At 70.2% G+C, this 56,873-nt stretch carries 52 protein-coding genes, 1 tRNA gene and 3 pseudogenes (1 of these 56 only partly in view); 38 read left to right on the forward strand and 18 right to left on the reverse strand.

What is annotated here, in order from left to right; translation table 11 throughout:
- The 7 genes from AB0F13_RS10265 to AB0F13_RS10295 all read left to right on the forward strand — a co-directional run.
- Positions 1 to 179: the end of a LysR family transcriptional regulator gene (locus AB0F13_RS10265; protein ID WP_362078216.1), read on the forward strand. 781 nt of this gene lie to the left of the window's left edge; only the last 179 of its 960 coding nucleotides appear in the window; its start codon lies off the left edge, out of view; its stop codon occupies positions 177 to 179.
- Between the two features lie 135 nt (positions 180 to 314).
- Positions 315 to 989 (forward strand): CGNR zinc finger domain-containing protein, encoded by a 675-nt coding sequence (locus tag AB0F13_RS10270; RefSeq protein ID WP_362078218.1) that lies wholly within the window; start codon positions 315 to 317, stop codon positions 987 to 989.
- Between the two features lie 126 nt (positions 990 to 1,115).
- The gene (locus tag AB0F13_RS10275) at positions 1,116 to 1,637 is read left to right on the forward strand and encodes a sigma-70 family RNA polymerase sigma factor (protein ID WP_362078221.1); all 522 of its coding nucleotides are present in this window, start codon (positions 1,116 to 1,118) and stop codon (positions 1,635 to 1,637) included.
- Entirely contained in the window at positions 1,634 to 2,377 is a 744-nt protein-coding gene (locus tag AB0F13_RS10280) for a zf-HC2 domain-containing protein (protein ID WP_362078224.1), read from the forward strand. The genes AB0F13_RS10275 and AB0F13_RS10280 overlap by 4 nt, the downstream gene beginning before the upstream one ends.
- A gap of 209 nt (positions 2,378 to 2,586) precedes the next feature.
- Positions 2,587 to 4,893, forward strand: a complete 2,307-nt coding sequence (locus AB0F13_RS10285; protein WP_362078819.1) for a UvrD-helicase domain-containing protein — start codon at positions 2,587 to 2,589, stop codon at positions 4,891 to 4,893.
- A 560-nt stretch (positions 4,894 to 5,453) separates the two neighbouring features.
- Positions 5,454 to 6,887: an NAD-dependent malic enzyme gene (locus AB0F13_RS10290; RefSeq protein WP_362078227.1), complete on the forward strand. Its 1,434-nt coding sequence runs from the start codon at positions 5,454 to 5,456 to the stop codon at positions 6,885 to 6,887.
- Positions 6,888 to 7,160: 273 nt separating this feature from the next.
- Positions 7,161 to 7,442, forward strand: coding sequence for an HU family DNA-binding protein (locus AB0F13_RS10295; protein WP_071961969.1), 282 nt, complete (start codon positions 7,161 to 7,163; stop codon positions 7,440 to 7,442).
- A gap of 287 nt (positions 7,443 to 7,729) precedes the next feature.
- Here the strand turns inward: AB0F13_RS10295 and murA are convergent, their stop codons facing one another.
- Positions 7,730 to 9,070: a UDP-N-acetylglucosamine 1-carboxyvinyltransferase gene (gene murA / locus AB0F13_RS10300; protein WP_362078230.1), complete on the reverse strand. Its 1,341-nt coding sequence runs from the start codon at positions 9,068 to 9,070 to the stop codon at positions 7,730 to 7,732.
- 262 nt (positions 9,071 to 9,332) lie between these two features.
- On the opposite strand from murA, the gene AB0F13_RS10305 reads away from it, so the two are divergent.
- From AB0F13_RS10305 to AB0F13_RS10380, 16 genes are all read left to right on the forward strand, one after another.
- The gene (locus tag AB0F13_RS10305; protein ID WP_362078233.1) at positions 9,333 to 9,926 is read left to right on the forward strand and encodes a YqgE/AlgH family protein; all 594 of its coding nucleotides are present in this window, start codon (positions 9,333 to 9,335) and stop codon (positions 9,924 to 9,926) included.
- Between the two features lie 30 nt (positions 9,927 to 9,956).
- Positions 9,957 to 10,250, forward strand: a complete 294-nt coding sequence (locus AB0F13_RS10310; protein WP_362078236.1) for a DUF3039 domain-containing protein — start codon at positions 9,957 to 9,959, stop codon at positions 10,248 to 10,250.
- Positions 10,251 to 10,674: 424 nt separating this feature from the next.
- Positions 10,675 to 12,366, forward strand: coding sequence for a beta-N-acetylhexosaminidase (locus tag AB0F13_RS10315; protein WP_362078238.1), 1,692 nt, complete (start codon positions 10,675 to 10,677; stop codon positions 12,364 to 12,366).
- Positions 12,367 to 12,730: 364 nt separating this feature from the next.
- A complete protein-coding gene (locus AB0F13_RS10320; protein WP_362078241.1) occupies positions 12,731 to 13,645 on the forward strand; it encodes an FAD binding domain-containing protein in 915 nt (304 codons plus the stop codon).
- Entirely contained in the window at positions 13,642 to 15,360 is a 1,719-nt protein-coding gene (locus AB0F13_RS10325) for a (2Fe-2S)-binding protein (protein ID WP_362078244.1), read from the forward strand. The genes AB0F13_RS10320 and AB0F13_RS10325 overlap by 4 nt, the downstream gene beginning before the upstream one ends.
- Complete coding sequence (locus AB0F13_RS10330) at positions 15,357 to 17,726, forward strand: molybdopterin cofactor-binding domain-containing protein (RefSeq protein ID WP_362078247.1); 2,370 nt, start codon at positions 15,357 to 15,359, stop codon at positions 17,724 to 17,726. Before AB0F13_RS10325 ends, AB0F13_RS10330 begins: the two co-directional genes overlap by 4 nt.
- Positions 17,727 to 17,812: 86 nt before the next feature.
- A complete protein-coding gene (locus tag AB0F13_RS10335; protein WP_362078250.1) occupies positions 17,813 to 18,304 on the forward strand; it encodes a hypothetical protein in 492 nt (163 codons plus the stop codon).
- A 675-nt stretch (positions 18,305 to 18,979) separates the two neighbouring features.
- Entirely contained in the window at positions 18,980 to 19,144 is a 165-nt protein-coding gene (locus AB0F13_RS10340) for a hypothetical protein (protein ID WP_362078253.1), read from the forward strand.
- Positions 19,145 to 19,897: 753 nt separating this feature from the next.
- Positions 19,898 to 21,097 (forward strand): type VII secretion-associated serine protease mycosin, encoded by a 1,200-nt coding sequence (mycP, locus tag AB0F13_RS10345; protein ID WP_362078256.1) that lies wholly within the window; start codon positions 19,898 to 19,900, stop codon positions 21,095 to 21,097.
- A 31-nt stretch (positions 21,098 to 21,128) separates the two neighbouring features.
- Positions 21,129 to 21,449: a type VII secretion target gene (locus tag AB0F13_RS10350; RefSeq protein WP_362078259.1), complete on the forward strand. Its 321-nt coding sequence runs from the start codon at positions 21,129 to 21,131 to the stop codon at positions 21,447 to 21,449.
- Between the two features lie 6 nt (positions 21,450 to 21,455).
- Positions 21,456 to 22,763 carry an amidase domain-containing protein gene (locus tag AB0F13_RS10355; RefSeq protein WP_362078262.1) on the forward strand — a complete coding sequence of 436 codons (1,308 nt, stop codon included), beginning with the start codon at positions 21,456 to 21,458 and terminating at the stop codon, positions 22,761 to 22,763.
- Positions 22,764 to 22,828: 65 nt separating this feature from the next.
- Positions 22,829 to 23,200: a hypothetical protein gene (locus tag AB0F13_RS10360; RefSeq protein WP_362078264.1), complete on the forward strand. Its 372-nt coding sequence runs from the start codon at positions 22,829 to 22,831 to the stop codon at positions 23,198 to 23,200.
- Between the two features lie 148 nt (positions 23,201 to 23,348).
- Entirely contained in the window at positions 23,349 to 23,744 is a 396-nt protein-coding gene (locus tag AB0F13_RS10365) for an SseB family protein (protein ID WP_362078267.1), read from the forward strand.
- On the forward strand, positions 23,741 to 24,340 hold the full coding sequence (locus AB0F13_RS10370; RefSeq protein WP_362078270.1) for a hypothetical protein: 600 nt from the start codon (positions 23,741 to 23,743) through the stop codon (positions 24,338 to 24,340). Before AB0F13_RS10365 ends, AB0F13_RS10370 begins: the two co-directional genes overlap by 4 nt.
- Positions 24,340 to 29,118, forward strand: coding sequence for a putative T7SS-secreted protein (locus AB0F13_RS10375; RefSeq protein WP_362078273.1), 4,779 nt, complete (start codon positions 24,340 to 24,342; stop codon positions 29,116 to 29,118). Before AB0F13_RS10370 ends, AB0F13_RS10375 begins: the two co-directional genes overlap by 1 nt.
- On the forward strand, positions 29,118 to 29,507 hold the full coding sequence (locus tag AB0F13_RS10380) for a hypothetical protein (RefSeq protein WP_362078276.1): 390 nt from the start codon (positions 29,118 to 29,120) through the stop codon (positions 29,505 to 29,507). The genes AB0F13_RS10375 and AB0F13_RS10380 overlap by 1 nt, the downstream gene beginning before the upstream one ends.
- Before the next feature lie 122 nt (positions 29,508 to 29,629).
- Here AB0F13_RS10380 and AB0F13_RS10385 read toward each other — a convergent pair whose 3' ends face one another.
- The 9 genes and pseudogenes from AB0F13_RS10385 to AB0F13_RS10425 form a co-directional block, all read right to left on the reverse strand.
- A complete protein-coding gene (locus AB0F13_RS10385; protein ID WP_362078858.1) occupies positions 29,630 to 29,827 on the reverse strand; it encodes a DUF397 domain-containing protein in 198 nt (65 codons plus the stop codon).
- A 256-nt stretch (positions 29,828 to 30,083) separates the two neighbouring features.
- Positions 30,084 to 30,395, reverse strand: a pseudogene (locus AB0F13_RS10390) (DUF5753 domain-containing protein); the annotation flags it as partial.
- Between the two features lie 597 nt (positions 30,396 to 30,992).
- Complete coding sequence (locus AB0F13_RS10395) at positions 30,993 to 31,532, reverse strand: hypothetical protein (protein ID WP_362078279.1); 540 nt, start codon at positions 31,530 to 31,532, stop codon at positions 30,993 to 30,995.
- A gap of 2 nt (positions 31,533 to 31,534) precedes the next feature.
- Positions 31,535 to 31,945, reverse strand: a complete 411-nt coding sequence (locus tag AB0F13_RS10400) for a hypothetical protein (RefSeq protein ID WP_362078282.1) — start codon at positions 31,943 to 31,945, stop codon at positions 31,535 to 31,537.
- A 117-nt stretch (positions 31,946 to 32,062) separates the two neighbouring features.
- Positions 32,063 to 33,388 (reverse strand): hypothetical protein, encoded by a 1,326-nt coding sequence (locus AB0F13_RS10405; RefSeq protein ID WP_362078285.1) that lies wholly within the window; start codon positions 33,386 to 33,388, stop codon positions 32,063 to 32,065.
- A 13-nt stretch (positions 33,389 to 33,401) separates the two neighbouring features.
- Positions 33,402 to 33,872 carry a hypothetical protein gene (locus tag AB0F13_RS10410; RefSeq protein WP_362078288.1) on the reverse strand — a complete coding sequence of 157 codons (471 nt, stop codon included), beginning with the start codon at positions 33,870 to 33,872 and terminating at the stop codon, positions 33,402 to 33,404.
- Positions 33,873 to 34,542: 670 nt separating this feature from the next.
- A complete protein-coding gene (locus AB0F13_RS10415; RefSeq protein WP_362078291.1) occupies positions 34,543 to 34,905 on the reverse strand; it encodes a cupin domain-containing protein in 363 nt (120 codons plus the stop codon).
- A 116-nt stretch (positions 34,906 to 35,021) separates the two neighbouring features.
- Complete coding sequence (locus AB0F13_RS10420) at positions 35,022 to 35,216, reverse strand: DUF397 domain-containing protein (RefSeq protein ID WP_362078294.1); 195 nt, start codon at positions 35,214 to 35,216, stop codon at positions 35,022 to 35,024.
- Between the two features lie 10 nt (positions 35,217 to 35,226).
- Positions 35,227 to 36,078: a helix-turn-helix transcriptional regulator gene (locus AB0F13_RS10425; RefSeq protein ID WP_362078297.1), complete on the reverse strand. Its 852-nt coding sequence runs from the start codon at positions 36,076 to 36,078 to the stop codon at positions 35,227 to 35,229.
- 266 nt (positions 36,079 to 36,344) lie between these two features.
- On the opposite strand from AB0F13_RS10425, the gene AB0F13_RS10430 reads away from it, so the two are divergent.
- Complete coding sequence (locus tag AB0F13_RS10430; RefSeq protein ID WP_362078300.1) at positions 36,345 to 36,842, forward strand: ATP-binding protein; 498 nt, start codon at positions 36,345 to 36,347, stop codon at positions 36,840 to 36,842.
- Positions 36,829 to 37,029, forward strand: a pseudogene (locus AB0F13_RS10435) (DUF6255 family natural product biosynthesis protein); the annotation flags it as partial. The gene AB0F13_RS10430 and the pseudogene AB0F13_RS10435, both read left to right, overlap by 14 nt.
- Positions 37,030 to 37,039: 10 nt before the next feature.
- On the opposite strand, the gene AB0F13_RS10440 reads toward AB0F13_RS10435, so the two are convergent.
- Together AB0F13_RS10440 and AB0F13_RS10445 are read right to left on the reverse strand one after the other, a co-directional pair.
- Complete coding sequence (locus tag AB0F13_RS10440; protein WP_362078861.1) at positions 37,040 to 37,375, reverse strand: hypothetical protein; 336 nt, start codon at positions 37,373 to 37,375, stop codon at positions 37,040 to 37,042.
- 29 nt (positions 37,376 to 37,404) lie between these two features.
- Positions 37,405 to 38,163 carry a hypothetical protein gene (locus AB0F13_RS10445; protein ID WP_362078303.1) on the reverse strand — a complete coding sequence of 253 codons (759 nt, stop codon included), beginning with the start codon at positions 38,161 to 38,163 and terminating at the stop codon, positions 37,405 to 37,407.
- 146 nt (positions 38,164 to 38,309) lie between these two features.
- On the opposite strand from AB0F13_RS10445, the gene AB0F13_RS10450 reads away from it, so the two are divergent.
- Positions 38,310 to 39,011, forward strand: coding sequence for a rhomboid family intramembrane serine protease (locus tag AB0F13_RS10450; protein WP_362078306.1), 702 nt, complete (start codon positions 38,310 to 38,312; stop codon positions 39,009 to 39,011).
- 101 nt (positions 39,012 to 39,112) lie between these two features.
- Here the strand turns inward: AB0F13_RS10450 and AB0F13_RS10455 are convergent.
- Positions 39,113 to 39,187, reverse strand: a tRNA-Cys gene (locus AB0F13_RS10455).
- Positions 39,188 to 39,600: 413 nt separating this feature from the next.
- Between AB0F13_RS10455 and AB0F13_RS10460 the strand changes: the two genes are divergently transcribed.
- From AB0F13_RS10460 to AB0F13_RS10480, 5 genes are all read left to right on the forward strand, one after another.
- Positions 39,601 to 40,506, forward strand: a complete 906-nt coding sequence (locus tag AB0F13_RS10460) for a LysR family transcriptional regulator (protein WP_362078310.1) — start codon at positions 39,601 to 39,603, stop codon at positions 40,504 to 40,506.
- A 110-nt stretch (positions 40,507 to 40,616) separates the two neighbouring features.
- On the forward strand, positions 40,617 to 41,171 hold the full coding sequence (locus AB0F13_RS10465) for a cysteine dioxygenase family protein (RefSeq protein ID WP_362078313.1): 555 nt from the start codon (positions 40,617 to 40,619) through the stop codon (positions 41,169 to 41,171).
- 140 nt (positions 41,172 to 41,311) lie between these two features.
- The gene (locus tag AB0F13_RS10470) at positions 41,312 to 42,529 is read left to right on the forward strand and encodes a putative sulfate exporter family transporter (protein ID WP_362078822.1); all 1,218 of its coding nucleotides are present in this window, start codon (positions 41,312 to 41,314) and stop codon (positions 42,527 to 42,529) included.
- Between the two features lie 287 nt (positions 42,530 to 42,816).
- Positions 42,817 to 44,250, forward strand: a complete 1,434-nt coding sequence (locus AB0F13_RS10475) for an MFS transporter (RefSeq protein WP_362078316.1) — start codon at positions 42,817 to 42,819, stop codon at positions 44,248 to 44,250.
- 439 nt (positions 44,251 to 44,689) lie between these two features.
- Positions 44,690 to 46,477 carry a DEAD/DEAH box helicase gene (locus AB0F13_RS10480; protein ID WP_362078319.1) on the forward strand — a complete coding sequence of 596 codons (1,788 nt, stop codon included), beginning with the start codon at positions 44,690 to 44,692 and terminating at the stop codon, positions 46,475 to 46,477.
- Positions 46,478 to 46,539: 62 nt separating this feature from the next.
- Here the strand turns inward: AB0F13_RS10480 and AB0F13_RS10485 are convergent, their stop codons facing one another.
- The gene (locus AB0F13_RS10485; protein ID WP_362078322.1) at positions 46,540 to 47,523 is read right to left on the reverse strand and encodes an LAETG motif-containing sortase-dependent surface protein; all 984 of its coding nucleotides are present in this window, start codon (positions 47,521 to 47,523) and stop codon (positions 46,540 to 46,542) included.
- A 290-nt stretch (positions 47,524 to 47,813) separates the two neighbouring features.
- Here AB0F13_RS10485 and AB0F13_RS10490 point away from each other — a divergent pair, with 290 nt between their 5' ends.
- Positions 47,814 to 48,455, forward strand: a complete 642-nt coding sequence (locus AB0F13_RS10490) for a helix-turn-helix domain-containing protein (RefSeq protein ID WP_362078325.1) — start codon at positions 47,814 to 47,816, stop codon at positions 48,453 to 48,455.
- 287 nt (positions 48,456 to 48,742) lie between these two features.
- The gene (locus AB0F13_RS10495; protein ID WP_362078328.1) at positions 48,743 to 49,567 is read left to right on the forward strand and encodes a S16 family serine protease; all 825 of its coding nucleotides are present in this window, start codon (positions 48,743 to 48,745) and stop codon (positions 49,565 to 49,567) included.
- A 233-nt stretch (positions 49,568 to 49,800) separates the two neighbouring features.
- Here the strand turns inward: AB0F13_RS10495 and AB0F13_RS10500 are convergent, their stop codons facing one another.
- Positions 49,801 to 50,265 carry an Lrp/AsnC family transcriptional regulator gene (locus AB0F13_RS10500; RefSeq protein ID WP_362078331.1) on the reverse strand — a complete coding sequence of 155 codons (465 nt, stop codon included), beginning with the start codon at positions 50,263 to 50,265 and terminating at the stop codon, positions 49,801 to 49,803.
- Positions 50,266 to 50,389: 124 nt separating this feature from the next.
- On the opposite strand from AB0F13_RS10500, the gene hppD reads away from it, so the two are divergent.
- Together hppD and AB0F13_RS10510 are read left to right on the forward strand one after the other, a co-directional pair.
- The gene (gene hppD, locus AB0F13_RS10505) at positions 50,390 to 51,532 is read left to right on the forward strand and encodes a 4-hydroxyphenylpyruvate dioxygenase (protein WP_362078334.1); all 1,143 of its coding nucleotides are present in this window, start codon (positions 50,390 to 50,392) and stop codon (positions 51,530 to 51,532) included.
- Positions 51,533 to 51,605: 73 nt separating this feature from the next.
- On the forward strand, positions 51,606 to 52,973 hold the full coding sequence (locus AB0F13_RS10510) for an FAD-linked oxidase C-terminal domain-containing protein (RefSeq protein ID WP_362078337.1): 1,368 nt from the start codon (positions 51,606 to 51,608) through the stop codon (positions 52,971 to 52,973).
- A gap of 13 nt (positions 52,974 to 52,986) precedes the next feature.
- Here AB0F13_RS10510 and AB0F13_RS10515 read toward each other — a convergent pair whose 3' ends face one another.
- Both AB0F13_RS10515 and AB0F13_RS10520 read right to left on the reverse strand, forming a co-directional pair.
- Complete coding sequence (locus AB0F13_RS10515) at positions 52,987 to 53,418, reverse strand: nitroreductase/quinone reductase family protein (RefSeq protein WP_362078340.1); 432 nt, start codon at positions 53,416 to 53,418, stop codon at positions 52,987 to 52,989.
- Positions 53,415 to 54,020 (reverse strand): NAD(P)H-binding protein, encoded by a 606-nt coding sequence (locus tag AB0F13_RS10520; RefSeq protein WP_362078343.1) that lies wholly within the window; start codon positions 54,018 to 54,020, stop codon positions 53,415 to 53,417. Before AB0F13_RS10520 ends, AB0F13_RS10515 begins: the two co-directional genes overlap by 4 nt.
- Positions 54,021 to 54,079: 59 nt before the next feature.
- Between AB0F13_RS10520 and AB0F13_RS10525 the strand changes: the two genes are divergently transcribed.
- A complete protein-coding gene (locus AB0F13_RS10525; protein ID WP_362078346.1) occupies positions 54,080 to 54,469 on the forward strand; it encodes a helix-turn-helix domain-containing protein in 390 nt (129 codons plus the stop codon).
- A gap of 6 nt (positions 54,470 to 54,475) precedes the next feature.
- A pseudogene (locus AB0F13_RS10530) lies at positions 54,476 to 54,672 on the forward strand (IS1380 family transposase); the annotation flags it as partial.
- A 287-nt stretch (positions 54,673 to 54,959) separates the two neighbouring features.
- On the opposite strand, the gene AB0F13_RS10535 reads toward AB0F13_RS10530, so the two are convergent.
- Positions 54,960 to 55,376 (reverse strand): SsgA family sporulation/cell division regulator, encoded by a 417-nt coding sequence (locus AB0F13_RS10535; protein WP_362078349.1) that lies wholly within the window; start codon positions 55,374 to 55,376, stop codon positions 54,960 to 54,962.
- 250 nt (positions 55,377 to 55,626) lie between these two features.
- Between AB0F13_RS10535 and AB0F13_RS10540 the strand changes: the two genes are divergently transcribed.
- Positions 55,627 to 56,349, forward strand: coding sequence for a GAF domain-containing protein (locus AB0F13_RS10540; RefSeq protein WP_362078352.1), 723 nt, complete (start codon positions 55,627 to 55,629; stop codon positions 56,347 to 56,349).
- Positions 56,350 to 56,873: the final 524 nt, after the last annotated feature.

The following is a 56,873-nucleotide window of genomic DNA, read 5'->3' on the forward strand; positions in this document are numbered from 1 at the left end:
CGCTGACCGACCCGGTGCCGCTGTCACCGGTGGCGATGGTGTGGCGGCGCGGCCTGCGGCATCCGGGTCTGGAGGCACTGCGGGGCGCGGCACGGGATCTCACGGCGGCGCACGGGTGGCTGGAGCGTCCCGCCGGCTCGTGGCTCCCGGCGGGCGACGCGGCGCTGATGGGTGCCTGAACGGCGGGCTCCCTTCCGCCACACCCGGCAGAAGACCGGTGGAGCCGGTGGGATGACAGCCCTTCCCGCCGACCGCCGCGCCGGGCACCCTGGGACGCGCGGGGGTACCACCCAGAGGGAAAAGGTGACACGCGCATGGCAGCGGCCTCCTACGATCTGCGGTTCGACACCGGGCGGCTGTGCCTCGACCTGGTGGCCACCGCGGAACCGGCGGAGCGGCTCGAGAGTCCGCGCCGCTTACGGTCCTGGCTGCTGGGGGCCCAGGTGGTGCCCCCGGGTACGCCGCTCGACGCCGTGGACGCCGGCTGGCTCGGCCGCTTCCAGGCCGCCCGGGACCTGTTGCACCGCGTCGTCCACGCCGAGGTCGCCGGCCGCGCCGCCGGGCCCGACCTGGAACGGGTGAACGCCCTCGCCGCCACCGCCCCGCCCGCGCCGCGGGCGGTCAGGGACACCGACGGCCTTCTCGTACGGAGCCTCGCCGACGTCCCCGACTGCGGGGCGTTCCTCGGGCAGATCGCCCGCGATGCCGTGGAGATGCTCACGGACGCCGGCGTACGGGGTCAGTTGCGCCAGTGCGAGGGGGAGACCTGTTCGCTGGTCTACCTCGACACCTCGCGGGGCCGCCGCAGGCGCTGGTGCTCCAGCGAGGTGTGCGGCAACCGCGAGCGCGTGGCGCGCCACCGCCGCCGCGCGAGCGACGGGCAGTCGGTGAACGGGCAGTCGGTGAACGGGCAATCAGTGGACGGGCAGTCGGTGGACGGCCGGGCGGTGAAGGCGCAGCCTTCCACACATTTGTCGTCCGGCCGTTGAACGGACCCCGGCGCACGTCCGTATTCATGCCCGAAGGGCACCACCGCCCACCTGACACCCCGGCGCACCGGGAATTACCGCACCGCGCTATCGACCCAGGGGGAAGGCTTGCGCAAGGATGCCGCCGTGGCTGACAGGACGAGTCCGGACGAGGACCTGATGAGGTCGCTCTACGACGAACACGCCGGCCCCCTGCTCGCCTTCGTGCTGCGCCTGGTGGCGGGCGACCGCCAGCGCGCGGAGGACGTCGTCCAGGAGACGCTGCTGCGCGCCTGGCGCAACGCCGACCGGCTGCGCGGCGCCGACGGCTCCGTACGGCCGTGGCTGGTGACCGTCGCCCGCCGCATCGTCATCGACAACCACCGCAGCAGGCAGGCCCGTCCCCGGGAGGTCGACCCGGGGCCGCTGGAACTGCTGCCCGCCGCCGACGAGATCGACCGGGCGCTGCGCCTGATGACCATCTCCGACGCGCTGGGCGACCTTTCCCAGGCCCACCGAGAGGCGCTGATCGAGACCTACTTCAAAGGACGTACCGTGAGCGAGGCAGCCGACGTGCTGGGCGTTCCGGCCGGGACCGTGCGGTCCCGTGTCTTCTACGCGCTGCGCTCCATGAAGCTCTCGCTCGAGGAACGAGGAGTGACGGCATGAACCGGCCGGCACCGGACCATGAGCACACCGGGCACACCGCCGTCGGCGCGTACGCGCTCGGCGCCCTCGACGACGCGGACGCCGCCCGCTTCGAGGAGCACCTCGCCGGCTGCCCCCGCTGCGCCGCCGAGCTCGACGACCTCATGGGCCTCACTCCCCTCCTCGCCGAGCTCAGGGAGTCCACCCCCGACCCGGGCGTGCTCACGGCGGCGCCCCGCCCCGGGCTTCTGGACCGGCTGCTCGACGACGTCACCGGCACCCGCAGGGCACAGCGCACCCGCCGGCTGTGGCTGGTGGCCGCGGCCGCCGCGCTGATCGTCGGGGGCCCCCTCGCCGGCGCGGCCCTCACCGAACAGGACACCTCCGGCCACAGCACCGTGAGCGCCGCCAAGCAGATGTACGAGGACGGCGACAAGACCGGTGGCGTGGACCCCCTCACCAAGGTGGATGCGAGCGTCTCCCTGAAGAGCAAGCCCTGGGGCACCCATGTCGCGCTCCGGCTCGGCAACGTCAAAGGCCCTCTGACCTGCGACCTCGTCGCCGTCGGCAGGGACGGCCGGGAGCAGACGGTGACCACGTGGGCGGTCCCGGCGGCCGGCTACGGCCTGGACGGCGCCGGCACCAAGTGGAACAAGGAACCGCTGTACACGCACGGGGGCGCGGCCTTCAACCGGGCCGACATCGCCCGCTTCGAGGTCCGTACGCTCGACGGCCGGCACCTCGCGACCGTCCCGATGTGAGCGCGGGACCGTCCCGATAATGAGCGCGGGACCGCCGCCCGCCCGGCTGTGATCGCCGAATGGGCGATCCGTCAACAGGTGACACTCGTGGCATACCCCTCATGTCCTGACAGGTGCGCTCACCGCCCCTGTTCGCGTACGGTTGACGGCTGCCCTACGCACAGCAGAAGGGGGCCTGGGTGGCCGCGCAGAACGCCACGGACGCGCACGTGGCGACAGGACCGGCGACGGAGCCCGATGGGGTCCGCGACCGTGAGATCGGAGCTGAACAGCACCATCTGGACCGGGTGTACCGGCGCCTCGAGGAGAAGATCCACGAGGCCGAGTTCCTCATGGACGACGCCGCCAAGCGCGGCCAGGTCGGCACGCCCGGCGCGCTCGCCGAGCGGGACGCCCAGGTGTTCCGCGCCGGGATGCACCTCAACCGGCTGAACAACGAGTTCGAGGACTTCCTCTTCGGCCGCGTCGACCTGCTCCTCGGCAAGGACGGCAAGAAGGGCCCCGACGGCGCGTACACCTCCCTCGAGCCCGCCGACGACGCCGTGGACGGCGACCGCGCCGAGATCGCCGAGACGCTGCACATCGGCCGCATCGGCGTGCTCGACGCCGACTACTCCCCGCTCGTCATCGACTGGCGGGCGCCCGCCGCCGCGCCCTTCTACCGCGCCACCCCGGTGGCGCCCGGCCGGGTCGTACGCCGCCGCGTCATCCGCTCCAAGGGCCGCAAGGTCCTCGGCGTCGAGGACGACCTGCTGCGCCCGGAGCTGACCACCACGCTGGACGGATCCGCGCTCGCCGTCGTCGGCGACGGCGCCCTGATGGCCGCGCTCGGCCAGGCCCGCAGCCACACCATGCGGGACATCGTCTCCTCCATCCAGGCCGAGCAGGACCTGGTCATCCGCGCCCCCGCCGCCTCGGTCACCGAGGTCGAGGGCGGCCCGGGCACCGGCAAGACCGCCGTCGCCCTGCACCGCGCCGCCTACCTCCTCTACCAGGACCGCAGGCGCTACGCGGGCGGCATCCTCGTCGTCTCGCCGACGCCGCTGCTCGTCGCCTACACCGAGGGCGTGCTGCCCTCGCTCGGCGAGGAGGGCCAGGTCGCCATCCGCGCGGTCGGCTCCCTGGTGGACGGCGCCGAGGCCGATACGTACGACGAGCCGGCCGTCGCCCGCACTAAGGGCTCCTCCCGCATGCTCCCGGTGCTGCGCAAGGCGGTGCGCGGAGCCCTGGAGGTGCCGGTCGCGGCCACCGCGGTCCCCGAGCGGCTGCGCGTGGTCGCCTTCGGCGCCCGCGTCGAGCTGGAGGCCGAGGAGCTGCGCCGCATCCGCAACGCCGCGCTCGGCGGGACCGCACCGGTCAACCTGCTGCGCCCGCGCGCCCGCCGCCTGATCCTCGACGCCCTGTGGTCCAGGGCCGGCGGCCGCAAGCGCTACACCGACCCCGAGCTCGCGGCGGAGGCCCGCTCCGCGTTCGACGAGGACATCACCACCGAGACCGTCTTCACCGACTTCCTCGACGCCTGGTGGCCCGAGCTCACCCCGCGCCGCGTGCTGGCCTGCATGGCCGACGAGAAGCGGCTGGGCCGCTGGTCGCGCCGGGTCCTCAACCCCCGTGAGGTGCGGCAGCTGGCCCGCTCGCTGCGTCGGCTGGACGCCGCCGGCAGCGGCCCGCTCTCGGTCCACGACGTGGCGCTGCTGGACGAGCTGGAGACGCTGCTCGGCGTCCCCCACCGCCCCCGGCCGCCGCGCGAGACCGACCCGCTCGACCACCTCACCGGGCTGGAGGAGCTGATGCCGCAGCGCTCGGAGTCGCGCTGGGAGCGCGCCGAGCGGCTGGCGCAGGAGCGCCGCGACTACGCGCACGTCATCGTCGACGAGGCGCAGGACCTGACGCCCATGCAGTGGCGGATGGTGGGCCGCCGGGGCCGCACGGCCACCTGGACGATCGTCGGCGACCCGGCGCAGTCCTCCTGGTCCGACCCGGACGAGGCCGCGGCCGCTCGCGACGAGGCGCTCGGCGCCCGCCAGCGCCGCCGCTTCCGGCTGACCGTCAACTACCGCAACCCGGCGGAGATCGCCGAGCTGGCGGCCAGGGTGCTGGTGCTGGCCATGCCGGGCATGGAGTCCCCGCGGGCGGTGCGCTCCACGGGCGTCGAGCCCCGGTTCGCGGTCGCGGGCGACGAGCTGTCCGTGTCCGTCCGTCAGGAGGCCCTGCACCTGCTGGGCGACGTCGACGGCACGGTCGGTGTCGTCGTCCCCATGGGCCGGCGCGCCGAGGCACGCGAGTGGCTGGCGGGGCTGGGCGACCGCGTGGTGGTCCTGGGCAGCCTGGAGGCGAAGGGCCTGGAGTACGACGCGACGGTCGTGGTCTCGCCCGCCGAGATCGCCGACGAGTCCCCGGCCGGCCTGCGGGTCCTGTACGTGGCCCTCACCCGGGCCACCCAGCGGCTGACGGTGCTCTCGGGCGAGCGGGACGACCCGGACGCCCACGGGGTGCCGGACCTGCTGCGGGAGTGAGCGGCCGGCGGGACCGGGAGTGGGGGGCCGACGCGGGACCGGGAGTGGGGGGCCGACGGTATCGGGACTGAGGGGCCTGCGGGACCGGGGCTGAGCGGTCTGCGGGCCGGGAGTGAGCGGCCTGCGGGACCGGGAGTGAGGGGCGCGGCTCCGGCCGCGCCCGGCCCGGCGCTCGCGGCGGCCGAACGGCGCACTTCGTTGCGTCCGATCTGACGTTCCGAGAGCGGAACGTGCCCTACCGGAATCACTTCGGGAGGCCGTTTGTTAGCCTGGATACGGCACCGGCTCGATCCAAGCCCCCGGGCCCAACCTTAGTCGCTTCGAGCGACCACTTGCCGCGAGGCGAGCATGGCGGGTCGGTGCCACCAGATGTTCTGACGGGCGTCCTTCCCTGGCCGGGAGGACGCCCGTCGGCGTTTGACCTTCTCGCATTCTGGAAGATTTCTTCCGGCATGAGGGCCGGGTTACCGCCTACCCGTCGGTAGGTGGGACGATCGGATGTCTCGCGTCCCCGTGACGCGCGGCACGAGCGAAACAAGCGAAAGCAGAGGAAAGCGGCCATGGCAACGGCGCCTAGCGTCTCGTACTCGATGACGGTCCGACTGGAGGTCCCCGCAGGCGGGACCGCCGTCAGCCAGCTCACCACGGCCGTGGAGTCCTCCGGCGGGTCGGTCACCGGCCTGGACGTGACCGCTTCCGGTCACGAGAAGCTGCGGATCGACGTCACCATGGCGACGACCTCCACCGAGCACGCCGACGAGATCGTCGAGAAGCTGCGCGGCATCGAGGGCGTCGTGCTGGGCAAGGTCTCCGACCGTACGTTCCTGATGCACCTCGGCGGCAAGATCGAGATGGCGTCCAAGCACCCCATCCGCAACCGCGACGACCTCTCCATGGTCTACACCCCGGGCGTCGCCCGCGTGTGCATGGCGATCGCCGAGAACCCCGAGGACGCCCGCCGCCTGACCATCAAGCGCAACTCGGTGGCCGTGGTCACCGACGGCTCCGCCGTCCTGGGCCTGGGCAACATCGGTCCCATGGCCGCGCTGCCCGTCATGGAGGGCAAGGCCGCCCTGTTCAAGCGGTTCGCCGGCATCGACGCCTGGCCCATCTGCCTGGACACCCAGGACTCCGACGCGATCGTCGAGATCGTCAAGGCGATCGCCCCGGGCTTCGCGGGCATCAACCTCGAGGACATCTCCGCACCCCGCTGCTTCGAGATCGAGGCCCGCCTGCGCGAGGCCCTCGACATCCCCGTCTTCCACGACGACCAGCACGGCACCGCCATCGTCGTCCTCGCCGCGCTGACCAACGCGCTGCGCGTGGTGGGCAAGGCCATCGGCGACGTACGGGTCGTCATGTCCGGCGCGGGCGCGGCCGGCACGGCCATCCTCAAGCTGCTGATCGCCGCCGGCGTCAAGCACGCCGTCGTCGCCGACATCCACGGCGTCGTCCACGCGGGCCGCGAGGACCTGGTCTCCGCCGACCCCGGCTCCGCGCTGCGCTGGATCGCCGACAACACCAACCCCGAGGGCATCACCGGCACCCTCAAGGAGGCCGTGCGCGGCGCCGACGTCTTCATCGGCGTCTCGGCCCCCAACGTCCTCGGCGGCGACGACGTGGCCGCCATGGCCAACGACGCCATCGTCTTCGCGCTCGCCAACCCCGACCCCGAGGTAGAGCCGGGCATCGCCCGTCAGACCGCCGCCGTGGTCGCCACGGGCCGCTCCGACTTCCCGAACCAGATCAACAACGTGCTGGTCTTCCCGGGTGTCTTCCGCGGTCTGCTGGACGCCCAGTCGCGTACGGTCGACACCGGCATGATGCTGGCGGCCGCCCGCGCGCTCGCCGATGTGGTCGCCGAGGACGAGCTCAACGCGAACTACATCATTCCGAGCGTCTTCAACGACAAGGTCGCCGGAGCGGTCGCCGGAGCCGTCCGGGAGGCCGCCAAGGCCGCCGGGGCGGCTGTGACAGCCACCACGACGCTCTGACCACGGCGCGTCGAGTGGCGCGACGCCGCTTGGCCCCCCATAAGGTGTCGGGCAGAAATCAGCCGCAGAAATGCGGCCGCATCCGAGGCTGTGGCGCTTTCCGTGTGACTCTCCAGGGTGCCGGATTGGCTTTCCCGCCACTGGTGGGGGCAGGATGCGTAACCGGGCGCGAGGGTCTGGCAAACGGACCCGGGTCCGGGGACTGTCCGAGGGCCCTGGCAGCATCGGCTTCGATCTCACGCCTCAATGGCAAGAAGAACACGGGAGTACAACATGAACCGCAGTGAGCTGGTGGCCGCTCTGGCCGACCGTGCCGAGGTGACCCGCAAGGACGCCGACGCCGTTCTGGCCGCCCTCGCCGAGACCGTCGGCGAGATTGTCGCCAAGGGCGACGAGAAGGTCACCATCCCCGGCTTCCTGACCTTCGAGCGCACCCACCGTGCCGCTCGGACCGCGCGCAACCCGCAGACGGGCGAGCCGATCCAGATCGCTGCCGGTTACAGCGTGAAGGTCTCCGCGGGCTCCAAGCTCAAGGAAGCCGCCAAGGGCAAGTAAAGCCTCCAGCGCGAAAGGGCGGCCACCCGGGCAGGGTGGCCGCCCTTTCGGCGTCCTTGCGGCGTAAACGGCCTGTGAACGGCCCGTGAAGCCCATAACGGCCCGTCAGGGTCCCGCACTGGCCTTCGAGGCCGGATACGGGCCCTACGGGCCGTCAGGGGCTTGCGCGACCCGCGGGCTTCAGCTCGCGGAGCCGTTCGGCAGCTCCACGTTCGCGCCGAGCTCCCTCAGCTTGTCCATGCCGGGTTGTCCCGGGGGATGACCCCCGGACCCCCAGCCGGGCGTGGTCAGCTCGCGGAGCCGTTCGGCAGCTCCACGTTCGCGCCGAGCTCCCTCAGCTTGTCCATGAAGTTCTCGTAGCCGCGGTTGATCAGGTCGATGCCGTGGACCCGGGAGGTGCCGTCGGCGGCCAGGGCCGCGATCAGGTACGAGAAGCCGCCGCGGAGGTCGGGGATGACCAGGTCGGCGCCCTGCAGCTTCGTCGGGCCGGAGACGACCGCGGAGTGCAGGAAGTTGCGCTGGCCGAAGCGGCAGGCGGAGCCGCCCAGGCACTCGCGGTAGAGCTGGATGTGCGCGCCCATCTGGTTGAGCGCGGAGGTGAAGCCCAGGCGCGACTCGTACACCGTCTCGTGGACGATGGACAGGCCCGAGGCCTGCGTCAGGGCCACGACCAGCGGCTGCTGCCAGTCGGTCTGGAAGCCGGGGTGGACGTCCGTCTCCAGCGCTATGGCGTTGAGCGGGCCGCCCGGGTGCCAGAAGCGGATGCCCTCGTCGTCGATCTCGAAGGCGCCGCCGACCTTGCGGTAGGTGTTCAGGAAGGTCATCATCGAGCGCTGCTGGGCGCCGCGCACGTAGACGTTGCCCTTGGTGGCCAGCGCCGCGGACGCCCAGGAGGCCGCCTCCAGGCGGTCCGGCAGGGCGCGGTGGTTGTAGCCGCCGAGCTTGTCGACACCGGTGATGCGGATCGTGCGGTCGGTGTCCATGGAGATGATCGCGCCCATCTTCTGCAGTACGCAGATGAGGTCCTCGATCTCCGGCTCCACGGCCGCGTTCGACAGCTCGGTGACGCCTTCCGCCAGCACGGCGGTCAGCAGCACCTGCTCGGTCGAGCCGACCGAGGGGTAGGGCAGGCGGATCTTGCAGCCGCGCAGCCGCTGCGGGGCCTCCAGGTACTGGCCGCCCTCGCGCTTCTCGATCGTGGCACCGAACTGGCGCAGCACGTCGAAGTGGAAGTCGATGGGCCGGCCGCCGATGTCGCAGCCGCCCAGCCCGGGTATGAAGGCGTGGCCGAGGCGGTGCAGCAGCGGGCCGCAGAAGAGGATCGGGATGCGCGAGGAGCCGGCGTGCGCGTCGATGTCGGCGACGTTGGCGCTCTCCACGTACGTGGGGTCGAGGACCAGCTCGCCGGGCTCGTCACCGGGACGGACCGTGACGCCGTGCAGCTGCAGCAGGCCGCGCACGACGCGCACGTCCCGGATGTCGGGGACGTTGCGCAGCCGGCTGGGGCCGCTGCCGAGCAGCGCGGCGACCATGGCCTTGGGCACGAGATTCTTCGCGCCGCGGACGCGGATCTCTCCCTCGAGCGGGGTACCGCCGTGGACAAGCAGGACATCGTCAGGGCCGGTCATGGATCTCGCGTTCCTGGAGTTGGGCAGGGGGCAAGAAGAAAGGGTAATGGGACCGGAGGGCCCATAGGGCGCCCCGTCGGGGCTGTAGGCACGTCATGGGTTTGTCACAGCACTCTGCGTATATGGAATGGTAGCTACCGGTTATCGCCGGGTCGCTGCGGGTCATTTGCGCGGGCGCTGCTCTCGTACGCCCCCTTGCCGCCCCCGGCTCATCGTCGCTGACCACTCCCCGCGGGGGCCGGGTATGGGGGATCATGGCGCCATGACCGAGGTGTCCTCGCTCACAGGACGACTGCTCGTCGCGACACCGGCACTGGCCGATCCGAATTTCGACCGCGCGGTGGTGCTGCTGCTCGACCACGACGAGGAGGGCTCGCTCGGCGTGGTCCTGAACAGGCCGACCCCGGTCGGTGTCGCCGACATCCTCCAGTCCTGGGCCGCGCTGGCAGGCGAGCCGGGGGTGGTCTTCCAGGGCGGCCCCGTCTCGCTGGACTCGGCGCTGGGCGTGGCCGTGGTGCCGGGGGAGCCCCACGACCAGGGCGGCGACTCCCCGGCCGGTGACGGCCCCCTGGGCTGGCGCAGGGTGCACGGCGCCATCGGGCTGGTCGACCTGGAGGCGCCGCCGGAGCTGCTGGCCACGGTCCTGGGTTCGCTGCGGATCTTCGCCGGCTATGCCGGCTGGGGCCCGGGACAGCTGGAGGACGAGCTGGTCGAGGGCGCCTGGTACGTGGTCGAGTCCGAGCCGGGTGACGTGTCGTCGCCGGACCCGCAGCGGCTGTGGCGGGCCGTCCTGCGGCGTCAGCGCAGCGAACTGGCGATGGTCGCCACCTATCCGGACGACCCGAGCCTCAACTGACGGGGGTCCGTCCCAGTACCCTTGGGGACCATGAGCACTCTTGAGCCCGAGCGCGGGGCAGGTACCGGCACCCTCGTAGAGCCGACACCGCAGGTGTCGCACGGCGACGGCGACCACGAGCGCTACGCCCATTACGTCCAGAAGGACAAGATCATGGAGAGCGCGCTCTCCGGTTCTCCGGTCGTCGCTCTCTGCGGCAAGGTCTGGGTCCCCGGGCGCGACCCGAAGAAGTACCCGGTCTGTCCGATGTGCAAGGAGATCTTCGACGGCATGGGCGCCGGCGGGGACGACAAGGGCAAGGGCGGAAACGGCGACAAGAAGTAGCCCCACCGGCTGCTCATCCCGGGCTCTCCACGGCTCCCGGGGCGCGATCACGCGCCCCGGGAGCCGTCTGCTTCCGCCGGGCGGATGTCCGCGCGGCGGCGGGGCCCGCCTGCCCGGTGCAGGTGTCGCGTGCGGCCGCGCGCGGCCTACCGCCGGTCTGAAGCTCTCGGCCGGCTCTGCGCCGGCCTGCGGCTTCTCCCTCGGCTGAAGCCTTCCGGCTGAAGCCTTCCGCCGCCCGCGGCCTCTCGCTCGCCTCCCGCTTGCCGGGTCGTCTGCAGGTCGCTTGCAGGTCGCTTGCAGGTCGCTTGCCGGGTCGCGCCGCGCGGGAAGGCGGTCGCGCGGGGTGCGGTGTCCCCCGCAGGGGTCTCCGGCCCCGCCGGCAGGGCGGGGGCTTTCCTGGGCAGGGCGGCCGAGGATGGACGGCATGAGCGACTTCGCGAGCAACGCCGGCACGGACCTGATCCCCGCGCCGCGCCGGTTCCACCGGACACCGCCCACCCGCGGGCTCGACGTCCTCGACGAGAAGACCGGGCTCGACGAGGAGACCGTCCTCGACGCGGGGCCCGGCACGCAGGGCGTCGCCCACTGGCTGCGTTCGACCGTCGGCGCCGCCACCGGGCTGCCCCTGCCGGACGGCCGGAGCGGCGACAACCGCATCGTCCTGCGCGTCAGCACGGACGTGGAACGGGAACTCGGCCCCGAGGGCTACCGGATCGTGACCGACGGCCACGGGATCCGCCTCGACGGCGGCAGCGCCGCCGGAGTCTTCTGGGCCGCGCAGACCCTCCGTCACATGCTCGGAGCGGCCGCCTTCCGGCGGGCGCCGGTCGGCTCGCGGACCGAGTGGCACCTACCGATGGCCGTCATCGAGGACGCCCCCCGGTTCGCCTGGCGCGGCGTCCTCCTCGACGTGGCCCGGCACTTCATGCCGAAGGACGGCGTGCTGCGCTACATCGACCTGCTCGCCGCGCACAAGCTCAACGTCCTCCACCTCCACCTGACGGACGACCAGGGCTGGCGCATCGAGATCGAGCGCTACCCGAAGCTGACCGAAGTCGGCGCCTGGCGCGCCCGGAGCAGATACGGACACGGGGCGTCCCGGCTGTGGGACGAGCGGCCGCACGGCGGCTACTACACGCGCGACGACATGCGCGAGATCGTCGCGTACGCCGCGCAGCGGCACATCACGGTCGTCCCCGAGATCGATATCCCCGGCCACTCGCAGGCCGCCATCGCCGCGTACCCCCACCTGGGCAACACCGACGTCATCGACACCACCGCCCTTTCCGTCCGGGACACCTGGGGCGTCAACCCGAACGTACTCGCCCCCACTGACAGCACCCTCGCCTTCTACGAGAACGTCCTCACCGAAGTCCTCGAACTCTTCCCCTCCCCCTTCGTCCACATCGGTGGCGACGAGTGCCCCAAGGACCAGTGGAGGGCGTCCCCGGCCGCCCAGGAGCGCATGGCGGCGGAAGGGCTGGCTGACGAGGACGGGTTGCAGAGCTGGTTCATCCGTCACTTCGCCCGGTGGCTGGCCGGGCGGGGCCGACGGCTCGTCGGCTGGGACGAGATCCTGGAAGGCCGGCAGCCGGGAGAAAGCCCGGCGCCGGGCGTCATCGTCTCCTCCTGGCGCGGCTACGGCGGTGGCATCGCCGCGGCACGGGCCGGCCACGACGTCGTCATGTGCCCGCAGGAGCACGTCTATCTCGACCACCGCCAGGCCGCCGGCGACGACGAGCCCGTCCCCATCGGCTACGTCCGCACCCTTGAGGACGTCTACCGCTTCGAGCCCGTACCGGCCGCTCTGACGGAGGCCGAGGCCGCGCACGTCCTCGGCGCCCAGGCCAACCTCTGGAGCGAGGTGACGGAGACCCAGCAGCGCGTCGACTACCAGGCGTTCCCGCGCCTGGCCGCCTTCGCCGAGACGGTGTGGTCCACCCTTCCCGCCCCGGGGCAGCGCGACTACGCGGACTTCGAGCGCCGGATGGCCGCCCACTACGCCCGGCTCGACGCCCTCGGCGTCGATTACCGCCCACCGGGCGGCCCGCGCCCCTGGCAGCGCCGGCCCGGCGTGCTCGGACGCCCGATCGAGGGCGCGCCCCCGATCGTGTGAGGCGCGCCGGAAGGTGACGAACCGTATGGCGTGGCCCTGGCACGGTGGTCCTTCACACACGGCCGTAAGCCGCTATTGGCCGCCGTAAGCCACCGTAAGTCGGCGTAAGCGCTGTTAGGCGCCGTTAGGCGCTGTTAGACACACAAGGATCCCCTAAATATGGCAATGCGCCCACAATGCTTACAGCGGAGAGAATGTTCGAACTCGGACTTTTCTCCCGAGTGGGGGCGGTCCGGCGGTTCGCGGACCCTCGCGACGGTGGCCCTGCAAGATGTGCCAGAGTTGCCACGTCCGGGCCGACAGCACGTACCGTACGGCGAGACCTGGCGGAACAGTCGGGACCACCGGGGAAGGGGCAGCTGGGTTGACCACGCACGCACCGCAGGCGGCGCACACGGTGACGTTGCCGGGCTCGCTCGACGAAGCCGTGGCGGCGCTGGCCGCCATGCCCACCGCTGTGCCCGTCGCCGGCGGCACCGACCTGATGGCCGCCGTCAACTCCGGGTTGCTGCGACCCGCCGCACTCGTGGGCCTCGGCCGCATCAACGAGATCCGCGGCTGGCAGTACCAGGACGGCGCCGCCCTGCTGGGCGCCGGTCTCACCCACGCCCGTATGGGCCGCCCGGACTTCGCCGCCCTCATCCCGGCCCTCGCCGCCGCCGCCCGCGCCGCCGGGCCGCCCCAGATCCGCAACGCCGGCACCCTCGGCGGCAACATCGCCTCCGCCGCGCCGACCGGTGACGCGCTGCCCGTGCTCGCCGCCCTCGAGGCCTCGCTCGTCATCGCGGGGCCCGGCGGCACACGCCGCGAAGTCCCCGTCGGCCGCCTCCTCGCCGGGCTCGACATACTCCGGCCGGGTGAGCTGATCGGCTACGTGCGCGTGCCGCTGCTGCATGCCCCGCAGACCTTCCTCAAGGCCACCGGACGCACCGGCCCCGGCCGGGCCATCGCCTCCGTGGCCGTCGTCCTCGACCCGGCGCGCCGCAGCGTGCGGTGCGCGGTGGGCGCGGTCGCGCCCATGCCGCTGCGCCCGTTCGACGCCGAGCGCTGGGTCTCCTCGATCATCGACTGGGACGGCGACCGAGCCCTCGCGCCGGACGCCTGCGCCGCCTTCGGCGAGTACGTCGCCGCGGCGTGCATCCCCGACCCGGCACCCGTGCCCCCGGAGCTGTCCGCCCAGGACGGCACCGAGCCGGGCACCCTGCCGCCGGCCGTGCTGCATCTGCGTCGTACGGTGGCGACTCTGGCCCGCCGAGCACTGGGGAGGGCACTCGCGTGAGTGACGAACAGCAGCGACACACCCAGGTGCCCGCGCCCGGCGCGGGCGGCTGGCAGCCGATTCCGCAGGGCGCCGGGCTCGACGCGGAGGGCACGACCTTCCTCCAGCTCCCGCCCGAACTCCTGGCGCACCCGGGTCCCGCGGGCGCGGGCTGGGGTCCGCTGGCGGCGCCCGGTACCGGGTACACGCCGCCCGCCACCGACTCCTGGCCGCAGCCACAGACGCACCCCCAGGCGCCAGCGGCCGCGCCGGAGCCTCTCGCCGAGCCGGTGCCCGAGCCCGTCCCGGTGGGACAGCCGCACGCGCAGGGCCACTGGGACGGGGCGTACGAGGCCTCCTACGGACAGCACATGGCCACCGGCAACGGTGGCGTGGACGGCGCCCCGAACGATCCGTACGACGTGGGCCGGCAGGGGACCGGTCCGTACGGCACGGATCCGCATGGCACCGATCTGCATGGCACCCATCCGCACGGCACCGATCCGCATGGCGCGGGCATGGCCGACACGGCGCAGTGGCCCATGCCGTTCGCCGCGGACGCGGGTGCGGACGCGGGTGTCCCTGACGCGGCGCCGGAGGCCGGTTCCACGGGACAGTGGACGGTGCCGGCCGCCGGGGACGACTCGGTGGAGGAGTCCGGCGAGTACGCGCTGAACGACACCGGTGCCGGACAGTCCGCTCAGTCCAGCCAGTCCGGTCAGTCCAGCCAGTCCGGTCAGACCGGCCAGTCCGCTCAGTCCGGCCAGTGGTCCGTTCCGGCGGCCGCGCCCGGCGACATGGTCGACGAGTCGGGCGACTACGACCTGAGCGCTGTCGGCGGGGTCACCGGTGCGGGCGAAAATCCGGGCGCGAAGTGGACGCCCGACGGGTCCCCCATGGTGCCCGCGGCCCGGACGGAGACCGCGCCCGGTGCCGAGCCGGAGCCCGAAGCCGTCGAGGCCCCGGCAGCCGCCGGCGTTCCCGAAGCGGCCGCGGCTCCCGAAGGCGTGGAAGCCGCCCCCGAGCCGGACGGCGCCGGCCAGGCACACCTCGAAGCGGACGCGTACGCCGCCGCCTACCCGGAGGCGGAGGCCGGTACCGAGGCGTATGGCGAGCCGATGGCGGCGGGCCCGCACGACGAGCACCCGTGCGCCTCGTACGTCCTCAGCGTCAACGGCACCGACCGCCCCGTCACCGACGCCTGGATCGGCGAGTCCCTCCTGTACGTACTGCGCGAGCGCCTCGGCCTCGCGGGTGCGAAGGACGGCTGCTCGCAGGGCGAGTGCGGCGCCTGCTCCGTACAGGTCGACGGCAGGCTCGTCGCCTCCTGCCTCGTCCCCGCCGCGACCACGGCCGGCGCCGAGATCCGTACGGTCGAGGGCCTGGCGTCGGGCGGTCAGCCGTCCGACGTGCAGCGCGCGCTCGCCGAGTGCGGAGCCGTCCAGTGCGGCTTCTGCGTGCCCGGGCTCGCCATGACCGTCCACGACCTGCTCGAGGGCAACCATGCCCCGACCGAGCTGGAGACCCGGCAGGCCATCTGCGGCAACCTCTGCCGCTGCTCCGGCTACCGGGGCGTGCTCGACGCGGTGCGCCAGGTCGTCGACGAGCGTGCGGAGACGGCCGCGGCCCAGGAAGAGGACCGGGACGGGCAGCCGGAGACGGAAGCGGCACGCATCCCGCACCAGGCGGGTCCGTACGGCCATGGCGACAGCGGCAGTGGAAGGGCGATGGCATGACAGGAACGGGCGGGACGGCCGGAATGGGCGGGACGGGGGGCACGACGGGCGCGGGCGACATCCCCGCCTCCGTCCTCACTGCCGCCGTCGCGCCGCCCGCCGCTCCCGACGCCCCGCCGCGCGGCCTCGGCGTCTCCCTCCCGGCCACCGACGCGGCCGCCAAGACCCAGGGCACCTTCCCGTACGCGGCCGACCTGTGGGCCGAAGGCCTGCTGTGGGCCGCCGTGCTGCGCTCCCCGCACCCCCACGCCCGCATCCTCTCCGTCGACACCTCCGCCGCCGCCGCGATGCCGGGCGTACGCGTCGTGGTGACGCACGCGGACGTACCCGGCGACGCCGCCCACGGCCGGCGCATCGCCGACCGGCCCGTCTTCGCGTACGACCTCGTCCGCTACCACGGTGAGCCGATCGCCGCCGTCGCCGCCGACCACCCGGACACCGCCCGCCTGGCCGCGGCGGCCATCGCCGTCAAGTACGACGTACTGGAGCCGGTCACCGACCCCGAGCAGGCGTTCGCCGCCGAGTCGCTGCACCCCGACGGCAATCTGATCCGCCACATCCCGCTGCGCTTCGGCGACCCCGACGTGCACGGCGAAGTGGTCGTCGAGGGCCTGTACCGCATCGGCCGGCAGGACCCCGCCCCTATCGGCGCCGAGGCCGGCCTCGCCGTACCGCGCCCGGACGGCGGCGTCGAGATCTACACCGCCTCCACCGACCCGCACGCCGACCGCGACCTCGCCGCCGCCTGCTTCGCCCTGGAACCCGAGCGCGTGAAGGTCGTCGTCACGGGCGTCCCCGGCGCCATGGGCGACCGCGAGGACCCGGGAATCCAGCTCGCCCTTGGCCTGCTGGCCCTGCGCACGGGGCACCCGGTCAAGCTGGCGGCGACCCGCGAGGAGTCCTTCCTCAGCCACGCCCACCGCCACCCGACGCTGCTGCGCTACCGGCACCACGCCGACGCCGACGGCAAGCTGGTGAAGGTCGAGGCCCAGATCCTGCTCGACGCCGGCGCCTACGCCGACTCCTCGTCGGAGGCGCTGGCCGCGGCCGTCGCCTTCGCCTGCGGCCCGTACGTCGTCCCGCACGCCTTCGTCGAAGGCTGGGCCGTACGCACGAACAACCCGCCCTCCGGTCACGTGCGCGGCGAGGGCGCCATGCAGGTGTGCGCCGCGTACGAGGGCCAGATGGACAAACTCGCGGCGAAGCTCGGCCTGGACCCGGCGGAGCTGCGTATGCGCAACATCATGGCGACGGGCGATCTGCTGCCGACCGGCCAGACGGTGACGTGCCCGGCCCCCGTCGCGGAACTCCTGCGCGCCGTCCGCGACCACCCGCTGCCCGCCCTGCCGAAGGACGACCCCGAGGACGACTGGCTGCTGCCCGGCGGCCCCGACGGCGCCGGCGAACCGGGCGCGGTCCGGCGCGGCGTCGGCTACGGCCTCGGCATGGTCCACATGCTGGGCGCGGAAGGCACGGACGAGGTCTCGACGGCCACGGTCAAGGTCAGTGGCTCGGTGGCCACGGTCATCTGCGCGGCCGTGGAGACCGGCCAGGGCTTCACGACCCTCGCCCGCCAGATCGTCCAGGACGTCCTGGGCATCGACGAGGTCCACGTCGCCCCCGTCGACACCGACCAGCCCCCCTGCGGCCCGGCGGCCCACAGCCGCCACACCTGGGTCTCGGGCGGCGCGGTGGAGCGGGCGGCGAGAATGGTCCGTACGCAACTCCTGCAACCGCTGGCCCACCAGTTCGGCATGTCGACGGAACTGCTGACGATCGCCGACGGCAGGATCACCTCGTACGACGGCGTGCTGAGCACGACGGTCACCGAGGCCCTCGACGGCAAGGAACTGTGGGCGACGGCCCAGTGCCGCCCGCATCCGACGGAGCCGCTGGACGACACCGGGCAGGGCGACGCCTTCGTGGGCATCGCCTTCTGCGCGGTGCGCGCGGTCGTGGACGTCGACGTGGAACTGGGTTCGGTGCGGGTCGTGGAAATGGCCGTGGCCCAGGACGTCGGCCGCGTCCTGAACCCCGCTCAGGCCAGGGCCCGCATCGAAGCGGGCATCACGCAGGGCGTCGGCGCGGCCCTGACGGAGAACCTCCGCACCAGTGCGGGCCAGGTCCGCCGCCCCGACCTCACCGCGTACGCCCTGCCGACGGCGCTGGACGCGCCGGACGTCCACATCGTCAAGCTGGTCGAGGAACGCGACGTCGTCGCCCCCTTCGGCGCGAAGGCGATCAGCGCGGTGCCGGTGGTCACCTCCCCGGCGGCGGTGGCGGGCGCGGTACGCGCCGCCACGGGCCGCCCGGTCAACCGCCTCCCGATCCGCCCGCAGACGGCGGCGGGCGCGCCGGGGGTTTGAGTACCCGTACTCACGTACGTGTCACTGCCTGTCAGTAATGTTGGGCCGGTTGTTGATACGGGGCTGACACGAGGGGCGGGACCGACGTGGGTGCGGGCGCGGGTGGGGACGCGGGACTGCGGGCCGAGCTGGGATCACTCAAGGGCTTCAAGGGCGAGGTCGACGAGCTCCTCGCCTACCTCCAGGGCTCCCTGGCGGCCCCCCATCACATAGCGGACAGCCACCTCGTCCCCGCACAGCTGGGCGTCAACTTCGCCGAGGTCGACTCCCTCTACAGCGCATACAACGAGGTCCACAGCCAGCTCAAGACCCTCTCCCAGCTCCTGAACGACCAGATCGAGGCCCTGGGCACAGCCATCCACGCCTCCCGCGTCGGCTACGCCAACGTCGACGCCGAACTACGCGACCGCATGTGGGCCATCCAGGCCCGCACGAAGGAGCTGTACGAGCCGAGGCTCGACCCGAACGAGAGGGCGGTGAGATCGAGGGCGGGCTCACACTCGTCCCCGCACTCGTCCCCGCACTCGTCCACGCAGGGGCAGGTTCAGCCGCACGGCAGCGACGAAGGACAGATCTGATGACGACTCCTGCTGTATCTCCCGTATCCCCCGTTGGCGGTGTCAGCCCCCTCATCCGCCGTCCCAGCAGCGGCTTGTTCACGACGTCGGACTTCGAGTCGATGTCGCACGAGCAGCTGCAGGCGATGGTCGAACACGCCGACCCGGCGACGACCGCCGCACTGGGCGGCAAGCTCAAGAGCGCGGCAGGCGCCATGGGCAAGCTGGCCGAGCGCCTGAAGGACCACGCGTCGGGTGTCGAGTGGGAGGGCCAGGGCGGCGACGCGTTCCGCGAATGGATCGCGGACATGGCGAACGCGACGCTGCGACTGGGTGAGTACAGCAAGAACGCGGGAGCGTGGATGACCCACGCCGCGGCGACCCTCTCCAGCGTCCAGTCCTCCATGCCGACGGTGTCGCCGACCTCCAAGGCCACGCTGGACTCGTACCGGAGCAACAACCCGGGCCAGGTGGGCGCGGTCGCGGCACCTACGCTGTCGGGCACCCAGAGCGGTGGCCTGCAGAAGGCCGGGCCGTCGCAGCAGGAGGCCTACGCAGCACAGCAGCAACTGGACGCGGATCGGGCTGAGGCGGCGCGGCTGATGCGGAAGCTTGCGGAGTCTTATGCGTGGTCGGCGCGGAATATGTCGGGGGCGGGGCGGCCTACGTTTCCGCCTATGCCGGTGGAGGGGCCTGGTGGCACAGACGACCCGGAGTACCTCCCGGCACCAGGAGGCGGCGGCGCACAGGGCGTACCTGCCCACGGACCTGCTGGTATGGCATCCGGAGCGCAGGGTGGCGGGGCTCAAGGCGTTGCGTCCGTGCCCGGGGCGGCGAGAGATGTCGGTGGTGCAGGAGTAATCCGTGGCGGCGTGGCGTCAGGAGTCCAGCCGAGCGCGCAACCAGTTTCCATGGAAGTTGACGGCGGAGTTGCAATGCTCGAGGCTCCGGTCCTGCCATCCGGTAGGCAGCCAGCACCGTTGCCGCACGGTGGTGCGTCGAATACCTCTCCGCTGGTACCCGTAGTGGGGCCGCCAATGCCGCCCATGAGTCATGTGCCTGCGGGACCGGGCGGAGGGACGAGGGGTCCGGTCGGGGGCCAGCGTCAAGGAACCGTGCCGGGCATCCCGGGGCGTGGTCTTGTCGGCGGGCTCGGCCCTTCAGTGCCTGGATTGCCTCGAGACGGCGTGGTCGGCGGACGGCCGGTGCCCCGTACGTCAGCTCAGGTTCCGACTCAGGTACCGCGAGGCACGGTCATCGGTACGGAGCCTGGACAAGCACATACACCGATGGGCTTTGGCGCGCCGCACGCGACGCCTCCTGCGTCTCCTGCTGGCCGTGTAGGCGGCCGACGATTGGCATTCGAACCTGGCGGTGTCATTGGAGGTAGCGGACAGAGTCGAGGCGGAGCATCGGGGAACCGGGCTTTCACACCTGGTGGTTCTGGCCTTGTGAGGCTCCCCGGCGGAGGTATCGCCAACCCTGGCCGTCGCACTTCACAGCAAGGGCAGCGCCCTGACTACCTGGTGGAAGAAGAAGAGACCTGGTCTCAGGGAAACCGTCGTGTTGCGCCCCCCGTCATCGACTGACCGCAGGCAAAGGCAGGAGGAAAACATGCGTCGCAGCTCGGCTGCCAATGCTGGCTGGTGGACACGTGCTGCCTGTGGTGTAGCCGCGTCTCTTGTACTTGTCGTCTCTGCGGGGCCAGCTCAGGCCGACTCGATCCGTTCTCAACAGTGGTACTTGGATTCGATGCAAGCCGAGGAAATGTGGCGGACAAGCACAGGTTCCGGCGTGACGGTAGCTGTCATCGATAGTGGGGTGGACGCGGAACTTCCAGACCTTGAAGGGCAAGTTCTTCCAGGTAAGGATTTTTCGGGCATTGAGGGAGGTGCGCAGTCGGACTACGACGGACATGGGACGGGAATGGCTGTCCTCATCGCGGGAACGGGTAAGAGCAACCGGCAATCTGGTGCGTTTGGGCTTGCGCCTGGAGCCAAGATCCTTCCCTTGCGGATCGTTAACAACAAGGCGCCTGCCACAAGGGAGATTTTGGGCACCTCAATGACCTCCGCGATCCGATACGCAGCGGATTCTGACGCCAAGATCATCAACATTTCCATGGCATCCCTCACTGGCAGCTCGCGTCAAGCTGAAGCAGTTGATTACGCTATCTCCAAGGGGAAGTTGATTTTCGCGGCGGTTGGGAATGCGGGCAACAAGGGCAACCCAGTTCAATTCCCGGCGGGGTACCCGGGCGTGGTGGGCGTGGCAGCTGTCGACCAGAACATCAAAGCGACAGAAGAGTCTCAGCGTGGCCCACAAGTGGACCTCGCAGCACCCGGTGACAACATCGTCGCCACCTGCAAGGGCGGCACAGGTCTTTGCCGACGCCATGGCACAAGCGACTCTGCCGCCCTCGCCTCCGCCTCCGCCGCCCTCATCTGGTCCGTCCACCCCGACTGGACGGCAAACCAAGTCCTCCGCGTCCTCATCAACACCGCCGGTGGCCCCAAGAGCGGCGAGAAGCGCAGCGACACCATCGGCTACGGCGTAGTCCGCCCCCGCATCGCCCTGCAGAACCCCGGCGACCCCGGCCCGCCCAACGTGAGCCCGCTCCCCGAACTGGCCGCAGCCTCAGCCTCCCCGGCACCCACCGCCGGAGACACCCCGCAAGCCGGCGACGGCAAGAGCGACGACAACGCCGTGCTGTCCAAGAGCAACGTCCTCGTAGCCGGCATCGCCCTGGCTGCCGTCGCCGTGGTCGGCGTGCCTCTGCTCGTCTTCGCCACCCGTCGCCGCAAGGCTCTCTGAATTCGTCCGTCGAGCCGCTCAGAAAGAATCAATGGATATCGATATCAAGACGGACTACGTGCGCCAAGGCGCGAGAGGTACCCGGTCGGCCGCCCAGGCAGCACTGGGGAACCTCCGCCGTTCTCTTGACTCAAGCGAATCGGCCGCCGACGGTCACCACGGTTGGGCCTCCGCCGCGACGCTGAAACTATGCGCGACCGCCTGGGAGGACCACATGGTCAATCTAGCGAAGCAGATGAGCACCATGGCCGAGAATCTTCACAGCTCGGCGAATGCCTACGACACCACGGACCATCAGACCAAGGACGCCTTGAGCAGACTCCAGAACGGCCTCGACGACTTCGGGAGGTAATGACCCGTGGTCTCGTTCCACGACCTATACGATTGCCGCGTCGACCAGTGGAAGAAGGCGGCCGACGACTGGGTTGTCCTCTCCCGGCGTTCCGAAGCCGCCGCCGAGGACATCCGTGCGCAGGGCAAGAAACCCCTCGACGAACATTGGGTGGACGCCACGGGCAAGAAGGCGGGCAAGCGCCTGGAGGGCATCGCCAACCGACTGGAGGCCGGCGGCGACATCACCAAGGGCGTGGCCATGGTGCTCGACGGTCTGGCCTATTCGATGGAGTGGGCCCAGCGCACGCTGTTCCACGCGGTCGAGCTGACGAACGAGTACGGGCTGCACATCCAGGACGGCCGCGCCGTGGGCGCGTATACCGGCGCCGCGCCGACGGGCCCCAACGTTCCGCAGAACGTGCGGGATGCGTACGCGAAGGAGTCGACGCACATAGCCGAGGTCAACGGCCTGATAGAAGAATCGTTGCGCCAGGCCGCACAGGCCGACGAGAAAGCGGCCGTTGAGCTGGCCAAGCTGGCGAAGACCGTCGACGTGTCCAACACCGGCAAGGCGCACAACGAGCTCGCGGCCGAGGCCTCCCACGTCGAGTTCGCCATCCTCAGGGGGAGCATTCCGGTCGGCAAGGACCCGCACCTCGTCCGCGCCTGGTGGGACGGTTTGAAGCCGGACCAGCAGAAGGCATTGATGTGGGCCGATCCCGTGACCCTCCATGACCTCGATGGCTTGCCGGAGGATGCCTATGAGGAGCTCCGGGGGCGCGATGGCAAGATCGACCGGGTTGAGATGGTGCGGTACGCGCTGGACCACTGGAACAAGAAGGACGACCTGGACTACGGGGAGGACCAGGGTAACTGCACCAATTTCGTTTCTTCGGCTCTGGAAGCCGGAGGTATGGAGGAGAGGGTCGACCGCTGGTGGGGTCTCCACGGGGACAATTCGTGGGGCCGCCAGAAAGACGGCTCAGGGTTCGACTGGTTGGACAAGAAGCTTTTCCACTCCGATTCATGGGCACGAGCCGAAAGCCTGCAAAATTTCCTGCTGCGCAACGGCGGCGAGGAGGTCCCCAGGTCGGAAGCGCGCCCCGGTGACGTCATCTTCTACGAGCAGGTGGCTTCGGGCACTAAGACGGCCCAGGGCGAGACACACCATGCCGCTGTGGTCACCTCGGTCACCCCTGACGGAGACATCAAACTGACCCAGCACACCAGCACGTTTCAGAACGTGAGCCTGGACAGTCGACTGCATGTCGCCGAGAGGAACAACGGGGAACAACGTATCCGCATCGTCCGACCGAAACCGAATTGGTACTGATGGCCACTCCCTCCGCTTCCGATACGTTCGAGGCAACCCCGCAGAAGCCTCCGACCACGCCCGGCATGGCGATCGCGGCACTGTTGGTGCCCGTCATGACCGTTGCCGGCGTTGTCAGTTCCCTGCACGCACAGGACATCGAGAATGACTGGTCCTGGCAGCAACAGCGCGCATGCCGGCAAATGCCCTTTCCCATGACGGAATACGCGGCCGCATGGCTAGGGGTGGCCCTCGGCGTGGCGGCCGTCATTGCCTGTGTGCTGGTCGGCAAGCGGATCCACCGTCGGGACAACGTCCCGCTCTGGCGCAGATGGCCGGGGCTCGTGGCCTTCGTCTGCGTGTGGCCCAACCTCCTGACGATACCGATGGAGCTGATCACGCTGTATGAGGCGTACTCCATCGCTGGGTCGGGCGTGTTCCTGGGCGACTGCGGATAGTGCCCCACCAGTCGGCCCGTTCTCTCCACCGTCCCCTTAGCCCCGAGGCCACCCGATGACCCATGCCCAGGTCCCTCAGCCAGGGACCGAGTCACAGATGCCCTCCACTTTCCTCGATGCCGGCCGACTCACCCAAGAAATCGCTGCGATGTACGACGAGGCAGGCCACCCCGCCGCCCTCGTGGGGGAGTTCCGGCGTACCGCCGTGCTAGTACCGCTCGACGAGGGCGGTGGTCTCTGGTCGGTGGAGTTCGGCGGCATCCGATGGCTGTGTGCGTTCACTGACGAAGCGGCCCTGGCCAAGTTCGCCGTGGCGCACGGGCTGGCCGAGGGCGGGGAGTGGGAGTACCGGTCCGTGCTCGGGGCGCGGTTGCTGGACGTCGTCGTGCCTAAAGTCGGCGTTCCCGCTGGCGTTGCGCTGAACGTAGGCAGTGAACGGCCGATGATGTTCCCGCCGGTGCGGGGGATCGTGCCGGACGAGGTGGCGCTGAACGCCCCGGAGAATCGTTTCACCAACAACGTCGAGGGGACGGCAGCACAGTGAGCGGTGGCGGTGGCGGTGGCGGCGACGGCATGGAGGCGGGCAAGGCCGCGCTCAAGGATGTGGCCAGAGGCATCAACGCTGCAGTCGGTGAGTTGAAGACCGTGTCGACGCCGGGCGCGGCCGCCGTGGGCCGTGGCTTCGACGAGGTCGCCCTGTCCGGCCTGGCGGCGGGACACGAGGGCCTGGCGGCCTCGCTCAAGTCCTTCTGCAAGCGGTGGGACTGGGGAGTCCGTGCTCTGCTCCAGGACGCGAGCGAGTTCGCCGAGCGTGTGGGGGTGTCGGCGGGCTACTACCACGAGGTCGACCAGTACGTGAAGGACACCTTCAAGGTCACCGTCAATGCAGCCATGGGCAATCCGCACCTGACAGAGGACCAGGTCGAGGCCATGTCCGTCGGCGAGGTGCTCGCCGACAACCCGTACGCGGCCATCCGTGACGCCGACTACAGCGCCGAGTCCTTCGCCCAGGTGGGCGAGAACGCCAAACAGACGTGGTCGAGGACGAAGGACGACATCAACGACAGCCCGCTCCTGCCCCGCGGCTCGACTGCCGGAGGCGCGGCGGCCGAGGCGCTGAGCAAGATCGAGGATTACTGATGAACGGCCCGTGGGATCTGGCAGAGAAGGGCTTCAACAAGGGCGGGGAGCTCTTCGAGAAGGGGGTCGACGAGGCCAAGAAGGCGACCGGCAAGGTCGTCGACAAGGGTACTGACCTTGCCGCTGACGGCCTGGACACGGTTGGCGCTCACGGGACGGCCCGCAAAGTCGAGCAGTGGGGCGACAAGACTGCCTCGGACCTCGGTGCCGCCGTCAGTGAACATCAGCTCGGCCAGACCGAGGACCCCAAGGAACTGGTGCACGGCGATGTCGGCGAGATCGTGGCCACCGTCACTCACTTGCGCAACTTCCAATCCTCCTTCAACGCCACTCACGACGCCTTGCAGCAGGTCCGCGCGACTAACTGGAAGGGCCAGGGCGCAGACGCCTTCACCACCGCCTTCGTCGAGCAGCCGAAGAAGTGGGCCCAGGCCGCCGACGCCTTCGAGGCAGCGGCCGCCGCTCTGGAGTCGTACTCCCATACCGTCACCTGGGCGCAGGCCATGGCGAGAGATGCGATACAGCTGTGGAAGAAGGGCCAGGACGCCAACAAGAAAGTGGTTGACGACTACAACGCCAAGGCCATCGCCTACAACCTGAAGCTGAGCAACGCCCAGGACCCTGGCCCCCGGCCCGAGAAGCCTGGCGAGCCCGGCAAGGGCGACATGCAGGAGGCCCAGCGCCTGCTGTCCGAGGCTCGTAGGCAGCGCGACGCAGCGGCGGATGCCGCGAAGTCGAGCATCGACGGCGCGGTGGCGAACGCTCCGCAGATGCCGACGTTCACCAACCGGATGAAGGCTGACGCCCTGGACCTGCGCGACGGCGGCACTGTGGAGGCGATGCACTTCGTCGGCGGCGCGTTGCGCTCGGGCACGGACGCGGTGAAGTTCGTGCGCGGCCTGAACCCGTTCGACATCTACAACGTCACCCACCCCGCGGAATACGTGAACGGCCTCTCCAACACCGCCGCGGGCATGTTGTCCCTGGCCTCGCACCCCGAGCGTCTGCCCGGTGCACTGGCCGGCGAGGGATGGGGGAGGGACCCCCGCGAGGCGGAGGGGCGGCTCCTGGGCAATGTGGCTCTCGCCATAGCCACGGGGGGTGGCAGTGCCGCCGCGGCGGCGACCGAGCGCGCGGCGATCACCGGCGCGAGGAGAGGGGCACAGCAGGCAGCAGAGGCCGGCGCTCGCAGGACCGCACAGGAAGCCGCGGAGAGCGGTACCCGTACGGCCGGGCAGGAGGCGGCCGGGTCCGGCGCGCCCAGGGCCGCCGCGCACGACGGTGCGGAGACCGGAGCCGAGAAGGGCGCGGCGCGGGCACACGCCGAGGAGAACCCGCACGGTTCAGGGCAGTCGGACGGTCAGAAATGCACCGGCGACTCGGACCCGATCGACCTGTCGACCGGGTACATGTTCCTGCCCCAGACTGATGTGTTCCTGCTGGCGGCGCTGCCGCTCGTGTTCTCCCGCCGAGTGCAGTCCGGCTACCGGGCCGGCCGGTGGCTGGGCCGTTCATGGGCGAGCACGGCGGACCAGCGGCTGGAGATCGACTCCCAGGGTGTGGTGTTCGTCTGCGAGGACGGCAAACTCCTCTCCTACCCGCACCCGGCACCCGGCGTACCGACACTGCCCACGAACGGACCGCGCTGGCCACTGAGCTGTGCGGAGGACGGTGACGGCTACGTCATCACCGACCCCGGGAGCGGGCGCACGTCGCACTTTGCGCTGTACGGCGAAGAACTGGCCCTGCTGGAGCAGATCTGGGACCGGAACGGTCACTGGATCACGTTCGAGTACGAGGCCGACGGCACCCCGATCGCGATCGCCCACAGCGCCGGCTATCGCATCCGCATCACCACCGAGTCCGGTCGCATCACCGCCCTCCATCTCGCGGGCGGTGGTCCCGGCGGCTCGGATACGGAGCTGATCCGCTACGGCTACACCGAAGGCAATCTCACCGAGGTCGTCAATTCCTCCGGTCAGCCGCTGCGCTTCGGGTACGACGACCGGCGCCGGGTCACATCCTGGACCGACCGCAACGGCAGCCACTACGTCTACGAGTACGACGACCGTGACCGCTGCGTGTTCCAGACCGGCGCCGAGGGCCACATGGCGGCCCGCATCGAGTACGGCGAGCCGGACCCGCAGTCGGGCCTGCGGACGACGACGCTGACCAACGCGCTGGGTCACACCACACGCCACGTCTTCAACGATGCGCTTCAACTCGTCGCGGAGACCGACCCGAGCGGCGCCACTACGCGCATGCAGTGGGACCGCTACGACCGGCTGCTGTCCCACACCGATCCGCTGGGACACACGACGCAGTACCGCTACGACGGTGACGGTCGGCTGACGTCCGTCGTACGCCCGGACGGGCGCGAGGCCAGCGCCCTGTACACCGAGCTGGGACGACCGAAGACGGTCACCAATCCGGACGGGACCGTCTGGCGCCACTCCTACGACGCGGCTGGCAACCGCACCTCGACGACGGACCCCACGGGCGCGGTCACGCGATACACGTACGACGAGGCAGGCCACCCGGCGTCGGTCACCGACGCCCAGGGCAACACGACCCGCATCCGGTGCAACAGAGCGGGCCTGCCGGTCGAGGCGACCGACCCGCTGGGCGGGGTGACCACGTACCGGCGTGACGCCTTCGGCCGGGTGACGACCGTCATCGATCCGGTAGGCGCCATAACGCGCATGCAGTGGTCAGTGGAGGGCCGGCTCGTCCGCCGCGTCGAGCCCGATGGCGCTGTGCAGTCGTGGGCGTACGACGGCGAGGGCAACTGCGTCACGCACACCGACGCGGTGGGTGGCGTGACGACGTACGAGTACACGCACTTCGACAAGCTCTGCGCCCAGACCGGGCCGGACGGTGTGCGGCATGAGTTCGAGCACGATGCACTGCTGCAGCTCACGCGGGTCACGAACCCGCAAGGGCTGACGTGGTCGTACACCTACGACCCGGCGGGTCACCTTGTCTCCGAAACGGACTTCGACGGCCGGACCCTGACGTACGCGCATGACGCGGCCGGGCGGCTCACGGCTCGTACGAACGCGCTGGGGCAGACGATCGCGTACGAGCACGATGTGCTCGGGCGGGTAGTGGCGAAGGACGCGAACGGTGCGGTCACCACGTACGTGCACGACGCGGTCGGCCGCCTGCTGGAGGCTGCCGGGCCGGACGCGACGCTGGTCTACAGCCGTGACCGCTTGGGGCGGGCGAAGTCCGAGACGACGAACGGCCGGACGCTGACGTTCGCGTATGACGAGCTGGGTCGGAGGACGCGTCGGGTCACGCCCGGTGGGGCGGTCAGTACGTGGACGTACGACGTGGCGGGTCGTCGCGCTTCACTGACGGCGTCGGGCCGCCGCTTCGACATCGAGCACGACGCGGTGGGGCGCGAGATCGCCCGGCACTTCGGCGAGGACGTCACGCTGGTACATGCGTGGGACGCGGCGGGTCGTCTGCAGTCCCAGACGGTGACGGCGGGCGGCGCGTCGGTGCAGCGACGGGACTACACGTATCGCCGGGACGGCTACCTGTCGGGTGTCGACGACCGCACCTTCGAACTGAACGCGGCGGGCCGCGTGACGGCGGTGGATGCGCCGGGCTGGCAGGAACGGTACGCCTACGACGAGGCCGGTAATCAGACGGAGGCCACATGGCCGTCCGATCACCCGGGCGCGGAGGCGCAGGGCACTCGCGAGTACACGGGCACGCGCATTGTGCGTGCGGGTCGTATCCGCTACGAGCACGATGCCCAGGGGCGCGTCGTCCTTCGTCAGAAGACCCGCCTGTCGCGCAAGCCGGACACGTGGCGCTACGAGTGGGACGCGGAGGACCGCCTGACGTCGGTCCTGACGCCGGACGGTACGCGTTGGCGGTACTTGTACGACCCGCTGGGCCGCCGCATCGCGAAGCAACGCCTGTACGGAACGACGGGCGAAGTGGCGGAGCAGGTCGACTTCACGTGGGACGGTCCGACGCTCACCGAGCAGACGACGACGTCAAGGGACCTGCCGAACCTGGTAACGCTCACCTGGGACTACGACGGCCTTCGCCCGGTCTCGCAGACGGAACGAATATCGGCGGCGGACGCACCGCAGCGGGAGATCGACAGCCGCTTCTTCGCAATCGTCACGGACCTGGTCGGCACACCGAGCGAGCTCGTCGACGAGTCGGGAACGGTGGCGTGGCGTACCCGCACCACGCTGTGGGGCACGACGGCCTGGGCCGCCGACAGCACGACGTATACGCCGCTTCGCTTCCCGGGCCAGTACTTCGACCCGGAGACGGGCCTCCACTACAACTTCCACCGCCACTACGACCCGGAGACGGCGCGGTATACGTCGCAGGACCCACTGGGGCTGGCTCCGGCACCGAATCCGGTGGCGTACGTCGACAACCCGCATAATTGGTGCGACCCGCTAGGTTTGATGTCCTGCCCGCCGCCTGAACCACCTGGCGAGACGGTAGTTAACCTGCCTGAGGTTGCGGCACCTAAGCCTCTGAAGCCCAAGGAAGCCGCAGCCGTCATGGAGGAGTTCCTGGGTGAGGGTCCATACACGAATGTTCACCCAAGGACAGGGGAGGTTGACCAGAATCGTCTGGTGTCTGCGGATGGGCGCCGAAGCATTCGCATGGGAGATCATGAAATGAATAGTAAGCCGACTAAATTCCACTTCCATATGGAGACGTGGGATTTTGTTGCGCCGAGCAATGAATGGATTGTCGGGAATACGATGGCGAGAGTTCCTTTGGGGTTGAAGTGATGGACGTCGAAGTTGTTGAAATCCTGGATGCGGAAAATAATGTCGTCTACTTCGAGTCTCCTGCTGGAAGCTCCGCAGCCGTATGGCGTGGGACTCAAGAGCCGAGGCCGGGGACATATGCTGTCGAGCTTGAGATCCCGGATGCCGTGCAGTCGTGGAGTCTGAGGTCGTCACCGGAGGAGAGGATTGTGGGAGTCGAGGAGGCGGGTTCGACTAAGGCCTCCGTCACTGGGGTAGTGGAAAGAGTCGATGATGACTCGGTTCTCGTGCTGAGGCTCAAGTCCGACGTCCTGCTGGTTGAGATGTCGGAAGGCGCACCGAAGGTAGCGCCTGGTGATTGCCTGACGTTTACTGTCTCAGGCTTGGAGCTCTACCCGTACCAGCTATGACGCGGAGAGGCGCCTCGGCTGAGCCCGCTGGTATTTGGTCTGTGCGGATGAGAGGTGTATCCGCCTGCACGAAAAGGTTCATTGTGCTTGAGCTGGGGGTCGGCCCCGCCTTTCGGAGCATTTCAGATGAAGTGATCGAGCTCGCCGCGCTTTGCCGCCGCGATCAGATTATGGAGGCCTTCGCGGGTCGTGGTTATCAGTTCGTCGGGGTGGGCTGTCTCGCGGAGTATGGGGGTGCCGTCCGGGGTGTGTCCGATCTGTAGACAGGCGTTGCCGCCGTCGCCGCCGCAGAGGGGGGTCTGCCACTGGATCTGGGACATGGTTCGCCCTCTCAGAGTTGTTGGGCAATGGAATGGATGAGATCAAGTGACTTGCTCGGGGAGAGGCTGTCGGCCTCCATGGCGTCGAGCAAGCGGTGGTAGTTGCTGAGTTGCGTTTCGGCGTCCAAGAAGACGGAACGTGGAAGCTGTCCAGTTGGACGGTGTCGAGGCCGGCGACAGGGCCGTGGGCGTAGAACATCGGTTGGCCCGTACTCGCGAATCCGCGGGCCTCGAAGGGGATGACGCGGGTGGTGACATGGTCCCGCTCGCTCATGGCGAGTAGGTGGTTGAGCTGGTCCCGGGTGACCTTTGATCCGCCGAACTGGGTGTGCAGTGCGGCCTCGTGAATGATTGCGGTGTACTGCGGCGGGTTTCTGCGGAGCGTGAGGATCTCTTGGCGCCGCATGCGGTGGGGGACTCGTGGCTCGATCTCGTCCGAGGGGAAGGAGAGGTGCGAGGCCTCGAAGACCGCGCGTGCGTGTTCGGCGGTCTGAAGCAGGCCTGGGACGTGCACCATGACGAATATCCGCATGGCGATGGCGTGGTGCTCCAGCTCGGGCACGTCCATGAAGGTGGGCGGAAGTAAGCCTCGGTACGACTCCCCCCCACTGGTTGTTGCGTTCCCGGGCGATGGATGCCAGCGCGTCGATCAGGTCGCTGTCTGTGCAGCCGTAGTTCCACGGAAGGTCCATCCCGAGCTCAGGGCCAGGTTCCGCAGGGCGTTTCTCATATCCCGCGTGTCAAAGTCTTACCTGTGCCAGCGGCCGCCGGTCCTCGCTCGTACGTCTACTGCACCGTGAATCCCGGGCTACGGCCGTACCCTCTCTACACGGACAGACTGCTCCTGGTAGTAACCCATCGTTCCTGGAGAAACCGCACCTCGTGCAGTGACGGTCCAGGCGCATCCGGATCTCGAGTTCTGGCTCTCCTGCTCACCGAAGGTGGAGCGTTCGATCCACCAGTCCGCCGCCAGGTTGGCCTGCTACGCAGTAGCTGCGCTGCGCACTGGTACGGCAAGTGCGGACCGCTGATCGCGAGGAGCGCGTCCCGGACCTCCGCGGCGGAAAGCGGTACGACATGGCTGTCGGGGTACTGGGTGCCGAGCCATTTGTCCCGAAGGCGGCTCATCGCCAGACCTCCACCCCAGTGCCCGGGCGCATCGTGGTCACCACTCGTTCTTCCCCACTCCCCGCCAGGTCCATCCGGCGGCGAGGACCGCGTCCCGCAGGGGGTTCTTCATAAGACGCGTGTCGAAGCGGAACGTCTCGACCTTGCGTCGGCGGCCGTCGGGCCCCCGCTCGTACCTCCCTCGCCAGGAAACCTCGAAGATTTGCCCACGGCCGTGCTCGCGCGACACTGCAAACTTGGGCGGGTCCCCGACCCACGTCACCTTCCACTGCTCGTCGATGCTCTGCACCTCGTGCCTCATAGGGTCCAGGCGCATCCAGACATGGAATTTCCGCTCAAGCTGCTTACTGGAGCGGGAGGAGCCCCAGGCGGGTTCCCAGACTCGCCACTCGGCCAGCAGGAGGGCTGCATCCGACCGGAAGGAGCCGCGCACACTGATTGGCACGTCAGGGCTGTTGATCACGAGCAGTGCGTCCCGGACCTCCGCTGCGGAAAGGGGTGTGACACCGCTGTCGGGGTACTTGGTATTGCTCATCATGCCCCGGAAGTGGTCGATCTTGTTTCGAAGGCTGCCCACCGCTAGACCCCCACCTCGGTTTGCGGGTGCACCGTGCGCACAAAGTCCTGGAAGTCTGCGAGAACGGTGTCGTGCTGGGCCGCCGTGGCGGTCAGAGCCAGCCGGATCACCGCCCGCTTGTGCGGTTCCTCGATGTCCGGCATGGACAGGTACACCTGGGACTGGACGAGGTCGCGGCGCGTGTCGTCGGCGACGGCCGAGAAGGTCACTCGCTGGGTCAGGGCGGGCATGTCCGGGGAGCCGACCTCGCGGCGGTGAGCCACCACCACCGACTCGGCAACCTCGCGCAGGCGCTCCACCGACTCGTCGGCGAGCTCGGCGAGTGTCGCCGCATCCGGCCGGTATTCGCCGTCGACGGTGATGTTGGCGGTGAACCCGGCGTCCGGCTGTGGATGCACTGCGGCAAAGGCCACACCCAGGGTTTCATCTCCCTTTGGATCAGCCGGGAGCCAGCCCTCGGGCAGGCGGAATTGGATCGGTATCAGAAGCCTCGTGGCCATCTCGGGCCCTCCCTTCCACGGGGAAGTACGTTAGAACCAGCTACTTATGGTGTCCTTGACAGAGTCGGCGGCATCGCTCACCGTGTCGACGGTATCGCCCACAGCATCGGCCACATCGCCGACGGCTTTCTTGAACTTTTTCGGATCGACGGTGATCTCGAATCCCACGGCGCCGCCCAAGACGGGGGAAGCGCCTGCATCGGCGCCGATCTCCCACACTCCGGTCTCTTTGTCCTTCTTATAGCCCCACCAAGCCTCCGCGCCGGGGCCGGCCCAACCCTCGGCCGTCGCGCCGATGCCGATTCCGCCGACCTCCACACCCCCGGCGACGCCGCCCTTCTGGCCGGCGAACCCCTTCGCGCTGAAAGTGACTTCCTCCTTGGTCGCCTTGGCACCGAGCCCGGCCTCGGCACCGGAGAACCCTTCGGCCCGCGCGTAACCGCCGACTTGCCCCAACGCGGCCCGGCCTTCGACCATCGCCCGATTCCCTACCGACACCTCGGCCTTGCCGACGACGCCCTTTTGATTGAAACCGTAGTTAGCGGTGGCTCTGGCCCCCTCGTAGGCGTCGACGATCCCGGAGAGCTTCATTGGGCCGTGGGATTCCGACACTTCCGCGGTTACGTGGTAGAGGTCGGCATATGCCTTGACCGAGCCCTCCTTGCCGTACTTGGGGTCGCTGGTAACGGTGAAGCCGGCATCGGGCCCGGTCACCTTGACCTTGCTGTCGACTCGTGTACGGGAGTCGGAGGGGGACCACGGCGCCGCAGCCTTAGCCAAGTCGCCCTCGGCGTGCGCGTTGAAGCCGTTGCCGAAGGCCACCGCACTGCTCAACGCCTGCTGAACCCCTTGGTCGGCCTCGTCCACGGCTCGTACCGCCTTGGCGATTCCGTCCGTCCATTCCTGGGCCGCCTGCTGGGCCTGGGCCACCAGCTTTGGGTAGTCCGGGTCGTGGTGGAGGGCGTTCTGCACCTGTGCGGAGAGCTTGCTGAAACCGACGTACGTGGCCTTGCCCGAGCCGTCGACCTTGTAGTCCTTCGCCTCGGCGTCGGCGACCAGGTCCTTCACTGCTTTCTGTAGCCGGGTGAGCTCGGTGTGCGCCTGCTTCAGGAGGCTGGCGACGGCCAGCGCCTCCGTCTTGGCTGCGGCGTATTCAGAGGCCGTGGCCGCGGAGCTGTTCTGATGCGCGGTGAAGGCCTCGCCCTGCCATTTGCCGTTTGCCAGCGCGCGCTGGACGTGCTTTTCGTAATCCTCTTTCAGCTCGCCGAAGCGCTTGCCCATCTTCTGCCACAGCTCGGACGCGTTCAGCAGCGGCGACAGATCGGCGGTCATCACGTCCTGGTAGCTCAATGCCACGGTCGACCCCCGGTCACCACTCGTTTATGCGGCTGCGAAACGGCTCCTGTGGCGCAATGCTCGCCGAGCCGAATTGAGCCCCAATGGCGATGTCCTGGCCCTGGAGGAGGGTCTTCGTGCTGCGCAGCGCGTTCAGCTCCTGGTTCAGCCGGCCCATCAGCCAGCCCGCCTGCATCTGCCAGACGCTCATCGCCTCCGACATCCCTTTGTTCGCAGCCCAAGCGGACAATCCATTCAAACCGGTGTCCGGCTTCAGTAGACTCGACCGCGCCCCCGGGCTGGCCATGGGCGGGTGCACCGTCCCGCCGCTTTCGCCTATGCGGCCGGCGGCCTGCGTGTTTGGCAGCAGATGCTGCTCCATGAACGTCGCGACACGCTGTTTGTCGCTCGCCGAGCTCGCCAGTGTCCCCTGGCCACCGCCCACTCCGCCGGCATTCGCCTGAGCCGGCTGCAGCCGCTGTTCTGCAGAGTTCCCGTCACTCATGCAGTCCCCCCTTAGCGCTTGGGCCTCTGTCTGTTCCGCGCCGAGCGGGCGTGGTGCAGATGTCTGGCATGCACCTTACAGGCATGCGGCTGATGTGGAGATCCAGAAATATGGTCCCGATGACGCGTCCGAAAAAGCCTGATCCTTGGCGTGGGTGGCCGCTGTCAGTGGCCGTCAGCACCCCGCGGCGGCGCAGGAGCAAGGAGCGGATTGGGAGCGCGCGACCGACTACCACGGGAGATTGGGCTAATGGCTGATCGAGTGGCTTGGTTGAAGGCGCTGGCCCTCATTGCCGACGGTCGTGTGAAGCAAGCAGCGGGCCATGCCCAGGCTGCGGCCAGTACCGGCTTGAGGTTCGATACATCGTCGATGCCAACAGCCGCACCGGGTACGCGCTGTTCTTGTGCGGCGCGCGCCTGCGCGGCATTTCGGTTTCCCGAGTGCGGGCTCCAGACGGTTTCCCGACGTGGTCGATCGATGATCCAGCTGCGGTCCCAGCTGTCCCTGGTTTCATCCGATACGACTGACGCACGCCGAGTCGGGGCGCCCAAGCTCATGCTTCCTTGGGAGCGGGCGGAGCCAGGGCGAAGGAGGTCGTCTTGCTCCCTAGAGCTGCCTTGAGCGAGGTGGACGTGCTCGATGACGATGTGAGCTGGTCTTTCAGGGACGCCTAGCGCTTGGCGTAGTCGGCGAAGCCTTGCCAGTCGATGAAGACGCACGGGTCGTTGCCGAGTACCCAGGCGTCGTGGCCGGGTGGGCAGATCATGTAGTCGCCCGGGCCGAACTCCGCTTCTTCGCCGTCGTTCATCACGACCTTCATGCGGCCCGAGATGACGTAGCCCGCGTGGGAGGCCTCGCAGCTGTCCGTTCCCGCAATCGGCTTGATGTGCTTCGACCACTGCCAGCCCGGCTCGAACGTCGCCCGGCCCACCGGGCCTGCGTCCACATTCACCAGTTCCAGGCGTCCCTTGCCTTCCTCGAAGGGGCGGACTTCCTCCGGTGAGTCGAAGCTCTTGCGTACGAGACCGGCCATGGAGCCTCCTCCTTGAGCGGCAGGCAGCGGTTAGCGGTTGCTGAGCGACTCTTTCGAAGCTAGCCGTGGCTGCGGCCGGCTGCGAGGGGTGGAGGGCCGGGCGAGTGACGGCGCGTTCAGAGCAGGTGGTCCAGCTCGCCTCTTTTGGCGGCTTCGATCAGGTTGCGGAGGCCTTGGGAGGTGGTGCGGATCAGTTCGGTAGGACGGGCTGTTTCTCGGAGTATGGGGGTGCCGTCCGGGGCGTGGCCGATCTGGAGGCAGGCGTTGCCCCCGCCAGCGCACATCGGCTCCTGCCACTTGATCTCGGACATCTGCTTCCCTTCAGAGTTCCTTCGTGATGCCGTGAATGAGGTCGCGGGTCTGTGCGGCTGAGAGGCATTTGGCCACTGTGCGCTCCAAGAGACCGCGGTAGTTCTCAAGCTGGAGATCTGCGCTGAGGAAAACGGTGGTGTGCGCGGCGTCCAGCTGCACCGTGTCGAGTTGCGGTACCGCCCCATAGGCATAGAAGACCGTCTGACCGGCGCCGGGGAAGCTGCCCGCCGTGAAGGGGATGGACTGGATCTCGATGTGCTCGCGCTCGCTTGCCGCCAGCAGGTGCGTCAGCTGCGCGCGTGCGACCTTGCGGCCGCCGAACTGCATGCGTAGGGCAGCTTCGTGGATGATTGCAGCGAAGTGCGGAGGGTTCTTGACGTCGAGTACCGACTGCCTGCGCATCCGGTGCTCGATTCGGAGGTTCAGTTCATCGGCGGGCAAGGGTGACACCGCCTCCTCGAAGATGACGCGTGCGTGATCCGCTGTCTGGAGCAGCCCCGGGATGTGCACGCTGGAACACGTCTGCATCCTGCGGGAATTGTGTTCGAGTTCGGCGAGGTCGAGGTACCCGGGTGGCAGTGATCCGCGGTAGGCCTCCCACCAGCTCTTGTCGCGTTCGTCGGCCATCGTGACCAATGCTTCTACGAGGCCCTCGTCAGTGCAGCCGTAGTTACAGGTCAAAGTCCGCAGCCGGTTGGGCGTGATGCCGACCCGTCCGGCCTCCAGGTGGCTGACCTGGTACGCCTTGATGTTGACCACTGCGCCAGCTTCTTCTGCGGTCATGCCCGCAGCTTCGCGCAGCTTTCGTAGTTCGGCTCCCAGGCGGCGCTGCCGCTGGGTCGGATGGCTCCTCGACGGCATGTGCCCTCCCTGCGATCTACGTGAAGCATGCCGTGCGGCACGCCGCTGGTCCACCGACAGGGTTGTCTTTCCAGACAAGGTTGTCTGGACCCTCGAATGCCCCTACCGTCGGTACCGCTTAGCTCACACGCCGTGGCGCCGGAAGTGCACCGCGTGGGCATGCCTGCCTCCCTGGGTGGGGTGTGTCCGCATCCAGGGAGGCAGGCCACCGGTTGCTGTCCGCGTGCGAGAACTCCCCACTCGGTAGACGTGCTTGGAGTCTGCGCATGAGCAACAACGAAGTGTGTCCGGCGGCTGGTTCGCCGCGTTTCGCGACGCCATCCGCCCCCAGTCGCAACAACCTCAGTTACTCCTTCGGGTTGCCCGGTGGCGCGTACTGCCTGGGCATGGCCCGGAGCGTGGTCAGGAGGGTGCTGGCCGAGCATGGGCTGGGTGACATGGTGGACATCGGGGTGCTGGCTGCCTCGGAACTGCTGGGCAATGCCGTGGTGTTCACGCCCGGGCGGGATGTCAGTCTTGCCGTGCGGTGGCGGTTCGGGGTGTTGCGTGTGACCGTGTTCGACGAGCATCCGGAGCATGCGGAGGGCGGCGGTGCCGGTAGTGCCTGTCGGGCGTACCGGCGACGGGCGTTGGCCGCTCTGGAGGCCGTTGTGGGGCAGTGTGGCGGCGTTGTGGGGCTGGCCGCTGCGGAGAAGCCCTTGAGTGGGAGCAGGTTGTGGGTTGTGGTGCCGCGCGAGGCCGGGAGGCGTTATGCCGGGCTCTGAGCGGTGCTCGCATCGTGCGGGTTGGGCTCAGGGCGGGGCGGGCGAAGCCCGGTGCCTGGGGTGTGGGGTGCGGCGGTTCAGTCACTACGGCGGTGTGCGCCCGCCCGGCTTGCCCTGCGTCGTCGTGCCGTCCGCCCGGGAGAGGGCCGTGGCGGACCGGGCTGCGGCCCGGTACGTGGCGGCCGCCGTGCGTGCGCTCAGTGCCCCAGGTAGACGTACAGCGCCAGGCCCACCGGGCCCGGGCAGGCCAGGGCTCCCACGAGGGCCGCGCGGGTGGCCGGGGCCAGGCGGAGGAGCTTCAGGGCGTGCCAGACCGCTGTCAGGACTGCTCCGCCCAGGACCAGGACTCCCGCCACCTGCAGCAGGAAGTCGCCTGTCTCCGCCGGATGTTCCGCCGCAGCGCCCCATACGGCGATCATCATGACCACCATCAGGCACAGGCCGACCGCGTGGGCCGTGACCACCCACAGAGTGGCCGCCAGGGCCGTCATGAGGCGGTTGTTCCGCGGGTTCGGCGCAAGCGTGGTGTGCATGAGAAACGTCCTTCAGGGATGGTGGGCGGCTAGCGGAGCGGGAGCAGCCAGTGGGCGTCGTCCCGGTAGTCCGTCGGGGAGGCCGTGAAGTCCAGGCCGGTCGAGCCCGGGGGGACGTTGACGTGCATCTTCACCTTCACCTTCTGGTGAGGTGCGAGCCTGTCCGGGAACCAGGGGTTCTTGCGGTCCTCCGTAGGGCTTATGGGGCCAAAGGGCGTCATGCCGCCCGGGAGGATCTTCTTCTCGGAGCGGATGCCGTTCCAGGCGAGTTCGAGGGCCTTGTCCTGGTCGTTGACGTACGTCACCGTGAATTCGTAGGTCAGCTCGCCCTTCGCCAGGGCGACGTCGCCGGGGAGGTTCGGGACGCGGTGGGCCTTGCCCACCGTCACCTTCACGCCGTCCCGGTAGCGGGCCGTTCCGTCCGGGTGCAGGGGAGTCTCGTACTTGCCGCCCCCGGAGACCAGGTCCTCGGGGCGGTCGTAGGCGGCGGACAGCGAGACGCAGAACCACACGATCAGGCCGAGTGAGACGAGCGCCGTGGTCGCTCCCAGCGCGAGCCCGGCGACCGCCGCGGTGCTCGAGGTCGCTTCGCCGCGCTTCACCTTCGCGCGCCCCACGAAGCCGCAGACCGTGGCGACCAGGCCGATGGGGACGGCGAAGAGGATGCCCACGTACGTGCCGGTCGCCGCGACGGCCAGCACGCCCAGCGCCAGCGCCGCCGCACCGACGCCATTGGGCTGCTTCGGCATGAGGTCGGGGAGGTGGTCCGGCCGTGGCTTCGTCTTCATGCAGTGATCACACACGCCGGCGGGGGCTCCCCGGGAGCGCCCGCTCACTCAAACCGACCTGAGTAGCCGTACCCATGTTCGCCCTACGTAAGGTACGCATAAAGGGGCCCCGGAAGGCCCTGTCGCGGCGGATCGGGATGAGTGGGTTGAGCAAGAGAGTGGCGGCGGTCGACGCGGAAGCGATGATCGCCGAAGCGCGTAAGGCGTTCTTCGTGATGTTCGGCTTCCTGGCGGTCATCTGGGCCCTGCAGCTGGCCAACTGGGGGAGCGACCTGCGGCTCGTCCGCGACTACGCCGTGGTCGCAGGCGACATCGGACGGCTGCCCGAGATCCTCACGGCACCCTTCCTGCACCTGAGCTGGGCGCACATCGAGAGCAACTCCGGGCCGCTCTTCGTCTTCGGCTTCCTCGCCGCGTACCGCGGAGTCGCCCGCTTCCTCGGGCTGACGGCGCTGGTCGCCGTGGCCAGCGGGCTCGCGATCTGGTTCTTCGAGCGCGACGGCGTGGGGACGGTCGGGGCCAGCGGGCTGGTCTTCGGGTACTTCGGGTACGTCGTGGTCCGCGGGTTCTTCGACCGGCATCTCATCGACAGCCTCGTGGGTGTGGTCATGGGGGCCTCGTACGCCTACACCCTGACCCTGGCCGTACCCGGCACGCCCGGCATCAGCTGGCTCGCCCACCTCGGTGGGCTCGTCGGCGGTGTCGTCGGCGCCTGGGTCTTCCGCGACCGGCGGCCGGGGGACCCCTCGAAGGCGGTCGCACAGGCCGCCCCGAAGGGCCGTGCCGCCGACGCCGACCACCCCCGCTCCGAACTGCACAAGGAGCTGCGCGACCTCGGGTTGCTCTGACGCCCGGCAGTCCGACAGCCCGGCAGTCCGGCAGTCCGGTAGCCCGGCAGCCCGGCAGCCCGGTAGTCCGGCAGCCCGGTACCCCGGCAGCCCGGCACTCATGGAGGCCGTGGCGGGAATCGAACCCGCGTAACTCGCTTTGCAGGCGAGCCCCTCAACCACTCGGGCACACGGCCATGTCAACGAGCACGACCATAAGGCCGGGCCGACTCGGCTTCAATGGGTTGCCGGGCCCTGCCATATGACCGACATGTGTCGTTCATGAAGCGAGGAAGCTCTCCACCAGCGGGCGGAACACGTCCGGCTCGTGCACCGTTGACTGTCGGGGACGACGAGCCTGCGGTGGGCGTCCAGGCCGGCCAGGTCTCCCAGGTACGCGGCGCGGCGTCCCGGCCCGGGCCTCCCGCGAGACGGACGAGGGGCGGACGAGGGGCGGAGCGCTGCCTTCCCCCAGGACCTGGTAGCGCAATTCGGCTGCGTCGTATGAGGCGTAGTGCGGCATAAGGTCACCATGCCGGATATCCGAGCTGATCCAGAAGCAACCCAGCCGGGACCGACCCCGAACCCAAATTCCGCTTATGATTCCGGCGTGTTCGACTCCCGGCATATCAAGACCTTCCACGCGGTCGTCGCCGCGGGTTCGTACTCGGCCGCCGCCCGCGCGCTCGGCTACACGCAGCCCGCGATCACCCAGCAGATGAAGGCGCTGGAACGCTCGGTGGGCACCCCGCTGTTCACGCGCGTGGGGCGGCGCATGCGGCTGACCGAGGCGGGCGAGGCGCTCGCGCGGCACGCGGAGGTCATCCTCGACAGCCTCACCGCTGCGCAGCGGCAAATGAGCTCGCTGACCAGGCTGCGTGCGGGGCGGGTGCGGGTTTGCGCGTTCCCCAGTGCGGGAGCCACGCTCATCCCCGAGGCGCTGGCCCGCCTCGCCGCCGACCACCCGGGCGTAAGGGTCGAGCTGCAGGAAGGGGAGCCGCCGGATTCCCTGCGCCGGCTGGTGCGCGGCGAGTGCGACATCACGCTGGCCTTCACCTATCCCGGCCTGCACGAACAGGTCCCGGACGAGCTGGTCGAGATACCGCTGTTCGAGGACCAGCTGATCGTCCTGTTGCCGGTGGGGCACCCGCTCGCCCGCCGCCGTGCCGTCACGCTGGCCGACCTGGCGGAGGAGCGGTGGATCGCGGGTTGTCTGCGCTGCCGCACCAATTTCCTTCACGAGTGCGCCGAGCAGGGCTTCGCGCCCGACATCGCGTTCACAACGGACGACAACCTCGTCGTGCAGTCGCTCGTCGCCGAAGGGCTCGGCGTGGCGATGATGCCGGGGCTGATCCTGTCCTTCCTCCGGCACGACAAAATCACCGGCCGGGCGCTGGACCCCGCCTGCCGCCGCCAGGTCTCCGCCTACGTCCTGCGCGAGCACCTGCGGATTCCGGCCACCGCGCTCGTACTGGACGAACTGAAGGCCGTCGCCGCGCGCCGCGTCGGGTGCTGAGCTCCGGGCCGGTGCTGGGCTCCGCCGGGGCCCATCCATAAGCGTACGTTCGCGCCCCGGCAAGAAACTGTCGTTGGACGTGATGGATGGGGTGGCCCGACTCTGCACGTATGACCACACCTACCGCACCCCCGACGACCGCGCGCCTCGACCAGTTCGTCGGCGACGTCCGGGAGGTCGTAGGCCGCGGCCTGCCGCCCGACACGACGGCATACCTCGTCGGAGAGCGGCTCGCGGCCCACCTCGGCGCCCCGGACCTGCTCACCGACGAACAGCGCGAGGGCCACCCCGACCGCTACCGCCAGCACGTGCTGCACGCCGAACAGGACGGCAGCTTCTCCGTCGTCGCCCTCGTCTGGCTGCCCGGACAGCAGACCTCCATCCACGACCACGTCTCCTGGGGCGTCACCGGCGTCCACCAGGGCACCGAGAGCGAACGCCGCTACCGGCTCGTCCCCGAGGGCATGACCGCCCGTCTGGTCGCGTCCGAGGACGTGGCCAACCAGCAGGGCGACGTCTGCAGCTTCACACCGCCCGGCGACATCCACCGGGTGAGCAACGGCTGCTCCTCCGTGGCCATTTCGATTCACGTCTACGGCGCCGACGTCGTCCGCCTCGGCTCCAGCGTCCGACGCGTCTACGACCTGCCCGCCGACGAAATCTGATGGCGATCGTCAGCTCCCAGACGAGTACGAGTACGAGTACGAGTACGGGTACGGGTACGGGGGTGGGTGCGCCGACCGCTCCCGGGTCGGCGCCGAAGCCTGAGGCGCGGGCCGGGGGCGGCAAGCTCCCCGGGCTCGCGATGGCCGTCGCCGGCGTCGGCCTCGCCTGGTCGGTGCACCGGCTCGCACCCGCCGTGCCCATGCTCACCGCGGCCGTCGTCCTCGGCATCGCCGCCGCGCACCTGCCGGGCGTACGCGCACGGGTGCGCGGCATCGGCAAACCCGGGCTGACGCTGGCCGGCAAGCGGCTCATGCGGGTCGGCATCGTGCTGCTCGGGCTCAAGCTCAGCCTGGACGACGTGCTCGGGCTGGGCTGGGCCACGGTCGCGATGGTGGTGGCGGTGGTCGCCGCCACCTTCTTCGGAACGCTGTGGCTCGGCCGCAGGCTCGGGCTGCGCGGAGACCAGCCGCTGCTGATCGCCACCGGCTACTCCATATGCGGCGCCTCCGCGATAGGCGCGGTCAGCGAGGTGTCGGGCAGCGACGAGGAGGACGTGGCGACATCCGTGGCGCTGGTCACGCTGTGCGGCACGCTCGCCATCGCGGTCCTGCCGCTGCTCCACCACCCGTTCGGCCTGGACGACGCGCAGTTCGGCCGCTGGGTGGGGGCGAGTGTGCACGACGTCGGCCAGGTCGTGGCCACCGCGCAGACCGCCGGGCCGGCGGCGCTCGGTGACGCGGTGCTGGTCAAGCTGATGCGGGTGGCGCTGCTCGCGCCGCTGGTCGCGGCGGTTGCGGTGTCCGTGCGCAGCCGCCGCCGGTACGCGGGTGCGGGTGCGGGTGCGGGTGCGGGTGCGGGTGCGAGGGCCGGGGCCAGGGTCGTTGCTGGGGCCGTTGCCGGGCACGAGGTCGGGGCCGCTGCGGGTGCCGAGAGCGAGGCTCGTGCCGGAGCCGGTGCCGGTGCCGCTGCCGAGAGAGAGGCCGGGGCCGGGGCGGGGACCGAGGCCCGTGTCGGTGCCCGTGTCGGTGCCGCTGCCGGGACCGGTGCCGCTGCCCGTGCCGGGGCCGCTGCCGCTGCCGGGAAGGCGGGCGGCAAGCGGCCTCCGCTCGTGCCGCTCTTCGTGGCCGGCTTCCTCGCCATGGTGGCCGTACGTACCACCGGCTGGGTGCCGGACGGTGGGCTCGACGCGGCCCAGCACGCACAGGAACTGCTGCTCGCCGCCGCCCTCTTCGGCCTCGGCAGCGCGGTGCACCTGCCGACCCTGACCCGCACCGGCGGGCGGGTCGCGGCGCTCGGGCTGTGCTCGTGGGTGGTCATCGCCGGGGCCTCCTACGGCGGCGTACTGCTCACCACCTGACCTCCACCCAGTACGGGGGGAACCCAGGAGGGGACGGGGCCCGGCTGCGTGCCGGGCCCCGCCGGGTTCAGCGGGCCCCGTCGGGTTCACGAGGAGGAGGAGGAGTGGGCCTCGTCCCCGGTCTGCTGTCGCGCTCGGCCATGCCTTGCCTGCGTCCGGTGGGTGTACGCGGCGTACGCGCCGTACCGCCGGCGGTGGAGGGGACCGAAGCCCTAGGACGGATGGACCAGCGCACTCCGTTCGTCCGGCACGAGACGGCCGGGCCTCGCGCTCCTAGGCTGGCTGCCATGGCCGACACCAGCACTGACCTGCCCATATCCCTGGCCAAGCGAGAGCCAGAGCCAGAGCGAGAGCGGGGAGAGGGCGTTCTCGGACGCCGCTACCGGGCACTCACCCTCGGCATCATCTCCGTCGTCTCGCTCATCGCCTTCGAGGCGAGCGCGGTCAACACCGCGATGCCGGTGGCCGCCCGGGCCCTCGACGGCATCGAGCTGTACGCGTTTTCCTTCTCCGCCTTCTTCACCACGAGCCTGTTCGCGATGGCCCTGTCGGGGGAGTGGTGCGACCGGGCAGGGCCGCTCGCACCGCTCTTCGCCGGCATCGCCGCCTTCGGGGCCGGCCTGGTGGGCGCCGGCTCGGCGCAGCAGATGTGGATGTTCGTCGCCGCGCGCGGCGTGCAGGGCATCGGTGCCGGGCTGGTGATCGTCGCGCTGTACGTCGTGGTGGGACGGGCCTACCCGGAGCGCTTGCGTCCGGCGGTGATGGCCTCGTTCTCCGCCGCCTGGGTCGTGCCGGTCATCGTGGGCCCGCTGGTGGCCGGCGCGGTGACCGAGCGGATCGGGTGGCGCTGGGTGTTCCTGGCCATCCCGGTACTGATCCTGCTGCCGCTCGCCGTCATGCTGCCCGCCCTGCGCGGGCTCCCGCCCGGTGACCGGACGGTGGCAATGGACCGGCGCCGGATCCTTCTCGCGCTCGGCGTCGCCGCGGGAGCCGGGCTGCTGCAGTACGCCGGGCAGGACCTGCGCCCCCTTTCGGCACTGCCCGCGGTGGCCGGGCTCGCCCTGCTCGTACCGTGCGTGCGGCGGCTCCTGCCCGCCCGCACCTTTCTGGCCGGGCGCGGGTTGCCGGCCGTCGTGCTGCTGCGCGGCCTCGCCCAGGGGTCGTTCCTGGCCGCCGAGAGCTTCGTACCGCTGATGCTGGTGACCGAACGCGGGCTGTCGGCCACCCTTGCCGGGCTGTCGCTCACCGGCGGCGGACTGACCTGGGCCCTCGGCTCGTACACGCAGAGCCGCTCCCGCACGGAGCCGTACCGCGAGCGGATGATGAGCCTCGGCATGGGCCTGCTGGCACTGGCCGTGGCCATGGCGCCGGCCGTTCTGATCGGCGCGGTGCCGGTGTGGGTCGTGGGCGTGGCGTGGGTCATCGGCGGCTACGGGATGGGGCTGACGATCTCCAGCGGGGCGGTGCTGCTGCTCCGGCTGTCGCGGGCGGGGGAGGAGGGGGCCAATTCCGCTTCGCTGCAGGTGTCGGATGCGTTGGGGAGTGTGGTGCTGGTGGGGGTGGCGGGTGTGTTGTTTGTCCTGTTCGGGGGCGCCTCGCCTGCCGGCGGGGAGGGCGGGGAGGCTGCGCCTCCGGGCGCCTTCGCCGCAGTCTTCGCGCTGGCGGCGGGATGTGCGGGGGTGGGGGCGTACGTGGCTACGCGGTTGCGGCCGCGGGGGTGACGGTGCGTGGGGCGGTGGCTGTGGTTCTTCCCCTACCCGCCCCTTCCCGTAACCAGGGCTCCGCCCCGGGCCCCGGGTTCTCAAGCTCCCCCAGCTACCGCTGGGAGGTGCCCCCGGACGGGCTGGGTGGTGGCCGTCTTCGGGGCCTCCGCCCCCGGACCCCCGGTCCTCAAGCTCCCCCAGCTACCGCTGGGAGGTGCCCCCAGACGGGCTGGGGGCCAGGGCTCCGCCCCCGGCCCCCGGTCCTCAAGCTCCCCCAGCTACCGCTGGGAGGTGCCCCCAGACGGGCTGGGTGGGTACCGGCGGTTGGGGACCAAGGACGGTCGGCGTGTGACCTCCGTCCCACCCTTGGGTGAGGGCGGGGCGTACCACCAAAGCGTGAAGGCTCGCGCAGGTAGGCTGACGCGGTTGCCGATCGCCGAGCCAGCCGACGGAGACCGTGACTACCACCACCGCCAATCACCATCTCTCGCCCGCCTTCCCCGGCCGGGCCCCTTGGGGTACCGCCAACAAGCTGCGCGCCTGGCAGGAGGGCGCGATGGGGAGGTACGTACAGACCCAGCCGCGCGACTTCCTCGCCGTGGCCACCCCGGGGGCCGGAAAGACCACCTTCGCCCTCACCCTCGCCTCGTGGCTGCTGCACCACCACGTCGTCCAGCAGATCACCGTGGTCGCACCCACCGAGCACCTGAAGAAGCAGTGGTCGGAGGCCGCGGCCCGGATAGGCATCAAGCTCGACCCCGAGTACAGCGCCGGGCCGCTGGGCCGCGAGTACCACGGCGTCGCCGTCACCTACGCCGGCGTGGGCGTACGGCCCATGCTGCACCGCAACCGCTGCGAGCAACGCAAGACGCTCGTCATCCTCGACGAGATCCACCACGCCGGTGACTCGAAGTCCTGGGGCGAGGCCTGCCTGGAGGCGTTCGAGCCGGCCACCCGCCGGCTCGCCCTGACCGGCACGCCGTTCCGCTCCGACACCAACCCCATCCCCTTCGTCGCCTACGAAGAGGGCAACGACGGCATCCGCCGCTCGTCCGCCGACTACACCTACGGCTACGGCAACGCCCTCGCCGACGGCGTCGTGCGGCCGGTCATCTTCCTCTCCTACAGCGGCAACATGCGCTGGCGCACCAAGGCGGGCGACGAGCTGGAGGCCCGGCTCGGCGAGCCCATGACCAAGGACGCCGTCTCGCAGGCGTGGCGCACCGCCCTGGACCCGCGCGGCGACTGGATGCCGAACGTGCTGCGCGCCGCCGACAAGCGGCTGTCCGAGGTGCGCAAGTCCATCCCCGACGCGGGCGCCCTCGTGATCGCCTCCGACCAGGAGTCGGCCCGCGCCTACGCCAAGCTCATCCGGGACATCACCGGCGAGGGCGCCACGCTCGTCCTCTCCGACGACTCCGGCGCCTCGCAGCGCATCGACGACTTCTCGCAGTCCGACGACCGCTGGATGGTCGCCGTCCGCATGGTGTCCGAGGGCGTCGACGTGCCGCGGCTCGCGGTCGGCGTGTACGCGACGACGATCTCCACGCCGCTGTTCTTCGCGCAGGCCGTCGGCCGCTTCGTACGCTCGCGCCGGCGCGGCGAGACCGCGTCCGTCTTCGTGCCCACGATCCCCACCCTGCTGACCTTCGCCAACGAGATGGAGGTCGAGCGGGACCACGTCCTGGACAAGCCGAAGAAGGAGGGCGAGGAGGACCCGTACGCGGAGTCCGAGAAGGAACTCGCCGAGGCGGAGAAGCAGCAGGACGAGGACACCGGCGAGAACGACCAGCTCTCCTTCGAGGCCCTGGAGTCCGAGGCCGTCTTCGACCGCGTCCTCTACGACGGCGCCGAATTCGGCATGCAGGCGCACGCGGGCAGCGAGGAGGAGCAGGACTACCTCGGCATCCCCGGTCTGCTCGAACCCGATCAGGTGCAGATGCTGCTGCAGAAGCGGCAGGCCCGGCAGATCGCGCACAGCCGCAAGCGGCCCGACACCGAGGCCGACCTGCTGGAACTCCCGGCCGAGCGGCGGCCGGTGGTCACCCACAAGGAGATGCTGGAGCTGCGCAAGCAGCTCAACACGCTCGTCGGCGCCTACGTCCACCAGAGCGGCAAGCCGCACGGCGTCATCCACACCGAGCTGCGCCGCGTCTGCGGCGGGCCGCCGAGCGCGGAGGCCACGGCGGGACAGCTGAACGAGCGCATCAAGAAGGTGCGCGAGTGGGCCACGCGAATGAAGTGACGTGAGGCAGGGCCCCGGGCGCGCGGTGCGCCCGGGGCCCTCGCACGTACGTACGGGTCAGGTCAGTCCTGCGCGCCGACGCGGCGGCGCCGGGTCGCCATGACGAGTCCGGCGCCCGCGAGCACCGCGGCGGCGCCACCCGCGGCGATGTACGGGGTGGCCGGGTCGGAACCGGTCGAGGCCAGCTGGCTGCCGCCGCCCGTGCTGGACGTACCGAAGGAGCCGGACGTGGTGCCGGTGCTGGTGCTGGTGCTGGTGGCGGTCGCGGTGGGCCGCGCCGAGGCGGAGGCGGAAGCGGAAGCGGAGGCCGAAGCGGACGCGGATGCCGAGGCCGACGGCGACGGCTTGGGGGAGCCGGTCGTCGTCGCGGAGGCGGAGGGGGAGGCCTTGGTGGTGTCACCGGTGCCCGGCTGCGGGCTGCCGACCGCCGCTGCCAGGACATCGAGAGCCTGGTTCCCCATGGTGGTCGCGTCGCCGCCCAGGCCCGTCACGCGGAAGTCGCCGCTGTGGGCCGGGGTCTGCTTGCCGAAGCGCAGGCGCAGCTCGACCGTGAGCGCGTCGCCCTTCTTCACCGTGTACTGGTCGACGGCACCGGCGAGGACGAAGGAACGTCCCTCCTTGTTGCTGGTGCTGTACTGGGGCTCCAGCTTCACGGGCTTCCAGGAGCCGTTCCGGTCCTTGTACTCCAGGTCGAGCGCGTAGTCCGCCGTCTTCTCCGCGTCGGCCTTGAGCGGGACGTAGATGGCATGCGGCGCGATGGTCGCGTCCTTCTCCCCCTTCTTGTTGTCGAACGACATCGAGAACGGCGTCCACGTCGTGTCGCCCGCCTTGAGGGTCAGCCGTGGGCCCTGCACCTTCACGACTACGCGGTTTTCGTCCTTGGCGTTCTCCGCGGAACCCGTCTGCTCCGTACCCGTTACCTGGCCGGCGGCGGCCGGGGCCGGCGGCACGGCCTGCTTGTCGTCGGCGACGGCCGGAGCCGTCAGAAAGATCGTCGGCGCGATGACACCGGCGGCCACGATCGTGGCTATTCGGGAAATCTGCATGACGATCACACTAAAGGCCCAGTAAACCCAAGGGCCCCGTGCCCCGGCCTTCTGTTGCCGCTCCGTGCCCAAATCACCTGGGCGGTGCCCGGATTGTGGGCAGACTCTTCCGCTGAGCGGACCGGCGGCGCTACCGTGCCGGTCACGCACACGCCCCGTGGCAGCGCCGCCGCGGAGCGCAGCCGGATCATGCGTCAACGGCCGGCGGCCTCTCCTCGCGCGCTGCCGGACGGGACCGGTGGCGCACCCCCACCGCGGCGAGGGCCGCCACTCATCGGAGGAGGGGCGTCGTGACCGCGGAGACTTCGCAGACGCTCGACAGGGGACTGCGCGTCCTCAAATTGCTCGCCGACACCGATCACGGTCTGACCGTCACCGAGCTGTCCACCAAGCTCGGCGTCAATCGCACGGTCGTCTACCGTCTCCTGGCCACCCTGGAACAGCATGCGCTCGTCCGCCGGGACATCGGCGGCCGGGCCCGGGTGGGGCTCGGGGTGCTACGGCTCGGGCGGCAGGTGCACCCGCTCGTACGGGAGGCCGCCCTGCCCGCCCTGCGGTCGCTGGCCGAGGACATCGGCGCCACCGCTCACCTCACGCTCGTCGACGGCGCCGAGGCGCTCGCGGTCGCCGTCGTCGAGCCGACCTGGACCGACTACCACGTGGCCTACCGCACCGGGTTCCGACACCCCCTGGACCGTGGCGCGGCAGGAAGGGCGATCCTCGCCGCCCGCAGGGGCGAGGTCGACAACCCCGGATACGCGCTCACGCACGGCGAACTGGAGGCCGGGGCGAGCGGGGCGGCGGCGCCGCTGGTCGGGGTGTCCGGGATAGAGGGGAGCGTGGGTGTGGTCATGCTCACCGACTCGGTGCCGCAGCGGGTCGGTGACAGGGTCATGGAAGCCGCGAAGGAGGTGGCCGACGCGCTGCGGTAGCGCCATGTTCGCGCTGCGGCGCCGTGTGGTGTGCGCCTGATGTCGCGACGGCCGGGGCCCGGGTCCGGGGAGAGCGCTTCCCCGGAACCGGGCCCTGGGCCCCGACCCGTTGCGGGTCCGTTGCGGCGCGGGTCCGGCCGTGCGGAGCGTGCCCCGGCCCGTTGCGGTGCGGCCCGGCCCGGCCCGGCCCGGCCCGGCCCGTGCGGAGCGGTGTGCGGCGGCGCGCACGGGCCGTCCCGAGCCGCCCACGTGCCACGTCCGCCGCGCACGTGAATTAGATTCGCTGCATGCCAGCTCCGTCTCAGTCCGCTCAGGCCGCGCCGTCCGCGACGAAGCGCCGCACCCGGACCCTCGCCGTCTGTGCCGCGCCCCTCGTCGCCCTCTTCGCGGTCGCCGCGTTCGTACCGCTGCCGTTCGTCATCGCCCAGCCGGGATCGACGACCGCGAACGTTCTCGGCGTGCACAAGAGCAAGCCGGTGATCACCATCAGCGGTGCGCAGAGCCGCAGGACCAGTGGACAGTTGCGCATGACGACCATCGAGGCCACCGGCCCGGACTCGGACATCAGCCTGCGGAACGTGATCAGCAGCTGGTTCCGTACCGACCGGGCCGTGATGCCGTACGGCTCCGTCTACCCCGTCGGGCAGTCCGACAAGGAGATCGAGCAGCACAACGTCGCGGAGATGAAGAAGTCGCAGGACTCCGCCGCCCAGGCCGCCCTGCGCTATCTTCACCGGTCGCCCGAGGACGTCAAGGTGGAGCTCAGCCTTGCCGACGTCGGAGGGCCCAGCGCCGGGCTGCTCTTCGCGCTGGGCGTCGTCGACAAGCTCGACGGTGACGGACGCGGTGGCGACCTGACCGGTGGCCGCACGATCGCGGGCACCGGCACGATCGAGCCCGACGGGAAGGTCGGTGCGGTCGGTGGCGTCTCGCTGAAGACGCAGGCGGCGAGGAGGGACGGGGCCACGGTCTTTCTTGTGCCGAAGGGGGAGTGCTCGGAGGCGCAGGCGGAGTTGCCGGAGGGGTTGCGGTTGGTGCCGGTGGTTGAGCTGAAGGATGCGGTGGGGTCGTTGCGGGCTCTGGTTTCGGGTGGGGATGTGCCGGCCTGCTGATTGCGGTGGCTTGGGCGGGGGCTTTTCCCCTGCCCGCCCCTTCCCGCAACCGGGGCTCCGCCCCGGGCCCCGTGTCCTCAAGTGCCGGACGGGCTGGGTAGCCGGGGCTCCGCCCCCGGGCCCCGTGTCCTCAAACGCCGGACGGGCTGGGTAGTCGGGGCTCCGCCCCGGACCCCCGGTCCTCAAACGCCGGACGGGCTGGATTCGCCCGCACTGGACGGGCTGGCGCGGCCTCAGTCTGTTGATGCCTGTTTCACCAGAGGGATGATCCGTAGCGGTACCGGGTTCTCCATGACGATCGCCGTGGACGCACGGACGATGCCCTCGAAGCACACCACCTTGTCGATCACGCGCTGGAGGTCCGCGTTCGAGCGGGCGACCAGGCGGCAGAGCATGTCGCCGTGGCCCGTCGTGGTGTGCAGTTCCAGGACCTCGGGGACCGTTGCCAGGTGGGTTCGGACGTCTGCGCCCTGGCCCTGTTTGATCTCCAGCGTCGCGAACGCGGTCACGGGGTAGCCGAGGGCCGCCGGGTCCACGTCCGGGCCGAAGCCGCGGATCACGCCCTGGGACTGCAGCCGGTCCAGCCGTGCCTGCACCGTGCCGCGTGCTACGCCCAGGCGGCGCGAGGCCTCCAGGACGCCTATGCGCGGCTCCTCCGCGAGGAGCTCCAGCAGTCTGCCGTCCAAACGATCGATCACCGTGGCCTGCCCCTCGTGGTCATCCTGTACGGAACGCTCGGTAACACCGGGCCTTCACTGTGCAGAATGCCCAGTGAACAGGCAAACTATTGCGCACCTTGTGGATCGGCGAGACCCTGCGGCCATGACACAGACCACGGATCACACCCCGCACACCGCGCGGCAGGCGGACCCCTTCCCGGTGAAGGGGATGGACGCGGTCGTCTTCGCCGTCGGCAACGCCAAGCAGGCCGCGCACTACTACTCCACCGCCTTCGGCATGAAGCGTGTCGCGTACCGGGGGCCGGAGAACGGCAGTCGTGAGACCGCCAGCTACGTCCTGGAGTCCGGCGGCGCCCGGTTCGTGTTCACCACCGTGATCAAGCCCGTTACCGAACACGGACGCTTCCTTGCCGACCACGTCGCCGAGCACGGCGACGGCGTCGTGGACCTGGCCATCGAGGTGCCGGACGCCCGCGCCGCGTACGCCTATGCCGTCGAGCACGGCGCCACCGGCCTGGAGGCCCCGTACGAGCTGAAGGACGAGCACGGCACGGTCGTCCTCGCCGCCATCGCCACGTACGGCAAGACCCGCCACACCCTCGTCGAGCGCTCCGGCTACACCGGGCCGTACCTGCCGGGCTTCGTCGCCGCCGACCCGGTCGTCGAGCCCGGGCAGCGCCGCTTCCAGGCCATCGACCACTGCGTCGGCAACGTCGAGCTCGGCAAGATGGACGAGTGGGTCGCCTTCTACAACAACGTCATGGGCTTCACCAACATGAAGGAGTTCGTGGGCGACGACATCGCCACCGAGTACTCCGCGCTCATGTCGAAGGTCGTCGCGGACGGCACCCGCAAGGTGAAGTTCCCGCTCAACGAGCCGGCCATCGCCAAGAAGAAGTCGCAGATCGACGAGTACCTGGAGTTCTACAACGGCCCCGGCGTCCAGCACATCGCGCTCGCCACGAACGACATCGTCGCGACGGTGCGGGCCATGCGCGCCGCGGGCGTGCAGTTCCTCGACACCCCGGACTCGTACTACGACACGCTGGGGGAGTGGGTCGGTGAGACCCGGGTGCCCATCGACACCCTGCGCGAGCTGAAGATCCTCGCCGACCGCGACGAGGACGGCTACCTGCTGCAGATCTTCACCAAGCCGGTCCAGGACCGCCCGACCGTCTTCTTCGAGATGATCGAACGGCACGGCTCCATGGGCTTCGGCAAGGGCAACTTCAAGGCACTGTTCGAGGCCATCGAGCGGGAGCAGGACAGGCGCGGCAACCTCTGACCCTGCCGGGCAGGCGTTGTCCTCAATCGCCGGACGGGCTGATTTTTGGCCCGCCCGGTGACAGGCTGAGGCCATGGGCGAACTGATCAAGCTGCTGCGCGACGGGCTCCCCGACGAGGCCGTCGTCACCGATCCCGACGTCACCGTCTCCTACGCCAACGACATGGCGAGCTTCTGCGAGTCCGGCAGCCCGGCCGTCGTCGTCCTGCCGCGCACGACGGAGCAGGTGCAGCACGTCATGCGGACCGCCACCGCGCTGCGCCTGCCCGTGGTCCCGCAGGGCGCCCGCACAGGGCTCTCCGGCGCCGCCAACGCCACCGACGGCTGCATCGTGCTCTCGCTCGTCAAGATGGACCGCATCATCGAGATCGACCCCGTCGAGCGGATCGCCGTCGTCGAGCCGGGCGTCGTCAACGCCGCCCTCTCCCGGGCCGTCGCCGAACACGGCCTGTGCTACCCGCCCGACCCCTCCAGCTGGGAACAGTGCACCATCGGCGGCAACATCGGCACCGCCTCGGGCGGACTGTGCTGCGTCAAGTACGGGGTGACGGCCGAGTACGTGCTGGGTCTGGACGTCGTCCTCGCCGACGGGCGGCTGCTCACCACCGGCCGCCGCACCGCCAAGGGCGTCGCAGGCTACGATCTCACCCGCCTGTTCGTCGGCTCCGAGGGCAGCCTCGGCGTGGTCGTACGGGCCGTCCTGGCGCTCCGGCCCGCCCCGGCCGAACAGCGGGTCCTGGCGGCCGAGTTCCCCTCCGTCGCGCAGGCCTGCGAGGCGGTACGGCAGATCATGGAGCTGGGACACGCGCCCTCGCTCCTGGAGTTGATGGACGGCACGACCGTGCGGGCGGTCAACTCCATGGCGAGGATGGGCCTTCCCGAGACGACGGAAGCCCTCCTCCTCGCCGCCTTCGACACCCCCGACCCCGCGCCCGGCCTGGCCGCCGTCGCCGCGCTGTGCACGGCCGCCGGCGCCACTGAGGTCGTACCGGCCGAGGACGCCGCCGAGTCGGACCTGCTCCTGCAGGCGCGCCGGCTGTCCCTGCCCGCGCTGGAGCGGCTGCGGCCCGCCACGATGATCGACGACGTCTGCGTTCCGCGCGGCAGGCTCGCCGCCATGCTGGAGGGCACCGCCGCCATCGGGCGCAAGTACGGCCTGACCATCGCCGTCTGCGCCCATGCCGGCGACGGCAACACCCACCCCGTCGTCTGCTTCGACCCGGCCGACCCCGGTGAGGCGCGCCGGGCCCGCGAGTCCTTCGACGAGATCATGGCCCTCGGCCTGGAGCTCGGCGGCACGATCACCGGCGAGCACGGGGTGGGTGTGCTGAAGAAGGAGTGGCTCGCCAAGGAGGCCGGGCCGGTGGCCATGGAGATGCAGCGCGGCATCAAGGCCGTCTTCGACCCGCTCGGACTGCTCAACCCCGGCAAGGTCCTCTAGCCTGCGCTTTTCTTCAGCCCGCTCGTGCCGCCGGGGTGACCCGGACCAACGGGATCTCCCGGGCTGTCGCGGTGCGGTAGGCCGCGTACGAAGGCATCGCGGCCACGACAGCCGGCCACAGGCGGGCTGACTCGGCCGCCGTGGCCGGCCGGGCCGTCGCCGGGAAGGTGGCCGCGCCGACCTGGAGGGTGACCTCCGGGGTAGCCAGCAGGTTCAGGTACCAGGCCGGGTGGCGGTCCGCGCCCGCGTTGGACGCCGTCAGGACGTACGCGTCCTCGTCCCGGACGTACGCCAGCGCCGTTCGGCGCAGCAGGCCGGACTTGCGGCCCCGGGTGGTCAGGAGCAGGTCGGCCACCCCGGGGCGGGGGTAGCCGCCGGTCTCCTCAAAGCGGCGGATGTGGTCGGCGATCCATGGGGTCTGGTTGTCGTGGACCGTCCCGGTCATACGGCGGACACCCCCGCGTGGGTCCGGTGCAGGGTCGGGACCTCGACCTCGTCCAGCAGCGCGCGAGTGAAGTCCCCGGGCGTGATCCGGCTGTCGGCGGCGGCCGGGGCGAGCGCGTACCCGCCCGAGGGCTCGCCCTCGTGGTCGAAGTCCCCCGCCGGGCTCAGCACCACCCAGTCCAGCGCCTCCGGCGCGGCCGCGCGCAGCGCCTCGGTACCGGCGCCGTGGCCGAGGTAGAACTCCCGCCACTCCTGCGGGTACCCGGGGGTGTCCATCAGCAAGTCCCCGGAAGCGGTGGGCAGTACGGACGCCAGCCCGACCGACACCAGCCGCTTCACCCCAGCCGCCGGGAGCCCCTCCGCGAGGGCACGGGCGACGGCGGGGAAGAACTCCCCGGGGCGCATCCCGGGGTCGTACACCGCGACGATCGCCGCGTCGTGCCCGGCCGCGAGCCGCGCCACAGCTGCTGGGTCTGTCGCCTCCCCGTCGGCCCGCCCGGCCTCCGTGACCTCGTGGCCCCGCCGCCGGGCCTCCGCCACGGCCGCCCGGCCGACCCGGCCGCCCGACCCGAACACGATGATCTTGCTGCTCTTGGCTTCCATGGGCGGGAGCCTAGGCCGAGGGCTGGTTTCCGCTCGGATACCGCCCTACCGTGTGGATCATGACGAAGCCGCAGGCCGAACGGACCCCACTTGATCCCCAGATGTTCGACCCCGTCTGTCCGTCCCCCCTGGTGCCGTTCCGCGTGGGTGACAAGTGGGCCACGCTGATCCTGCGGTGCCTGCAGGACGGCCCGCGCCGATTCTCGGAGCTCAAGGTCCCGCTGCGTGGCGTCACGGCCAAATCGCTGACCCAGTCCCTGCGCCGGCTGGAGCGGGACGGTTTCGTCGTACGGGAGGAGTACAAGGGCACGGAGCGCCGCGTCGAGTACGCACTGACCGCGCTCGGCCTGGGCCTGCTGGGCCCGCTGGACGCAGCCTGCGAGTGGACGCGAGAGCACTGGGATGAGCTGATCGACGCGCAGGAGGCGAGCCTTTCGGGGCGCGGCTGATCCTTGCGGATCGCGGTCGATCCGGCGGTGATGCTCGCCGACGGCGGCGAAGCGACAGTGGACCTTGCCTGCTGCGAGACCAGGCGGAGGTGTTCGGCCCGGTTGCCTCCACTCCTACCGCCTGGCGCCTGCCGGCGGGCATCGACCCGGCCGCACTCGCCCGGCCGGGCTCGGCGAGGGCTGCTGTCCGGGAGGTCGCCTGGCTGCACCGTGCTGCACGCAGCCGCCCGCACCACCCGCGCAGGCCGCCGTCTTCACCTGCGGATCGCCGCCGGCCGGCCCTGGCGGCATGAGCTGGTGAACGCTTTCGCCTGCCTCGCGGCCCTGCCGAGGCCGGCAACCTGACCAGCGGCGCTGCCCCTGCCCATCCCCGACCGAGGAACCCCGGAGCGCCCGACCCGAGCGCCGGGGCCCCGGCCATGCCCACCGCCGGCGGTCACGGCCCACCCCAGTCAGCCCAGCTCAGCCGACCCGAACTGAAACGGGGAGGCTAGGCGCCCGAGGCCAGCAGCTCCCGCAGGGCCTCGTCGAGGGCGAGCCACTGCCGCTCCTCGCCGGGCGCAACGGCCCGCAGCGTCCGGTCCAGCCACGCCGACACCACCCGCGCCGGGGCCTTCAGCAGCGCGTGACCCTCCGGCGAGGACAGCGCGACGCATACCACCGGGCGCCCCGCGTCCCTGCCGGGGAACACCCGCACATCCCCCTCGCCGGTGACCCGGAACGCCCCTTCCACCAGCAACTCGCGTGCGAACGTCCACGTCACCGGCTTCTCCGAGGTGATGTGAAAGGTGATGTGGACGGCGTACGGGTCCTCCGTCCGGTAGACCAGCCGGGCCGCGACCGGAATGTTGTGCTCCGGTGACAGCACCATGTCGACCTTCAGTTCCAGCTCCACCACGGTGTGCATGTGCGGGACCTCTCTCCTCGGGGTCGGTACCGGAAGAGAGCGCGCGGGGCGGGTCTCATTACGCGACTTCGCGCGACTTCTTCCGGCGTGGCGCGCGGCCCCTGCAGAGGGCGCACGTGCGGGAAGTGCTACCCCGGTTGCGCCGAAACACCTTTTCGTTCGGGATCACGGCTTCGTTCGGGATCACGGCCGCGGGAATGCCGGAATAATGGACCGCTATCGCAGCGGCTGATGTCCCGAAGAAGGTGTGATGGCGGACAGCAAGAAACAATCGAAATGGCGCGATTTCTTCTTCTATGCACTACCTGTTGTCTCCCCTGGGCTGACCGTTCTCTGCACCACGCAAATCGGCGGGGCGAGCGGCGCCGGAAAAGTGCTGCTCATCGTCTGTTCGGCGATCTCGGCCATGCTGGCGCCCTTGCTTTCGCTGCTTGCCCAGCGCCGCTACCGGCAGGTCGAGGGAATCAAATTCGAGGCGGCGATGTCCGCGGTCATCGACCATATGGGGACACTCACGGCGGGGCCGGACGACTCCCTGGCCATCCTGCGGCAGATCCACGACCGGCTCATCACCACCCTGGCGAAGGACGCCAGCCCCCGGGCACGGGCGGCGTTCTACTCCCTGGACGAGGACGGCCGTCTGAAGCGGGAGGTGGTCTTCGGCGGTGCCACTCCTCCGGAGCGGTTCGACGAAAAGGACGAGGCGGCTCTGCTCTATGCGATACGGCAGGGCGAGCCGGTCTATATTGTCGACAACCGGGACACCAAGGGTAATTTGAAAATCAACCTGGGTGATGACTACCGGGCCGCCGTCGTCGCCCCGGCGTACGCGGGGAGCGTCCCGCAGGGGGTTTTGATTATCGACGCGCCCAAGGCGAAAGAGCTCTCCAAGGTGCGCAAGTCCTACGTGCTGGTGTTCGCGCACATGATCGGTACGGCGACCGCCCTGGGGCGCAGGGAAATTGCGGAATGATTCGCTCTTTTTTGGATGTCGGCAATCGACGAGGTGAGACTACCTCAGCGATGGGGTAGAAGGTGTGAAGGTGCGGCGAAACGGGCGTCGCGGGCCGCGACGCCCTAGGGTCGGCACACGTCTACGCAGGGCAGGGGGTCCCTATGATCACGCGGGATGGCGAGATCGTCGAGTCGGGGCGGCGCTGGATGGCCGGTGAGCTTTCGAGCGACGAGTATTTCTCCAGGGTGCGCCAATCGACGGCCATAGCTCCGGGGTGGGAATTGGTGCGGAACGTTCTCTGTGGTGTTCTCGCGCTCCTGCGTTCCCTGCGGAGCCACTAGCTTCACCGCGGCCGGGCCCCGGAGTGTTCGGAAGCCGGCCGCGGTGTCCGCACGTACTTGCGAGCGGTCCTCGTTCGGGTGTCTTGCGCTCCGCTCCGAACCCCGTCCGCTGTCGCCCGATGGCAGTGTTTCCGCCGGTCTCCTTCTTCCGGCGGCCCCGCTCTTCGTTAGTGTCGTGCCGGGGCGGACGCAGGCGCCCGC

The organism is Streptomyces sp. NPDC026206, assembly GCF_040638465.1.
In the GTDB taxonomy this organism is placed as follows: Bacteria; Actinomycetota; Actinomycetes; order Streptomycetales; family Streptomycetaceae; genus Streptomyces.

Coding starts and splice junctions, on each gene's coding strand:
- AB0F13_RS10270 (WP_362078218.1), top strand. CDS start 315: ATGGCAGCGGCCTCCTACGATCTGCGGTTCGACACCGGGCGGCTGTGC.
- AB0F13_RS10280 (WP_362078224.1), top strand. CDS start 1,634: ATGAACCGGCCGGCACCGGACCATGAGCACACCGGGCACACCGCCGTC.
- AB0F13_RS10290 (WP_362078227.1), top strand. CDS start 5,454: ATGGCAACGGCGCCTAGCGTCTCGTACTCGATGACGGTCCGACTGGAG.
- AB0F13_RS10295 (WP_071961969.1), top strand. CDS start 7,161: ATGAACCGCAGTGAGCTGGTGGCCGCTCTGGCCGACCGTGCCGAGGTG.
- murA (WP_362078230.1), bottom strand. CDS start 9,070: ATGACCGGCCCTGACGATGTCCTGCTTGTCCACGGCGGTACCCCGCTC.
- AB0F13_RS10305 (WP_362078233.1), top strand. CDS start 9,333: ATGACCGAGGTGTCCTCGCTCACAGGACGACTGCTCGTCGCGACACCG.
- AB0F13_RS10310 (WP_362078236.1), top strand. CDS start 9,957: ATGAGCACTCTTGAGCCCGAGCGCGGGGCAGGTACCGGCACCCTCGTA.
- AB0F13_RS10315 (WP_362078238.1), top strand. CDS start 10,675: ATGAGCGACTTCGCGAGCAACGCCGGCACGGACCTGATCCCCGCGCCG.
- AB0F13_RS10330 (WP_362078247.1), top strand. CDS start 15,357: ATGACAGGAACGGGCGGGACGGCCGGAATGGGCGGGACGGGGGGCACG.
- mycP (WP_362078256.1), top strand. CDS start 19,898: ATGCGTCGCAGCTCGGCTGCCAATGCTGGCTGGTGGACACGTGCTGCC.
- AB0F13_RS10350 (WP_362078259.1), top strand. CDS start 21,129: ATGGATATCGATATCAAGACGGACTACGTGCGCCAAGGCGCGAGAGGT.
- AB0F13_RS10360 (WP_362078264.1), top strand. CDS start 22,829: ATGGCGATCGCGGCACTGTTGGTGCCCGTCATGACCGTTGCCGGCGTT.
- AB0F13_RS10365 (WP_362078267.1), top strand. CDS start 23,349: ATGTACGACGAGGCAGGCCACCCCGCCGCCCTCGTGGGGGAGTTCCGG.
- AB0F13_RS10375 (WP_362078273.1), top strand. CDS start 24,340: ATGAACGGCCCGTGGGATCTGGCAGAGAAGGGCTTCAACAAGGGCGGG.
- AB0F13_RS10380 (WP_362078276.1), top strand. CDS start 29,118: ATGGACGTCGAAGTTGTTGAAATCCTGGATGCGGAAAATAATGTCGTC.
- AB0F13_RS10385 (WP_362078858.1), bottom strand. CDS start 29,827: ATGTCCCAGATCCAGTGGCAGACCCCCCTCTGCGGCGGCGACGGCGGC.
- AB0F13_RS10410 (WP_362078288.1), bottom strand. CDS start 33,872: ATGAGTGACGGGAACTCTGCAGAACAGCGGCTGCAGCCGGCTCAGGCG.
- AB0F13_RS10415 (WP_362078291.1), bottom strand. CDS start 34,905: ATGGCCGGTCTCGTACGCAAGAGCTTCGACTCACCGGAGGAAGTCCGC.
- AB0F13_RS10420 (WP_362078294.1), bottom strand. CDS start 35,216: ATGTCCGAGATCAAGTGGCAGGAGCCGATGTGCGCTGGCGGGGGCAAC.
- AB0F13_RS10425 (WP_362078297.1), bottom strand. CDS start 36,078: ATGCCGTCGAGGAGCCATCCGACCCAGCGGCAGCGCCGCCTGGGAGCC.
- AB0F13_RS10430 (WP_362078300.1), top strand. CDS start 36,345: ATGAGCAACAACGAAGTGTGTCCGGCGGCTGGTTCGCCGCGTTTCGCG.
- AB0F13_RS10440 (WP_362078861.1), bottom strand. CDS start 37,375: ATGCACACCACGCTTGCGCCGAACCCGCGGAACAACCGCCTCATGACG.
- AB0F13_RS10445 (WP_362078303.1), bottom strand. CDS start 38,163: ATGAAGACGAAGCCACGGCCGGACCACCTCCCCGACCTCATGCCGAAG.
- AB0F13_RS10465 (WP_362078313.1), top strand. CDS start 40,617: ATGACCACACCTACCGCACCCCCGACGACCGCGCGCCTCGACCAGTTC.
- AB0F13_RS10470 (WP_362078822.1), top strand. CDS start 41,312: ATGGCCGTCGCCGGCGTCGGCCTCGCCTGGTCGGTGCACCGGCTCGCA.
- AB0F13_RS10475 (WP_362078316.1), top strand. CDS start 42,817: ATGGCCGACACCAGCACTGACCTGCCCATATCCCTGGCCAAGCGAGAG.
- AB0F13_RS10485 (WP_362078322.1), bottom strand. CDS start 47,523: ATGCAGATTTCCCGAATAGCCACGATCGTGGCCGCCGGTGTCATCGCG.
- AB0F13_RS10495 (WP_362078328.1), top strand. CDS start 48,743: ATGCCAGCTCCGTCTCAGTCCGCTCAGGCCGCGCCGTCCGCGACGAAG.
- hppD (WP_362078334.1), top strand. CDS start 50,390: ATGACACAGACCACGGATCACACCCCGCACACCGCGCGGCAGGCGGAC.
- AB0F13_RS10510 (WP_362078337.1), top strand. CDS start 51,606: ATGGGCGAACTGATCAAGCTGCTGCGCGACGGGCTCCCCGACGAGGCC.
- AB0F13_RS10515 (WP_362078340.1), bottom strand. CDS start 53,418: ATGACCGGGACGGTCCACGACAACCAGACCCCATGGATCGCCGACCAC.
- AB0F13_RS10520 (WP_362078343.1), bottom strand. CDS start 54,020: ATGGAAGCCAAGAGCAGCAAGATCATCGTGTTCGGGTCGGGCGGCCGG.
- AB0F13_RS10525 (WP_362078346.1), top strand. CDS start 54,080: ATGACGAAGCCGCAGGCCGAACGGACCCCACTTGATCCCCAGATGTTC.
- AB0F13_RS10535 (WP_362078349.1), bottom strand. CDS start 55,376: ATGCACACCGTGGTGGAGCTGGAACTGAAGGTCGACATGGTGCTGTCA.
- AB0F13_RS10540 (WP_362078352.1), top strand. CDS start 55,627: ATGGCGGACAGCAAGAAACAATCGAAATGGCGCGATTTCTTCTTCTAT.